We start from the raw sequence: 57671 nt of genomic DNA, 5'->3' as shown, positions 1-57671 counted from the left end.
GCCGCCACTTGTTGTGCTCTTGCCGCCAATGGTTCAGCTCGATCACCTGCGCGCTGGGCTTGACCACATCGACGACCGGAGGCGTGTCGTCAAACGGCATCGGGTAAGGCGCCAGTTCGATCTGCGCACTGTGGGCGCCGAACTGGGTGATGGTGCCGTTATGCCGGGTTTCGCCGGTGACGGTGAATTCGAAGTTATACACACGGGCCAGGCGTCGCCGACCACTGGCATCCTTGATGAAGCCAATTTTTTTCAACGCCACGTTGCCATCCAGCAGCTCGATCCCGAGGTTGCTGCAATGCTGCTTGACCCGCTCCAGTGCGCGCTCGCGCAAGCCGTGGTTGTGCCAAAGCCAGGCGCCAGCGGTGGCGAGCAGCATCAACACGAAAATATTTCCAAGGGTCAGCATTAACAGGGTGCTCCAACAAGATAGTGTCAGCTTAACTGTGTCGCCGGTCTGTCGTACAGGCTGCGTTTAGTCGCATACTGCGTCGCTCGAATTTCAATCGTTTTACGGAAACTCACCGCATGAAACGTACGCCCCATCTGCTCGCTATCCAGTCCCACGTGGTGTTCGGTCACGCCGGCAACAGTGCCGCGGTTTTCCCGATGCAGCGGGTCGGGGTGAACGTCTGGCCGCTTAATACCGTGCAGTTCTCCAACCACACGCAATATGGTCAGTGGACCGGCGACGTGCTGGCGCCGCACCAGATCCCGGATCTGGTCGAAGGCATCGCGGCCATTGGCGAACTGGGCAATTGCGACGCCGTGCTCTCGGGTTATCTCGGCAGCGCGGCCCAGGGCCGGGCGATTCTCACCGGTGTGGCGCGGATCAAGTCGATGAACCCCAAAGCGCTGTATCTGTGTGATCCAGTGATGGGCCATCCGGAGAAGGGCTGCAGCGTGCCCGCGGAAGTCAGCGATTTTCTGCTGGAAGAAGCCGCCGCCGTGGCTGACTTCATGTGCCCGAACCAACTGGAACTCGACAGTTTTTCAGGACGCAAGCCGCAATCGCTGTTTGATTGCCTGGCGATGGCGCGGTCGTTGCTGGCGCGCGGGCCGAAGGCCGTGCTGGTCAAGCATCTGGACTACCCGGGCAAAACCCCCGACGTCTTCGAAATGCTGCTAGTGACAGCCGAGGGCAGTTGGCACCTGCAACGGCCGATGCTGGCGTTTCCACGTCAACCCGTGGGCGTTGGTGACCTGACGTCCGGGTTGTTCCTGGCGCGTGTGCTATTGGGCGATAGCCTGGTGGCCGCCTTCGAGTTCGCCGCATCGGCGGTGCACGAGGTGTTGCTGGAGACCCAGGCCTGCACCAGCTATGAGCTGGAACTGGTGCGGGCACAGGACCGGATTGCCCATCCGCGCGTGAGGTTTGAGGCCACGTCGATCAGCTTGTAAGCGAGTCACGATAAAAAGATCGCAGCCTGCGGCATCTCTTACCAGAGGAATGCTGCCGCAGGCTGCGATCTTTTGCTTTAAGCGTCGCCTTTGATTTCCTGATAGCGCTTTTCCAGTTCCTGACGAATCTGGCGGCGTTGCTGTGCCTGGATATAGCGGCGCTTGTCTTCGCTGTTTTGCGGTTGCAGTGGCGGCACCGGGGCAGGTTTGCGCTGGTCATCCACCGCGACCATGGTGAAAAAGCAGCTGTTGGTGTGGCGCACCGAGCGCTCGCGGATGTTTTCGGTCACCACCTTGATGCCCACTTCCATGGACGTGTTGCCGGTGTAGTTGACCGAAGCGAGGAAGGTCACCAGTTCGCCGACATGGATCGGCTCACGGAAAATCACCTGGTCCACCGACAGGGTCACCACGTAGCGGCCGGCATATCGGCTGGCGCAGGCGTAGGCCACTTCGTCGAGGTACTTGAGCAAGGTGCCGCCGTGAACATTGCCAGAGAAGTTGGCCATGTCGGGGGTCATCAATACTGTCATCGACAGTTGGGCGTTTCCGGGTTCCATAGCGTTCTCACGGTTCAAGGCAAAGGTTTGAGGGGACGCACCTCTACGGGTGCCTCGACGGTTTTTTCAAACCAACAGTTATCGGGACGCCGGGTGCTTGTTCGCCGTCACGCCGGATCGATCTGTTTCCATATATTGCACCGCCTTTCTGCCAGAAGTCCCGGTGTTACCCTTCAAAAGCCCATTCTCATGGGCAAAATTCCTACGCGGATAGCGGATTTTCATTCTGCTCACTCGGACGTTTCCCACGCCCGGTGTATGAGCAATGTCACCAAGGAGCCTCACACCATGCATGCCATCAGTTTTATTCAGGACCTGGCAGTGATCATGTTGGTCGCAGGTGTGGTGACTGTTCTTTTCCATCGTTTCAAACAGCCCGTGGTGCTGGGCTACATCGTTGCCGGTTTTATTATTGGCCCGCACACCCCGCCATTCGGCCTGATTCATGACGAAGAAACCATCAAAACCCTGGCGGAGCTCGGGGTGATTTTTCTGATGTTCTGTCTGGGGCTGGAATTCAGCCTGCGCAAACTGTTCAAGGTCGGCGCCACGGCGTTTATCGCGGCGTTCCTGGAAATCGTGCTGATGATCTGGATCGGCTACGAAATTGGCCGCTGGTTTGAATGGAACACCATGGATTCGCTCTTTCTGGGGGCGATCCTGGCGATTTCCTCGACCACCATCATCGTCAAGGCGCTCAACGATCTGAAGATGAAAAACCAGCGTTTTGCGCAGCTGATCTTTGGTGTGTTGATCGTTGAAGACATTCTCGGAATCGGCATCATCGCGTTGCTGTCGAGCATCGCCGTCAGCGGCACGGTCAGTTCAGGCGAAGTGTTTTCCACGGTCGGCAAGCTTTCGCTGTTCATGATCGTCGCACTGGTGATCGGTATCTTGCTGGTGCCGCGATTGCTGTCTTATGTGGCGAAGTTCGAAAGCAACGAAATGCTGTTGATCGCGGTGCTGGGTCTGTGTTTCGGCTTCTGCCTGCTGGTGGTCAAGCTCGAATACAGCATGGTGCTCGGCGCATTCCTGATTGGCGCAATCATGGCTGAATCCCGGCAGTTGCTGAAAATCGAGCGCTTGATCGAGCCGGTTCGTGATTTGTTCAGCGCGATTTTCTTCGTCGCCATCGGGCTGATGCTCGACCCGATGATCCTGCTGCAATACGCCTGGCCGATTGCGGTCATCACCGTGGCGGTGGTGCTCGGCAAGATGTTGTCCTGCGGACTCGGTGCGTTTATCGCCGGCAATGACGGACGGACCTCGCTGCGCGTCGGGATGGGTCTTTCACAGATTGGCGAATTCTCTTTCATCATCGCTGCGCTGGGCATGACCCTGCAGGTCACCAGCAACTTTCTTTATCCGGTTGCCGTGGCGGTGTCGGTGATCACCACGCTGCTAACGCCTTATCTGATTCGGGCCGCCGACCCGCTGTCGATCAAGTTGGCCGCGGTGATACCGCAGCGGCTGGGGCGCGTGCTTGGCATGTATGGTGAATGGCTGCGCAGCATCCAGCCGCAGGGCCAGGGCGCGTTGCTGGCGTCGATGATCCGGAGGATCTTGCTGCAAGTGGGGGTCAATCTGGCGTTGGTGATCGCGATCTTCTTTGCGGGTGCTTACTTCGCCGAACGCATTTCCGCTTATCTGCAGGATTGGATCAGCGATCCGAGCTGGCAGAAGGCTTTGATTTGGGGCGGGGCGCTGTTGGTGTCGCTGCCATTCCTGATAGCCGCGTATCGCAAGCTCAAGGCGCTGTCGATGCTGCTGGCGGAGATGGGTGTGAAGCCGGAGATGGCAGGGCGTCACACGCAGCGAGTGCGTCGGGTGATCGCCGAAGTGATCCCGATTCTCTCGCTGCTGGTGATTTTCCTGCTGTTGGCAGCCTTGTCGGCCAGTATTCTGCCGACCAACAAGTTGCTGATGCTGATCGCCGTGGTCGCGGCGGCCGTGGCGGCGCTGCTGTGGCGCTGGTTCATCCGCGTCCACACGCGGATGCAGGTGGCGTTGCTGGATACCCTGGACAATCACAAGGATTCGCCAGGGCATTGACCCGCAGGGGCGTCAGCTGACTCAGCTTTCCAGCCAGACGTCCCGCGCCCAGTGCCATACCGATTCCCAGGTTTCTTCCGTCACCAGTTCTTCTTCGGCGGACCACAGCACCACGGTGCCGTCTTCTTCGACGCAGTAGTAATCGTCACCGTCCTGGCAGATCGGGATCAGGCTGCGATCGACGCCGGCATCCCAGGCGTTGGCGGCAACGTCTGGCAGGTAGGTGTGCGATTGCGGGTCGGTGACGGTCACCGGCTCCAGGCTGCCGTAGACCACGTCACTGACGGTCAGCAAAAATTCTCTGAAGACAAACGGGATGTCGATGAACAGTTGTTCTTCGATTTCCACCAGCAGGTCTTCGTCAGGCAATTCCAAGGGGACCGGTACCGGTTCGTTGGCTTCACGCAGTTGTTCGATGATTTCTTCCACGTCCGGGATCCTCTTGCTTGTATGGCGCGGTTTATATGGGGCGGTTTATACAGTAGCTCGCTATAGATGCAACCGCGAAATAGAAAACCCCGGCCGAGGCCGGGGTTTTTGTTGCCGCAAGTGAAGCGCGGAGGGTGATCAGCCGTTCTGGCGGATACCTGCCACCAGCCAAGGCTGGTTTTCGCCCTGTGGACGTTCCATGTTCCAGCTTTCGCTGAACACTTCGCCCTGGTCGAAACGCGAGGTTTTCGACACGCCGCTGAAGGTCAGGGTGGCGATGGTCTTGTCGGCGCGATCATCCACACCGTCCAGTTGTACATTGAGGTTATCAATGTAGGTCGACTGGAAGGCGTCGCCCAGGTCGGCACGTTCGCGCTTGAGGAACTCCAGCATTTGCGGGGTGACGAACTCGGCGATCTTGTCCATTTCATTTGCGTCCCAGTGCTGTTGCAGGGACTGGAAGTGGTTGCGTGCGGCTTCAATGAAGTTGCGTTCGTTGAACCAGGCTGGCGCATTGATCACCGGACGAGCGGCGACAGGTGCTGCCGAACCACCGAAGATCGAACCGCCAGCAGGCTTCTGTTCGAAAGCTTCACGCTGCATCGGCGCGTGGCCAGCCGGCGCGAATTGCTCCTGCTGCTTGCGACGACGGGCGGCGATGAAGCGGAAGACCAGGAACGCGATGACCGCCATGATCAGGATGTCGAAGATCTGCATGCCCTGGAAGCCGTCACCCATGAACATGGACGCCAGCAGGCCACCGGCGGCGATGCCCGCCAATGGGCCGAGCCAGCGCGAAGCACCGCTGGCCTTGGCAGCGGCGCCAGCGGCACCGGCAGCACCAGCGGTCGCCGCAGCGCCGCCCATGCCTGGAGAAGAAGGAGCCATCTGGCTGGTTTGGTGTGTCGGCGCAGCGCCTGCGCTTTTGCCACCACCGAAGCGCTTGGCGGCATTGACGTCGAGACTCATCGTCAGGCCGATGCACAACGCCATGGCGATGCTAAGAAAACGTTTCATAGAGGGAATTCCCATTTGTGGAAGGCACGCGCGCCATGTTGCACAGCTGAAGTGTTACTGGCTAGCGGCAGAGTGTTTCGGGCTTTTGCCTGACAGGTCGGGTTCAGCTTCAATCAGGGCAATAAGGCCTGTTAACTTTGGTCTGTAGGAGGAGTGGATAAGTTCTGTAGGAAAGACGCAGAACATGTGTGCGAGCCTGCTCGCGATCACGGACTCACAGGTCAAAAGTAACATCGACCGATGTACCGCTATCGCCAGCAGGCTGGCTCCTGGAGAAAGCGCTTTAAATCGCTTCCAGCTTGGCATACCCCAGCATCAGCCACTTGCTGCCTTCGCTGAAGTTCACCTGGACCCGCGCCTGTGCGCCAGCGCCTTCGAAGTTCAGGATCACGCCATCACCGAACACCGAATGCCGTACGGCCTGGCCGAGACTGAATTCGGTTTGGGGAATCTCGCTGCCGCTGAACAGGCTGCCGCCGCTCATCGACTGGTTGCCGCCAAACGGTCGACTGACGCTGTTGGAAAGCCGTACTTCCTGAATCAGGCCTTTCGGCACTTCGCGTACGAAGCGCGACACCTTGTTGTAGGTCTCGCTGCCGTACAGACGTCGGGTTTCAGCGTAGGTCATCACCAGGTTTTGCATGGCGCGGGTGATGCCGACGTAGGCCAGGCGCCGTTCTTCCTCAAGACGGCCAGGTTCTTCCAGGCTCATCTTGTGCGGGAACAGGCCTTCTTCCATGCCCACCAGGAATACGTAAGGGAATTCCAGGCCCTTGGCACTGTGCAGGGTCATCAGTTGAATGCTGTCTTCGTGCTCGTCGGCCTGGGTATCACCGGCCTCCAGCGATGCGTGGCCGAGGAATGCCGCCAGTGGCGTCAGGTCCTCGTCTTCTTCGCTGTTTTCGAAGTTGCGCGCGGCGCTGACCAGTTCCTCAAGGTTTTCTACCCTGGCCTGGCCTTTCTCACCTTTTTCCGCCTCATGGTAGGCAATCAACCCCGACTGCTCAATGACGGTCTGGGTCATCAGGTGCAGCGGCATCTCCATACACTTGGCGGCTAGGTTCTCGATCAGCTCGACGAATACCCCTAATGCGCTGGCGGCGCGACCGGTCAGGCCTTTGTTGGCCACCAATTGGCGCATCGCTTCCCACATCGACACATCGCTGTGACGCGCGTGCTCGCGGATGGCCTCAACGGTTTTTTCGCCGATGCCGCGGGCGGGTACGTTGATCACCCGCTCCAGCGCGGCATCGTTGCCTCGGCCTTCAAGTAAACGCATGTAGGCCATGGCGTTTTTGATTTCCGCGCGTTCAAAGAAGCGCTGGCCACCGTAGATTCGGTACGGAATGCGCTCGCGCAGCAAAGCTTCTTCCAAAACGCGGGATTGGGCGTTGGAGCGGTACAGAATTGCGATATCGCTGCGGGCCAGGCCGGTTTTCAGCGCACTTTCGATGGTTTCGACAACATAGCGCGCTTCATCGTGTTCATTGAACGCGGCGTACAGGTTGATGGCTTCGCCGTCGCCGCCGTCGGTCCACAATTCCTTGCCCAAGCGGCCGGTATTATTGGCGATCAAGGCGTTCGCGGCCTTCAGGATGCCGGCGGTGGAGCGGTAGTTTTGCTCCAGGCGGATGGTTTCGGCGTCCGGGAAGTCTTCGGAATACTGGTAGATGTTCTCGATTTTCGCGCCACGCCAGCCGTAGATCGACTGGTCGTCATCGCCCACCACCATCAGGCTGTCGCCACCCTTGGCCAGCAGACGCAGCCAGGCGTACTGCACGGCGTTGGTGTCCTGGAATTCATCCACCAGGATGTGCCGGAAGCGCTTCTGATAATGCGCCAGCAGGCCCGGGTGGTCGCGCCACAGGTCGAGGGCGCGTAGCAGCAGTTCGGAGAAGTCGATGACACCGGCACGCAGGCACGCCGCCTCATAGGCCTCATAGATGCTGCGCATGGTCGCCAGGAACAGGTCACCGCTGGCCTGAATGTGTTGCGGGCGCAGACCTTCGTCTTTTTGCCCGTTGATGAACCATTGGGCCTGACGGGCCGGCCAGCGTTGTTCGTCCAGGCCGAGCTCGCGGATCACCCGCTTGACCAAGCGTTGCTGGTCATCGCTGTCGAGAATCTGAAAGGTCTGGCTCAGGCCCGCTTCCTGCCAATGGGCCCGCAGCAAGCGGTGCGCCAGGCCGTGGAAGGTGCCGACCCACATGCCGGCCGGGTTGATACCCATCAGTTGCTCGATGCGGTGACGCATCTCCGCAGCGGCCTTGTTGGTGAAGGTCACCGACAGAATGGAGTGGGGCGACGCGTTTTCGACCTGGATCAACCAGGCGATACGGTGCACCAGCACTCGGGTTTTACCGGAGCCAGCACCGGCCAGGACCAACTGACGACCCACGGGGGCTGCTACAGCCTGCCGTTGGGCATCGTTGAGGGAGTTCAGCAGAAGGGAGAGATCATCGCGCATCGGGGCATTCTAGGGGGCGGCGTCACACCGGGCAAACCCCGCTTTGCATTAGCCGATGAAAGAGGCGCGCGGGACGACCGGTCAGTCATTGTCCACAAGCGTTGGCGGCACTCGGCTGGCGGCGTTTGCACGGGGTCGGCTGGCCAATATTTTTGTCTGTTTTTTGACCGGGAGCTGTTTGGTCGGGGCACTTGCTTGTGTATGCTCCGTCGACGTTTCGGGCTCATGCTCATCATTATAAGAACAAGAATATTGCCTATGACCCTCAGCCTCGACCTGTCGGGCCCCACTGCGCAGCCCCGGGTTATCCGTAAACAGTACGCCATGGAAATGGCGGTCGAACGCACGCGTCTGCTGTATCAGGGCTCTTTGCTGCCGACGCTGTTCATGTTGATCAATGGTCTGGTCTGCGCTGGTTTGCTCTGGAGTCCGCAGCGTTATTTCCTGGTCACGGTCTGGCTGGTTTGGCTGCTGTCGCTGGTGGCATTGCGGGTGATTCAGGTCGCAGCCTTCGATTCGGCCATTCCCAATCGTCAGGCCCACCCCATCTGGCGACGTATGTTTTTGCTGGGCTCCGGCCTCACCGGCTTGACCCTGGCCGGTGCCGGCATTGCCCTGGTTCCCGCCGATAACTTCATTCAACAAGCCTGGGTCTTCGGTCTTATCGGTGCCGCGGCACTTTCAGCGAGCGTGGCTTACGCCGTCAGTTTGCCTGCCTTTCTGTCATTTACCTTGCCCTGCCTGTTGCCGGCCATTGCCTATATGTTTTGGGGTGGCGACGAGCAGCAGCAAGGGTGGGGCTGGTTCGGGCTGATTTTGCTCGGCGCACTGAGCGTGGTTGCCTGGCAGGTCAATCGATTAATCGATCGCGGTCTGATGCGACGCTTTCAGAATCAGGCGCTCATCGAGCACTTGCAGCAGGCGCAAAGTTGCAGTGATCAGCTCAATCAGAAGCTGGCCAAGGAAATCGAACAACGTCGGCGGGCCGAGGACGAATTGCGAGAAATCCAGATCGATCTGGAAAACCGCGTTGCCCAGCGCAGCCTGGAGCTGGACGCCGCCAATCAGGCGCTGAGCAAGAGTGAAGCGCGCCTGGCGCTGGCGTTGAAGGCCAGTGAGCTGGGGCTGTGGGACTGGAATCTGCAAACCGACGAAGTTCACCACACACAGATTCAGGAATTGTTCGGCCTGGAGCCGGAACAGGTGACGGGAATCCTGCGTCACCTCAAGCCGCGGCTGCACCCAGAGGATCTTCCCGCACTGAAAAGGGCGCTGGTCGAGCATCTGAAAGGCCGCACCGAGGACTATCAGATCGAGTACCGCGTGCGGCATGGCGATGGTCACTGGGTCTGGATCGAGGACCGCGGGCGGGCGGTCGAACGCGCCGAAAACGGCAGGGTGCTCCGCATGGTCGGCACCCGTCGCGACATCAGCGTCAGCAAAGGTCTGGAAGCGCAGCGGCAATTGGCGGCGACGGTATTCGAAGCCGCCAGCGAAGGGATCGTGATTTTCGATCCGAATTACGCCCTGATCGCGATCAATCAGGCCTTCAGTCGGGTGACCGGCTATGACATCGAAGACATGATCGGCCGCAATGTCGTTGAGTTGCCGTGCAGCCGCGATGCACGTCGGCATTACGCGGCGATTCATCAGGCGCTGGAACAGCACGGCACCTGGCAAGGCGAATTGGTGGAAACCCGCAAGAACGGCGAGATGTATCCGCAATGGCTGCAACTGAATGCTGTGCGCGATACCCGGGGAAATGTCAGCCATATCGTGGGCTTCTTCGCGGATCTCTCGGCTCGCCGGGAATCCGAAGAGCGCATGCGCTACCTGACTCATTACGACGAACTGACCGGCCTGGCCAATCGCTCGATGTTCCGCGAACGACTCAGCGAAGCGCATCAGCGAGTGCGCCAGGGCGGTTATCGCAGCATGGCGTTGCTGCACATCAATCTGGATCGCTTCAAACAGCTGAACGACAGCCTGGGGCATGAAATCGCCGACCAGTTATTGCAGAAGATGGCCCGACGGCTGGTGAATGCATTGCCGGAAGCCGACACCATCGCCCGCTTGTCCGGTGACGAGTTTGCGGTGCTGTTCAACTCCTACGGCAACCTGTCGAGCCTCGCGCGGGTAGCGACGCGTCTGGCGAGCAAGTTGCGGTTGCCGGTGACTATCGAAGGGCATGAGTTGGTGGTCAGTGCGTCGATGGGTATCAGCCTGTTGCCGGACAGCGCCCGGGAAGTTTCGGCATTGGTCAGCCAGTCGAACATGGCCATGCAACACGCCAAGCATTTGGGGGGCAACAACTTCCAGTTCTATACCGATAGTTTGCAGGCCAGCACCCTGGAGCGCTTGCAACTGGAAAACCAACTGCGAAAGGCCGTCGAAGAGAAGCAGTTGAAAGTGTTTTACCAACCGAAACTGTGCCTGGACACCGGCAAGTTGAATGCCGCCGAAGCCTTGGTGCGTTGGGATCACCCGATCATGGGCCGTGTGCCACCGGGGGATTTCATCGGGTTGGCCGAGGAAACCGGGTTGATCGGGCCGATTGGCGAGTTCGTGCTGCGCCAGGCCTGTTGGCAAGCCTGTGAGTGGCAGCGGCAGGGGCTTGAAGCGATTCGGGTGTCGGTGAATCTGTCGGTGCATCAATTACGGCAGGGCAAGCTGGTCAGTCTGGTGCGTCAAGTGCTGGAAGAAACCGGCCTGGAGCCACGCTACCTTGAACTGGAGCTCACCGAAAGCCAGTTGCTCGATAGCGTCGAGCACATCATTGCGACGTTCCAGCAGCTACGTGATTTGGGCGTGAAACTGGCGATTGATGACTTTGGCACCGGCTACTCCTCGTTGAGCTATCTCAAGCGGATTCCCGTGGACTACGTGAAGATTGATCAGGCGTTTATCCGTGGCTTGGGGGAGGGCAGCGCAGACGCGGCGATCACTCGGGCAATCATCGCCATGGCGCACGGCTTGTCGTTGAAGGTGGTGGCGGAAGGGGTCGAGCGACGCGAACAGCTTGATTTCCTGAAAGCTGAGCGCTGCGATGAAGTGCAGGGTTATCTGGTCAGCCGTCCGGTGGAGGCCGAAACCCTGGCCGGCTTGCTGCAGGCGCAGACTGCTGGCTGAGAAGGAGGCGTCCCACTCCTCAGTAGCTGAGTCTGCGGGACGCCCGAATTGCCGGAAGCGTTATGAGTTATTAGTTGGTAATCAGTACTTTATCAATATGGTGCAGTAACTTGCCTTCGTAGAAGATGCTGACGCCGGTAACATTGGAATCGCCCGGAACTTTGTATTCAACGAACTTGTCGGTTTCGACTTGCAGCGAAACTTCATTCGAAGTTTCCAGTTTGAGTTCCAGGCGCAGGTCGAAGGACTTGTCCTGCAGCGCGGTCATTTCCAGCTTCGGTGTGATGCCGGTGTGCGCAACGGTTACCGTGCCGTAGGTGCGGAACGATGGGGCGCCTGGCATACGATCGATTTGTGCGGTCCAGTCTTTGGTTTTAATAGTCATGATATGTAGCTCCTTTAATTGGGTTTTGCTTCCTGCGGGAACTAATATACCCAGCTAAAGTTTGTTTTGGTTGGACTTTATTATTTGGATTTGTAAAGTGGCATGTATTGTTGTTAAGTGACCTTGGAGCGGTGTTTTTTATTTTTTATACAAGTAAATCTATAAGCTTGTGACCTCAAAAACCTGTTCCGCGGACCCGCGCCACGAGTGCTACATGAAGCGCGGGCACCTGAAATCGAGGGATTCGGTAACGCATTGAGCAGGCAAAAAGCCGATTCATGTAGTATAACTACAAGCGTGCTACATCCCCGGCACCTGCCAATAACAAAGAGTCCAGCCCTTTGAATCTGCTGCAACACATCGCCCAGTCTCGCCACCTGTTACGCAAGTCGGAGCTCAAGGTCGCCGATCACGTGCTGCTTGACCCTGCGGCCGTGATGCACAGCTCCATGGCCGACCTGGCCCACAGTGTCGGAATCAGTGAGCCGACCATCGTGCGCTTTTGCCGTGCCATCGGCTGTTCCGGGTTCCAGGACCTCAAACTGAAGCTGGCCCAAAGCCTGGCCGCCGGTGCGAGTTTCGGACAGTTCGCGATCCATGAAGACGATTCGGTCGCCGACTACAGCCTGAAAATCTTCGACACCACCCTGCATACCTTGATGGAGGTCCGAGAGAAGCTCGACCCACTGGAGTTGCAGCGGGCGGTGACGCTGATGTCCCAGGCCCAGCGTGTCGAGTTCTACGGGTTCGGCGCATCGGGCGCGGTCGCGGCGGATGCGCAGCACAAGTTCTTCCGTTTGCTGCTGACGGCGGCGGCGTATTCTGATCCGCACATGCAAGCGATGTCGGCGGTGACGTTGAAGCCGACTGATGTGGCGATCTGCATATCCCAGTCCGGGCGTTCCAAGGATCTGCTGATCACTGCCAATCTGGTTCGCGAGAGCGGGGCGTCGTTGATTACCCTGTGCCCGAGCCAGACTCCCTTGGCCGAGCTGTCGACCGTCAACCTGGCGATCGATGTGCACGAAGACACAGAGATCTATACGCCGCTGACCTCGCGTATCGCTCACCTGGTGGTGATCGACGTATTGGCGATGGGCGTGGCCATGGCGCGTGGGCCAAGCCTGGTCAACCACCTCAAGAGCGTCAAGCGCAGCCTGCGCAGTCTGCGGCTGTCGCCCAAGTCGGTGAAAGCGCTGGACGATTGATCCCAGGATTGGCACGGACTTTGTGGCGAGGGAGCTTGCTCCCGCTGGGGCGCGTAGCGGCCCCAAAAAATGGGCCTGCTGCGCAGTCCAGCGGGAGCAAGCTCCCTCGCCACAGGTATGCTTGCCGCCAACAAAACTTTCATCAGTCTGTAATGCTTGCGCCGCCAAACCGTCATCCCTCGCGCCTATCTTGAAACTCCCGTACTCGCCTTGGGAGACTCGAAATGGCCCAGCCCTACGAAGAACGCAACAGCGCTGTCAAAACCCGTCGTCAGCAGGAAGATCAGCGCCGCATGGAATTCCGCCGCGCCATTGAGGATCGCTGTGAGCGCCGTCAGCTTTTGGCCGAGATTGGCGATTTTCCTGAAGATCTGGAACTCAACTACTGGCAGGCGGCACCGATCGTTTCCCGTCGAAACGCTCAACCAGGGCGCTGATCTGCACCCGCTCGCTGCGCACAAACGCAAGGAATGCGTGAGCCACCGGTGACAGGCGTTTTGCCTTGGCCTGCACCAGGCACCAACTGCGGAACAGCGGCAATTCTTCTATTGGCAACTCAATCAGTCCGCCGGTTGCCAACTCAAGGTTCAGGGCATGGCGCGTCAACAGCGCCACGCCCAGACCCGCCAGCACACACTCGCGTTGAGCTTCGGCTGACGACACTTCCTGAGTCTGGTTGAAGTGCACGCGCTTCTCCTTGAAGTACTCTTCGCAGGCCATTCGCGTACCCGAGCCGGGTTCGCGCAGCAGCAGGGTGTAAGGCTCCAGGTCCTGCAAGCGCAATGGCCCCATGTGGCACAGTGGATGATTCGGTGGCGCCACGGCGACGATCGGATTGTTGAGAAATGGCAAGAACTCCAGGCCCATGTCCTGCGGCACCATGGACATGATGACCAGGTCATCACGGTTGTCCGAGAGGCGTCGAATCACTTGGCCACGGTTGACTACCGTCAGCTGCAGGTTGACCTCCGGATGCTGGCGCTTGAACGCGGCAAACAGGTGCGGGACGAAGTACTTGGCGCTTGATTCCACCGCCAGTTTCAGCTGGCCCTGCAAGGACCCCTGCATGTCCGATAGCTGCATATCGAGGTTTTCCAGGCGCCCGAAAATGTCCCGACTGGCACGTTGCAGTGCTTCGGCCGCTTCGGTCATGTAGAGTTTTTTACCGACGTAATCGAACAATGGCTGACCAATCAGCTCTTCAAGCTGACGAATCTGCAGGCTTACGGCCGGTTGTGTGAGCGACATTTCGTCGGCTGCGCGGCTGTAGGACCTCAGATCACACACTTCATTGAAGATTTGCAATTGACGCAATGTCATACGCATCAATGACTTACGCATTTCGTTAGCACTCTCGCCGCTGGCTGATGCATAAACTATAAGTCTTTACTTATGCGTGACCCAATAATTATTCATTTTTGTTAATCCCTTGTGGGCGCTAGTGTGGAGCCGCGACCAAACTGAAACATTTGGTCACGCGTCGACCTGGTCTAGCAGGTCGTGGGTACCACCGGCTCAAGGGAACCTCCAAGTGATAAAAAAGATCCTGATCGCCAACCGTGGTGAGATTGCCGTACGAATCGTGCGTGCCTGCGCCGAGATGGGCATTCGCTCGGTCGCGATCTATTCCGACGCCGACCGTCATGCCTTGCATGTGAAGCGTGCGGACGAGGCCCACAGCATTGGTGCCGAACCACTGGCCGGTTACCTGAACCCGCGCAAGCTGGTGAACCTGGCGGTGGAAACCGGTTGCGATGCGCTGCACCCTGGCTACGGCTTCCTGTCGGAAAACGCCGAGCTGGCAGACATCTGCGCCGAACGCGGTATCAAATTCATCGGTCCATCGGCCGAAGTGATTCGCCGCATGGGCGACAAGACCGAAGCCCGCCGCAGCATGATCAAGGCTGGCGTGCCGGTGACTCCGGGCACCGAAGGCAACGTGTCGGGCATCGAAGAAGCCCTGACCGAAGGCGACCGTATCGGTTACCCGGTCATGCTCAAGGCCACCTCCGGTGGTGGCGGCCGCGGCATTCGTCGCTGCAACAGCCGCGAAGAGCTTGAGCAGGCTTTCCCACGGGTCATTTCCGAAGCCACCAAGGCGTTCGGTTCGGCGGAAGTGTTCCTGGAAAAATGCATCGTCAATCCGAAGCACATCGAAGCACAGATTCTTGGCGACAGTTTTGGCAATGTGGTGCATCTGTTCGAGCGCGACTGCTCGATCCAGCGCCGTAACCAGAAGCTGATCGAAATCGCTCCGAGCCCGCAACTGACCCCGGAACAGCGCGCCTACATCGGCGACCTGTCGGTGCGCGCAGCCAAGGCCGTAGGTTACGAGAACGCCGGTACCGTGGAGTTCCTGCTCGCCGAGGGCGAGGTGTACTTCATGGAGATGAACACCCGGGTGCAGGTGGAACACACCATCACCGAAGAAATCACCGGCATCGACATCGTCCGCGAGCAGATCCGCATCGCGTCCGGCCTGCCGCTTTCGGTGAAACAGGAAGACATCCACCACCGTGGTTTCGCCCTGCAATTCCGGATCAACGCCGAAGACCCGAAAAACAATTTCCTGCCGAGTTTCGGCAAGATCACCCGTTACTACGCACCCGGCGGTCCCGGCGTACGTACCGACACGGCGATCTACACCGGCTACACCATTCCGCCGTTCTACGACTCCATGTGCCTGAAACTGGTGGTGTGGGCGTTGACCTGGGAAGAGGCGATGGACCGTGGTTTGCGAGCCCTGGACGACATGCGTCTGCAAGGGGTCAAGACCACCGCCGCGTACTATCAGGAAATTCTGCGTAACCCGGAATTCCGTAGCGGCCAGTTCAATACCAGCTTCGTTGAAAGCCACCCTGAACTGACCAACTACTCGATCAAGCGCAAACCCGAAGAGCTGGCCCTGGCCATCGCCGCCGCCATCGCCGCCCACGCAGGCCTGTGAGGAATACTCCAATGACTAAGAAAATCCACGTTACCGACACAATCCTGCGCGACGCCCACCAATCGCTGCTCGCCACCCGCATGCGCACTGAAGACATGCTGCCGATCTGCGACAAGCTCGACAAAGTCGGCTACTGGTCGCTGGAATGCTGGGGCGGCGCGACCTTCGACGCCTGCGTACGTTTTCTGAAAGAAGATCCGTGGGAGCGTCTGCGCCAACTGCGTGCGGCATTGCCTAACACTCGCCTGCAAATGCTCCTGCGCGGCCAGAACCTGCTGGGCTACCGCCACTACAGCGACGACGTGGTCAAAGCCTTCGTCGCCAAGGCTGCGGTCAACGGCATCGACGTGTTCCGTATCTTCGACGCCATGAACGATGTGCGTAACTTGCGCGTGGCGATTGAAGCGGTGAAAGCGGCGGGCAAACATGCCCAGGGCACCATCGCCTACACCACCAGCCCGGTGCACACCATTGACGCGTTCGTGGCGCAAGCCAAGCAAATGGAAGCCATGGGTTGCGACTCGGTGGCGATCAAGGACATGGCCGGCCTGCTGACCCCGTACGCCACGGGCGAACTGGTTCGGGCATTGAAAGCCGAGCAGTCGCTGCCTGTGTTCATTCACTCCCACGACACCGCTGGCCTGGCCACGATGTGCCAGCTCAAGGCAATCGAAAACGGCGCCGACCACATCGACACCGCGATCTCCAGTTTCGCCTCGGGCACCAGTCACCCAGGTACGGAATCGATGGTGGCTGCCCTCAAAGGCACCGAATTCGACACCGGCCTGAACCTGGAATTGCTGCAGGAGATCGGCTTGTACTTCTACGCCGTACGCAAGAAGTACCACCAGTTCGAAAGCGAATTCACCGCCGTCGACACCCGCGTTCAAGTCAACCAGGTACCGGGCGGGATGATTTCCAACCTGGCCAACCAGTTGAAAGAGCAGGGCGCGCTGAACCGCATGGGCGAAGTGCTGGCAGAGATCCCGCGCGTTCGCGAAGACCTCGGCTTCCCGCCGCTGGTGACCCCGACCTCGCAGATCGTTGGCACGCAGGCGTTCTTCAACGTGCTGGCCGGCGAGCGTTACAAGACCATCACCAACGAAGTGAAGCTGTACCTGCAAGGTGGCTACGGCAAGGCGCCAGGCACCGTGAACGAGAAACTGCGTCGCCAGGCCATCGGCAGCGAAGACGTGATCGACGTGCGCCCGGCCGATCTGCTCAAGCCGGAAATGGCCAAGTTGCGTGCCGACATCGGTGCACTGGCCAAGTCCGAAGAAGACGTGCTGACCTTCGCCATGTTCCCGGACATCGGTCGCAAATTCCTCGAGGAGCGTGCCGCGGGCACCCTGACGCCTGAAGTGCTGTTGCCGATTCCTGAGGCTGGCGGTGTTGCATCGGCCGGTGGCGAAGGCGTTCCGACCGAGTTCGTCATCGACGTCCACGGTGAAACCTATCGCGTCGACATCACCGGGGTCGGCGTCAAGGCTGAAGGCAAGCGTCACTTCTACCTGTCTATCGACGGCATGCCGGAAGAAGTGGTGTTCGAACCACTCAACGAATTCGTCGGTGGCGGCAGCAGCAAGCGCAAGCAAGCCACTGCACCGGGCCACGTCAGCACCACCATGCCGGGCAACATCGTTGATGTGCTGGTCAAGGAAGGCGACAGTGTCAAGGCTGGCCAGGCTGTGCTGATCACCGAAGCGATGAAGATGGAAACCGAAGTCCAGGCTGCCATCGCCGGTAAAGTCACCGCCATCCACGTGGCCAAGGGCGACCGCGTGAATCCGGGCGAAATCCTGATCGAGATCGAAGGCTGAGTTAACAGCCTCGATACAACGCTTTAAACCTCGGGGGGGCATGTGCTCCCCTTTTTTTTCGCCTGCGAATTCATTCTGGCAAACACCACATACCCTGTAGGTGCAAGCTTGCTCCTACAGGTTCTGTGTTGAGTCAGTGGTTAATCAGAACGCTATCCGCCATTGCCCCGTCACGCCATAGCTGCGGCCATCACTGCCGGCTTCGCCATTGAGGCTGACGCCCAAGGTGTTGTTGGCCGATACCCGAAGATCCAGCCCGGTATCGACCAGAAGGCTGTCACGGTCCAGCGGCGCACCGTACACGGTGTAGTCGCGACCACCCGTCACCAGACGTTGGCGGGTGTAGCTGTAGAGTTCACCGTAGGTGTGTTTCCAGCCGGCGCTGAAACGCGGCGTCAGTTGCATGCCGTTATCCAGCGCATTGATCTGTGCAAGGCGCAGCCCGAAGGTGCTGCTCAGGTTCTCATCACTTTGCCCATGGACTTTGAGTGCGGCAGCGCCACCCTTTTCTGTGTAGCTGTCGCGTTGGTAGCGTTGATAGCCAATGCTGGCAAACGGTTCGAAGCTGACGTTCGCGGACCCCAGGTTGTAACCCGCTTCTGCGAAGGCTTGTTGAGTGCTGGCATCGTAACGACCTTGCGGACGGTCCTTGAAACCAGCGAAGGCGACTTCACGTTTGTTGTCGCCATCGTGCTGGCTGTAGGTCGCGCCCAGTCGAAAGGCGAAAGGCCCACTCTGGCGCAAGGCATAAACGCCCAGGTGCCAGCTGTCGAGATTGCCGTCGAGTTCACGGCTGTCCATGCGCGTCGCGGATTGACCGCCGATCACGCCCAAATACCAATGCTCGCTGATACCCCAATCCGCGCCCATCACCAAGCCTTCCGTGGAGTATTTCAAGTCCTGAAAGTCGCGATCCAGTTTGCCGCCATGACCCAATGCTTGAACCCACACCCGGCCGCTGCCTTTGCTGCCGGCGGCCAGGCGAGGGGCGTTGTTTTGATCATTGGAGTTTCCTGCACGGTCCAACTGGCGCATGGCCGAGAGCATGCTGGTGCTCACCGGGGCAACACTGCTCAGGGTGGTTTTGGAGAGGTTGGCGTTGCTGTCGCCGGTCAGTAGCTCAATGGCCAACGGTGCGGTGGTTGTGGTGGTGCCGAGCAAGGCCTTGATGGCAGCATTTGGGGTTTGGGCTGGACTCTGTTCTGTGAGAGCAGCTTCAGGCGCAACAAGGTTGTGAATGAATTCCTTGGCGTTTTCATCAACTGCAAACTTTTCGAAGGTTACTTCGTTGCGGGCATACGTCAGGCCGACTCGGTTCTCTTCGTAGTTCGCCTGTGCGCTCATGAATGCCAGGTTGCTTTCGACATGAGCGAACTCACCCTCAACCTTGCCTGCTTCAATGATGGTGTACTCGCTGGTCTGCGGGAAATCTTCGCCTGCCCCGACCACTTTCAAGGTCGCATTTCCAAGTCTGGCAGTACCCTCCACCTTGATGGTTTCGCTCGAACCCTCCGAATGCACTTCATAGGACAGGACCGCCGTTTTGGCGAGGTCCATGTCGCCTTTGACCCGGGGTGCGCCTTGCGCTTGATTGACGAGCATGTGCCCCATGACGTTGAGGGCACCCACAGTTCCGCGGCCACTGAAGGTCGCTTGTTCGTAGATGTCGACACGGCCGTCGATGCTTCCCGAATTGCTCAGGCTACCCTGAACCCATGCGTCGCCAGCGATACGCCCCTCATTGTTCAGCGCGGTTTTTGCACGAACCAGAGCACCCGTACTGAAGTCACCGGAACCGGTCAGCGTCCACGCACCCTTCTTTACATCCAGTCGCTGGAACTGACGGCTTTCGCCAAACTTTCCTCCTTTGGCGGTATCGAGTTGCAGGAGATTTTCGCCTGCGCCGCCATCCACGATCCCATTGAACGCTTGCGGGGTCTGTAACCTGACCACTTCATCGGTATCGCCGAGTTGAAGCTTGCCCCAGTCTTCTGTGTTTTTGATGGAGTGGGGCGTGGCCGTTTTAGCGAAAGCGTCGATGTCTTTGACCAGCGCCTGAATGGTTTTGTGGGGGGTGGGGGCGGGTTCAGACGCGGGATCTTGAGCCTGCGCAAATTCAGCGCAACCCAAGGCAAGCGCTATCGCCAAAGCAAGATGTTGTGGTCGGTATTTGTGTTGTGCGGGCATCGAGTCGGACCTCTTTTCAGATGAGTCCAAACTCTAAAAGGGCCGCTGCGAGCGCGATGTCAGGCGCGTCTGTCGACGTTGCAGGGGGTGTCGCAAGGACGTGAGGAATTAAACACAGCCGCACCCAGGCGGCTGTATTTGTCGGTTTCGAGCAGACGCTTTTTCTTACGGCCTACTCGGACCTTTGCGGCTAGGCACGATCAGAAACTCATCTGCCACTGCCCGATCAACCCGTGATTGCGGCTGTTGTTGCCGATCTCGCCGCTGTAGCCGATCCCCAGCGTATGGCGTGCAGAGATGCCCACATCCAGCCCGGCTTCCAGCACCATGCTGTCGCGATCCAGCGAACTGCCATCGACGCTGAACGCCGTGCCACCCACCACAAACGCCTGGCGTGTGGAGTTGCTGACGCTGCCATAGGTATGTTTCCAGCCGGCGGTCATGCGCGGCGTCACGCTCATGCCGTTGTCCAGGCTGCTCAGGCGGGCCAGGCGCAGGCCGAACGTGGTGCTGAAGTTGTCCTCGGTTTGTTGATCGACTTGGAGGGCGGCGGCGCCACCTTTTTCCTCATAGCTGTCGCGGTGGTAGCGCTGGTAGCCTAGGTTGGCGAATGGCTCGACACTGAGGCGGCCGCTGCCCATGGCGTAACCGAGTTCGGCGAACGCCTGTTGGCTGTCGGCGTCGTAGTCACCCTTGGGCCGGTCGCTGAAGCCGTTGAAGGCAACGGTCCGTTTGCTTTCCCCTTGATGTCCGCTGTACGCCGCACCCAGGCGCAACGCCAACGGGCCGCTTTGGCGCTGGGCGTAGACACCGGCATGCCAGCTCTCGACATTGCCATCGACGCCGGTGGCATCGAGGTCGGTCTTTGAGTAACCGCCCAGCACACCGAATCGCCATTGCCCGTTGAGTGCCCAGTCGGCACCCAGCACCGTGCCTTTGCTGCGTTGTTCCAGTCCACTGCTGCCGTGTTCGCCATCGAGCTTGCCGTAGCCGCCGATGGCTTGCAGCCACAGTCGGCCCCGAGCATTCGGGTTATTGAGGTTGCGCGCTTCGCGGGGGACGCCGTTGGCGGCGAGGACCGGGGTATCGCGTTGGTCCAGCCCCACCAGCAGGCTGGAACCGCCGCCCATCTGCTGCATGGCCGACAGCATGCTGGCGCCGACCTGACTGCTGGCGCCGAGGGTCGCGCTGGTCAGGTTGGCGTTGCTGGCGCCACTCAGTTGTTCGATCGCCGCACCGGCCGTGGCGTTGGTCGTGTTGAGCAACGCGTTGTACAGCGCGTTGTCCTTGCCGAGGCTCGCCAGGCTGTAGGCAGCACGACCACCGTTGCCGGTGGTGGCGAACTCATTGAAGGCGACGTCGTTGCGGGTATAGGTCAGGTCGACTTGCGTTGGGGTGTAAGCCAGGGTGGGTGTGAGAAACGCGTAGTCGCTGGTGACCTTGCCGAAGGTGCCATCCACGTTCGCGGCCTGCAACACGGTGTATTGGCTTTGCCATGGATAGGTGCCGCTGCCCGGATTGACCGCCAGTGTCGCGCCGTTGAGGTTGGCCGTGCCACCGACGATGATCGGTGCGCTGCTGCCATCGGCGTTGACGCCGTAGGCGATCGTCGAGCCGCTGCCCATGGTCAGGTCGTGGGTGATGGTCGCAGTGCCGAGGCCCGTGTTGGTCTGCAAGGTGCCATTGACCAGCAAGTTGCCCACCGAACCGCCGCCGGCATACACGCCACCGGCATCGACGGTCACGCTGCCGGCGATGCCGCCCAGGTTGATCAGCGTCGCGCCGTTGCGGATCGCGCCGCCGTCACTGAAATCACCGTTGCCGCTCAGGGTCCAGGCGCCTTGCTTGACCTCCAGCCATTCGAAATGGCGACTGGTGCCGAAGCTGCCACCCGCCGCGTCGTCCATCACCAGGCGGTCGTCACCGCTACCGCCATCGACAACCCCCACGAAGCGGCTGCCGTTGCGCAGGGTCAGGCTGTCGTTACCGCCGCCGAGGTCCAGTGCCAGGCCGTTGCTGCCGCTGATGGTGCCACCGTTGATGACGCTGTCAGCGAATTCGCCAACGAACTTCACGCCGAAACCGTCAAGGCCCTGGAGGGTGCCAAAGTTCTCCAGCGTGGTCGCCGCCAGACCCGAGCCGCCGCTGCCATCGTCAACCAGAATGGCGCTGGTGGCTCCGCTGATCATTGCGCCTTGAGCGTTCAGCACGTAGCCGCCGCCCAGCGCGATCCCTTCGCTGCCATTGGCGAAGCCGTTCTTGTCCACGCCACCGGCACCGACACCCTGGATGGTGCCGTAGTTTTCGATGTGGGCGATTTTGTCGATGTCCACGCCATCGCCGTCGCCATTAGGTTGCAGTCCGGACCAGGCGCCGGTGATGGTGCCGTGGTTGATCACCGTACCGTCGCCGTCGGAACCGAAACCGGAGCCGTTACGCCCGGTGATTTGCCCGTAGTTGGTGAGGGTCGCCCCCAGATCGGTGGTGATGCCGTGGCGGCCACCACTAATGATGCCGTAGTTGGTCACTGTCACACCGGTGGCCGAGTCGATGTCGACACCGTCGAACTTCTCGTTGGCGTTGTGCGAGTCGCCGCTGGAAATCTCGCCATAGTTAGTGATGGACGCATTGGCGCCGGTCTTCATGCCATCGCTGGCCTCACCACGAATCAGCCCGCCCGCGCGGTTGATGATGGTGGTGGTGACCCCGGCACTGCGCAGTGCATCCAGGTCCAGGCCTTGGCCGGTGGTCGAGCGGATGATGCCGCTGTTATCGATCAACAAGCTGCCGCTGACGAAATTGTTGTCGATGCGCAGAGCGTCGTTGAAACCCAGAATCTGCCCACCGGCACGGTTGTAAATGCTGTAGTTGCGCGCCTGTGTCAGGTCGCCACTGCTGTCGATCGCCCGGCCACCGGTCGAAACGATCTGCCCCGCGTTATCAATCACCACACCAGCCCCGGCCGTACCGTCTTTGAGGGTGACAGCCTTGCCGGCATTGGTAATGCTTCCCGGCGCCGAGATCGTCAGGGTGTCGGCCCCGCCCAGGGTTTGCGGGGCAGTGGTGGCGGTGTCGATCTGCACGGTTTTGTAGGGCGCCGCATTGGCCCCTGTACTGATCAGCAGGGCGATGACGAGGGCCAAACGCTGGGGCGAGAAGGGCATGGTTGGACGGCCTTTTTGTTATAAGCGGGGCGTCCTGTATAGCGGAGGGTTTTTACAGATTGATGTCGTCGCGGAATCTGCCTTCGACGGAAGCAAAATTGCGAGAGCGAGCCTGCTCGCGATGGCGGAGTGTCAGGCGACATAGATGCTGAATGTGCCTGCCTCTTCGCAAGCAGGCTCGCTCCCACAGTTTTATTTTCTGGAATACCCGCGACACTCCACCAACGACTTCACCTGCCCCGAAGCCGTCTGGTTTTCATCGCTCAACCACTGCTCGAACCCCGCCCCAATCGCCGGCCATTCCGAGTCCAGGATTGAGTACCACGCGGTATCACGGTTCTGGCCCTTGACCACCATGTGCTGGCGAAACACCCCTTCAAAGCTGAAGCCCAGACGCTCGGCTGCGTATTTGGATCGGGCGTTGCCGTTGTTGCACTTCCACTCCAGGCGGCGGTAACCCAGGGCAAACGATTCCTTGGCCAGCAGGTACACCGCTTCGGTGCTTTTCGGTGAGCGCTGCATCGGCGCGCCGAAGGTGACGTGGCCGATTTCGACGCGGCCCTGAGACGGGACGATCGACATCAGGCTGAGGAGGCCTTGCACTTCACCGCTCGCACGATCGATCACGCTGAAGAAGTAGGGGTCGCTGTTGGCCGCGTGGTTATTCAGCCAGTCGTTGAAAGCACTGCGCTCGGGGAAGGGACCGTAAGGCAGATAGTCCCAGAGTTTCGGGTCGGCGCCGGGGCCTTGCAGGGCGTTGAACAGATCGTCCCCGTGGCGCGCCGGGTCGAGTTTTTCCAGGCGAATGAAACGCCCTTCGATGAGTTGGACCGAAGGTGCCGGGACGCCTTTCCAATCTGCGAGTGAAGTCGACATGCTGTTCTCCTTGAACGTTAAATGGCTTTGCGAAACTGAATGAAACCGGGGCGTTCGGCGATGCGCTCGTAGAGCTGGATCGCGGTGGTGTTGGTTTCGTGGGTCAGCCAATGCACTTTGTTGCAACCGTCGGCCTTGGCCGTGGCGTAGACGAATTCGATCAACTGGCGGCCGACGCCGGTGCCACGTATTTCGGGCGTCACCAACAAGTCTTGCAGGTAGCAGGCGTTTTCGATGGCCCAGTTCGAACGATGGTAGATGAAATGCACCATGCCCACCGCCTTGCCATCGGCCCACGCCAGCGCGGCGTGGGTCGGTTCGTTTGGGTCGAGGATGCGTTGCCAGGTGTTCTGGCTGACGGCGTCCGGCAATTCGGTGTTGTAGAAGCGCAGATAGGCTTGCCACAGCGGCAACCAGGCCGCGTGATCACCGGCGGTGACTTGGCGAATGTCGATTTGACTCATGGTGATTGTCCTTAGCGCATCAGTTGGGCGAGGGCTTGATCATTGACGTCGGGGCTGGCGGCCAGCCCTTCGCGTACGCCGGCGATGTCGGCGGGGCTGCGGTTCTGGCTGAGCTTGCGCTTGCCTTCCAGACGGTCGATGGGAATGGCGAAACCGACGATGGCCTTGAGCATGCCGTCGATGTAATCGGCGGGGGCATCGGCGACTGACCACGGTTGGGCGCGGCCGGCTTCATGACGGTCGGTGAGGGTGCTGACGATGTCGAGCAGTCGCCCGCCATCGCTGAAGGTTTCGGCGCGGCCATAAGCGTGTACGGCGACGTAGTTCCAGGTGGGCACGACCTTGCCGTGTTCGGCCTTGGCCGGGTAGAAGCCAGGGCTGACGTAGGCGTCGGGACCGGCAAAAACCAGCAGGGCTTCGGCGCCGTCGCGCAGGTCTTTCCACTGTGGATTGGCTTTGGCCAGATGCCCGTACAGCCTGCCATTCGAGCCTTGTTCGCAATGCAATAGCACCGGCACATGACTGGCTTGCAGGCCGCTTTCACCGTGGGTCACCAGGATGGCGAGACGGGTGGCGAGAATCAGTTCATGCAGTTGGGACAACTCGTCGATGGCAAAAGCACGTGGCGTGTACATGGCGATATTTTCCTTGGCGAATGCCTGCATCCTAGGCAGGCTATTGGTCTGTTGTAAGAGCCATTAATGACCAATTTCATAGGTCCATTGCCATGACCAGCGAACCATTGTCCTTGTCCTTCAACCCGGCGGGTATCGAACTTGATCGCCGTCAGGGCTTGAGTCGTCAGCTTTATCAGGCCTTGCGGGTGCGGGTGCTGGATGGACGGTTGGCCAGTGGCACCCGTTTACCTGCCAGCAGAGATCTGGCGGCGGCGTTGGCGATTTCCCGCAACAGCGTGGTGCGCGCTTATGACCAGCTTTATGCCGAGGGCTTCATTGAGGGGCGGGTCGGCGACGGGACCTATGTCGCGCAATTGCCGCCAAACGCCTTGCCGGCAAAAAAATTATCCACAAAAGTATCCACAGGCTTATCAACAGGCTTACCCACAGCCTTATCCACAAATTGGCTGGATTTACCTGTGATTTCATCCAGCAAAGTTATCCACAGTGCTGGGCTGGGACGCGTCGAACAGAACCATTTACCGCGTCCTCCGAGCGGTCCGCCACGGGCGTTCAGGGTCGGTGTTCCGGCGTTCGATCTGTTCCCTTTCGAGGTCTGGGCCAAGCTGAATGCGGCTTTCTGGCGCAAACCGGATTTACAGCAATTGTGTTACGGCGACCCCGCCGGTGATGCGCGCCTGCGCGGGATGATAGCGGCGTACTTGCGCAGTTCCCGGGGCATGCAGTGCACGGCTGAACAAATTGTGATCACCAGTGGTGCGCAACAGGGGATTAGCCTTTGTGCACAGTTGCTGGTGGAGCCTGGCGATGGGGTGGCGATCGAGAATCCGGGCTATCGCGCGGCAGGACATGCGTTCGCCGTGGCCGGTGCGCGCTTGCACGGTGTGGCAGTGGACAGTGAGGGCATCGATTGCGGCGACCTGGAAAAGCTCAGCGATTGCCGCCTGACCTACGTCACGCCGTCACACCAGTACCCCGCGGGCGTAGTGATGAGCCTGGCGCGCCGTCTGGAGTTGCTGGCCTGGGCCGAGCGCACTCAAGGCTGGATCGTTGAGGATGACTACGATGGCGAGTACCGCTATAGCGGTGCGCCACTGGCACCGTTGGCAGCCCTCGATCGCCAGGGTCGGGTGTTGTACGTCGGGACCTTCGGCAAGGTTGCATTCCCGGCACTGCGCCTGGGCTATCTGGTGTTGCCGATGGGGCTGGTGGACGGGTTTTCCCGGCGTCGGGCCGTGGATGTGCGTCATTCTGAAGTGAGTACCCAGGCAGTGATGGCCGAATTCATGGCCGCCGGACACTTTCAGCGACATATCCGGCGCATGCGTCGTGCGGCGTTGAGTCGGCGTAATACGCTACTCAGTGGTTGGCCATTGGATATCCCGGGCGTTGGCCGATTACCCACAGTCACCGCCGGGCTCCACATGACTGTACCGGTCGAAAGTGTGGCTCGTGAGCGAGAGTTGATCGAGTTGGCCAGTAGCGTCGATGTCGAGATCAATGGATTGAGCAGTTACTGGCTACCGCAATCCACCACGCCGGACGATCAATGTGCCGGCCTGGTGCTGGGCTTCGCTGCGGTGCCCGAGCGTGAGATCGAGGCCGCGTTGGAGCGATTGCGGACGGTATGGCGTGCTCGCTGAGCGGGCGGATGTCAGTCCGCCCGCCCACGTGCATCAGGGTTGGGTTTCCAGTTTCAAGAACAGGCTCGGGTCGCCAATCCGGCGAAGCACATAGTCCAGTGGCGTCAGGCTGCTCAGTGCCTGACGCCGCTCGGCTGTGAGCTGCTTCAAATATTCATCGGCGACTTTCAGGTGCGCAGCCGTGAACTGCTCCGATGGTGCTTCTGGCGAATCATAGTGAAAGTGCGCCAACCACAATGGCTGGTCACGGTTAGTGGTGTCGAGCACCTGATATTCCTGAAAGTAGTCCTGGCGTCTTTTGGTCTTGATCCGGCCTTGTGCGTTTCTGACGATGCGGACCTGATTGTTATCCAGAAGCCACTGCACATACGCCTGGCGAGGCTGGCGGTCCTTGAGCAAGCTGGCGCGGATGCTGATGCCTTGAGCGCGTAACCGCTCAGCGGCGCTGTTCAGTTCGGCGCTCAGGTTGCCCACCGGGAGCGGCGAACCGCCTGAAGCGCGGATGCGCGTCTGCGCCTGGCCGACATTGATTGCGGTTTGTTCCAGGCGCCGGGCCTGATGATCGAACAAGTCCTGCATGTCTGCTGGAATACGGTTGGGTTTGTAGGCGTCTTTGCGGGTTCGATCAATGAAACCCTGTACGTCTTCATTCAAAGTCAGGGCATCAGCGATGATGTCGATGTCATCCAGCACCGGTTGAGGGGCGGGTTTTGATCGGGCCGGAAGAACCTCGCTGAGCGCAGCTTCGGCGGATGTCGAGGCTTTGGCGGGCGCGGGGTCGCGAGGGCGGCTTTTGGTGACTTTGCCAACAGGCCGGGATGGACCCGCAACGGCAGGTTTTGGCGCGACCGGTGCCGCGATTGTCCCGCTCTCGGGCAGTAGCGTACTCAGTTGCTCTTGCGCCAACTGTCTGAACTCGCCTATCAAGTTGCTTAACCGCTTGAGTTCGGTGGGTTCCACCAAGTCGGGATATTCGCCCGGAAGGTCCTCAAAACGCTGAGCGACATCGGCATAGACATCGGTGAGCCTGCTCAGGTTGTCGATTCGAAGTGCAATGGCCTCATCGCTATCGGGCATCCTGGTCAACGCTGTATGCCGGTGGGTCGCGGTGGCGGCCTCGATAATCAACGAGCCCACCGCTTCACGGGCCGGTGCAGTGTCTGCGTTGGCAGGACCGCGCATGCACACCTCATGGGACATGCCGATCTCGTTGGACTTCAATTCCCACGAGGTGAACGCAGGCAGCAGCTTTCGCAGCGTTTGTGCGGCGGTTATGCCAGCGCTGCCAATGGCTTCGAGGGATTGCAGGGACGTTTGGGAGATTTGCAGGCGATTAATCATGTCGTGGCTCAAGGCCAAGGCTTGCCGGACGCCCTGCACGTGAGCCTGCATGGACGCGTTTGATTCAATGTCGGTGTCTTCCGCCAGCAGATGGGTCAATGCCCCATAGGTGCTGCGCTTGAGTGCGAACCACAGGGCGAGATTCTTCTGCAATTCGAAGTTCATACGCTGGAAGTCTTTGAGATAGCCTTCGCTTCCGCCCTTGAGACGCCATTGCTCAAGATTTTTCAGCGCCTGGTCGTAGTCATCGATCAGCTTCTCGACTTGAGTGAGGTAACGCTGTGTCGCTTGCTCAAGCGCTGGTCCGGTTGCCCCCTCCATTTCAGTCTGGGTTTTTTTCAGTTCAGCATTGTTTGCCGGCTCCTGACGCTTGAAGGCATCCAGCATGATGCCCAGCTCTTTCTTCTGCTGCTCCTTTGCCTTGCGCTGAGCCCTGAGCTGGCTTTGCAGGCTGGTACCACCGGCACCCCCGCGCAAGCGCAATCGCGTGTCTACAAACCAATGCCCCTGTTTGGTTTGACTCAATGGTGGCCCGGTCTTCGAGGGGGTTTGCGGATCAACGATGTGAATTTGCGCGTCGTCATTTTCAATCACGCGGAACCAGTGTTCGCCGACCTGTGCATAGGTCTTTCCATCCAGCTGGTACAGGGACGCGGTATCGCGCTGCAGGGTTTCCAGTGTCGGGTCGGTAAGATCGGGCGCCGGCACATTCAGGTGGCTCAGGAAAGTAATCAGAGCCGAAGGTGAGCGATGAGGCACTGAGCCGCTGGGATCAAGTGAGGTGTAATGGCCGGGCGCAAGCTCACCGGTCAGTGGAGTGGGGATCAGTGTTACGGTGAGTGCGGCGGGCTTGACCGTCGGTGTGACATTTGTTTCAGGGAGCCTGTCGTGGTCACCTGGCGGCGCCGAAGCGGTTCGTGGGCCTGACTTGCGGCGTACGGCGGCGTGATGGGCCAGGATCATGCCCAGGTTCAACAGCATATCGGCGATGGCGTTCCATTGCGCGTGTGCATCACCGCGATTGTGAGCGTCCAGCACTTGCTCGACTTCACTGATGCTCTGCCAGACCCAAATCGCTGCACCCGCGGGGCCACTGAGAAAATTCGCGGCGACGTTGAACAGTGCCCAGCCACTGTCGCGCAACAACGCCCAACGCCGTTCTGCGTTGGATAGCGACTGGTGATCGGCGAGTTCGGCCATGGCTTGGGCGTGCTTTTTGAACAGGGCCGGGAAGACCTCGCCGGCCAGTTCACTGGACGAGAGTTCGACCGGGCCTGCCCAGTCCACGGAAGTCCAGGGTTCGGCGACCAACTGTGCCACCAGCCATGAACTGGGCAACCCGACGGGGAATACGTATTGGGCGTATTTGAAGCTGGTGGTCGAGTCCGGCAGCCACGCCAGCACCGAATCGCGCAACTCGCCCGGCTGATGCAAGGCATACAGCAGGTTTTGCGCAGAAGGGAATTGCAGTAACGGCTGCTCGAGCAACGGCCGATACAGCAGGCACGGCCCGCCGACTGGCTGACGTGGAGCGATGATAAACATGTTGGTCACGGTGTCGCCGTCGGTGTTCCCGGAGTGGACGAACGTCAGGGGGCGAATGACCACCGGTTGCGGGTGACCGGGTGTCGGCTTGAGCCATTCATGAATGTAGCGACAACCCAGTTCATCTACACCGCCGATGCCGCGGACCTTGCACTCAAGCGCAATCAGCGGCAGCAGGGCACGCAACTGGCTGATGTAAAAATGCTGCTGCAAGGGCGCCTGCACCAGGTCGTCGATCAGCTTGTCCTTGATCAGTCGGGGATAGGCCTCGCCGACATCAACCTTGCTCGCCACCTTCGTCAGGAAGGCATCGTTCAACCATTCGGGTACCGCCTGCGGTGGACTGAATCGAACGACAGCCTGATACGGCGCGACGTTTTGCAAGGCGTATTCACCCAAGGTTTCGGTATGGGTGTCGTGCGGGTTGGGCAGCGTCAAACCACCGGATTCGAAACTGTTGGTGATCGTAATTTCCAGGTCATCGAGCGGCAGGCTGGCGGCAGACTCTTTTTCGGCAATGATCGCTTCGCGCATGCGGTTTTGGGCGAAGGTGTTAATGGGCAGAATCCGGAACAGTGTCTTGTCGGTCTGCTTGTACAGTTTGCCCAGCGCATTGATCGATTGGCTGTACTGATCGAGGTCCGCAGCCGATGCATCGAACAGCCAGTCGGGTATTGAGTCGTCAAGACCGGCAAGCGCGGTTTTCTCTTTGGCGCTGGCATGTTCAGGGATGGGCGAAGATCCGGTGAAGGCATCTTCTTCAACGGCGAGGCCTTGTTGACTGATTTCAGTAATGGCATCGAGCTGGCTGGTAATCAGGGCCCAGGCCATGTGGTCGAAAAAATTACCGTCGGGTTCGAACAAGCGCCACTTCAGCTGACGAGCGTCTGGTTGTGTCTCGATGCGTTTTGGTAGCGAAGCGCCCAGTTCTTTAAGGGAGTCGAAAGTTTCGTAACCGTTTTCCACGGTATACATCATCACCAGGTCACGTTGGTCATAGCGCCCTGTCAGCACGGCGGCACCGCCGATCAACAGGTGCCGCGCATTTCCCTTGGCGTCTACAGTATCAATGTCGATCAGGCTGACCTGGATAGCCGAAAGCGCCGGATCATGGGCTTGACGCTCTTGCTTGTCGGGATGCAGCGAGACGGCCCGAGCCACCTGGCACTGTTTATCATCCCAACCGTTGGCGTGTTGCACGTCGAGGGTTTTACGCAGGGCAGCGGACAGTTCTTGCCAGCGCGGCACCAGATGCCCGGTGTTGTTCCAATAGGCCAGTTGCTGCTCGCCGAAGGCGACGAACAGCAGGGGCGCGTAGTCATTGAGCAGTCCGGCAATGGCTTCGATGCCGATATCCAGATGCACCACGGGTGTAGCCTGCGGGTTCAACGTCAGGAAGTGTTCGCCTTCGAGAAAGTTGGCGGTGGTCGAGGTAAAGAACTGGCGTACCAGCGCCTGGGTCAGTGACTCAAACTGCGTCGGCATGGCCACGAGCGTATCGCCGAGGCGCTGCCACTGAGGTGTGCCGATCATTGTCTGATCCGGGTTGAGATCCCGTTCGGGATGCAGCACCTTCAGGGCCTGGCGCAATATTTGAGCGGCGACTACATCGACGGTGGGGCCCCGGCTGGTTTGATGAATGACCTGGCTCTTTTTCAGCAATGCACGGGTTTCGGTGTTTTCGGAGTGTTCAGTCATCGTCATTTTCCTTTTTGACGTAGGGGGTTCACGAAAAGAACAGGGACCGCGCCAATTGCGGGCTGATCTCGCTGCGATAGATGGCGATCACTTGCGGGTTGCTGGTGGCGGTGCGCAAGTCGAATGCGCCGGCCATCAGGCGTTGATCCCGCAGTTTCAAATGGGCAGCCGTGAACATGTCGATCGGCGCGTCCTGACTCGCGTAGTGGAAATGCGCATACCACAACGTTTGGCCGGTCTTGCGCTCGCGGATTTCGTACTCCTTCAAGTAATCCTTGCGTGGGCCTTTGAGGCGTCGTCGATCGCCACCAGACACAATGTCGATTTCATTTTTGCTCAATAGCCATTGGACACGGACCGCTGTGGGGGGTTGTCGCTTGATCATCTCGACGCGCACCCGGTGTCCCTCGGTATAGAGCCGCTCGCTGGCTTGTTTGAGTTCCGCGATCAGGCTCGGCGGTTCGTCGGTGCTGTTCGTACGGGCTTGCACCAGGTTCCTGGCACTCTCGGCAAGTTGGTCGGCTTTGTGTTGGAACAGCTCTTCGATTTCCACCGGGATACGGCCAGGTTTTTTCGCGGTCGCTTCGGTTTGCAGGATGAAACTGTCCACCCCGTCGAGCTGCGTCCGGGCCTGGGCCATTTGCGCGTCCAGCGCAGGGGCTATTACGGCCGGGCGGTTGCGTTTGGGTTGAACCCGCTCGACCCAGACCCCGGGCGTTTTTTCGTGAAAGGTAGCGATCACATTGCCGGTCAGGGGGGCCTTCACATCCAGCAATATCGGCTGTCCCGGAGCCGATGGACGTACCTCGCCAACGACGGTGCCGCGAAAGCGTGTCTTGATGACCCGTTTACGCGATGCCGATGTGGGCCTTGAAGGGCCGGGCCGGGGCTCCAGCGGCGCTTGCTCTCGCAACAACTGGGCGAGGTAGCTTTCGGCGTCCCGCTGGAATTCGCCGACCCGTGTTCGAAGATGCGTGAAAGGCTGCTCCAGTACCGCCTCCTTGTGGCTTAGAGCAAAGTCTTCGAATGACTGGTCGATGGCGGCGAACTGTTCCAGCATCCCGCTGAGTCCCTCGATACGTTCTCCAGCAATCCACGCTCCGCCCTCCAGCATCAGCTCCTGGGAGGTCTGGATCACCAGATTGGTGGTGTCGAGCAGCCGGGTGAATTCAATCTGGGCCTGGCCCGGCGCAGCACTGCTTGGCTCTTTCAGGCAGACCTCGCGGGCCAGCGAAACCTGGAGCGCCTTGAGATCAACAGGGCTGAACGCCGGTAATCTTGCCCGGTAGCTGCTGGCCATCTCGGCAGCACTTCGACCCAGCCGGGCCAACTCTTCGAAACGAGATTGGGCAAACTCGATTTTGCCTATCATGCCCTCGGTCAGGTCGATCATTTTTTGATAAGTCGGACGGTTACTTCCATCCTCGACCGTTTCCTCAGTCTCCAGCAGCGCCAGGGTTTCCCGCAGCGTTTGAGCGAAGGTCGCATTGCGTTGATCGAGCCACGTCTGGTTGAAGAACAGTTGCGTACCGATCATCTCGACCATGTTGGTTCGGTAATTGGGAACCGTATCGAGCAGGTTGAGCGATTTCAGCTGTGCAATGGGCAGGGCGTACTCCTCGGTGCGGCGATCGAGCGTCTCAAGGAACTGCGTTTGCGCGGTAAGCAGTGCGTCGCCGCTGGCCGATTTCATGGCGTTGTGAGCGTCCGTCAGCTCTTTGCGTGCCCGTTCCCGCTCATTATCGAATTCGGCCAACTGCTTTTTGAGATCGGCGACGCGTTTTTGATTCTGCTGTTTCAGTGCCTTGCGCCGGCTCGACAGACCGCCCCCGCGCAGGCGCAGGCGCGTATCGACGAACCACTCGCCCTGTTGATTGCTGATCAGCACAGGGCCGCTGCGCGCGGGTTGTTGTCGAGTGTCGATGATCGAGACGTCCCCCGTATCTTCCACGGCCACTTCAAACCAGCGCTCACCCACCGGGGCGTAGTACTTGTTCTGGTGATGGTAGAGATGGCGATGGACACCGTTTTCGCTAGCGGGCGGGGTGAGTTGCTCCGGGCGGGTGATGGCGAAGCGATCCAGGGTTTTGTTCAGGCTCAATGCGGTGTCGGTCAATACTGATATGTGATGCTGCACCGGATGCTCGCCGACGACATCCGGCAGTTGAGTGAAGGACACGGGACTTGCTGGCGGTTTTTCTTCGGGTTCGACGACCTTGGTCAGTGGCGTCTTTTCCTCTAATGCACGTGAGGTCGGTTTACGTGCGCTGGCGCGGTGGGCGAGAACCATGGCCAGGGTCAGCAACAGGTCGGTCATGGCGGTTTTCTGTTGCTCGCTGTCGCCTGTTTCCCCGGCATCGAGGGTTTGCTGCAAGTCATCGAGCACCTGCCAGATCCAGGCGGCGGTCCCGACTGTTCGGCCGAGAAACGGCAACGCCGCGTTGAAGATCAACCAGCCCGCGTGCTTGAAGGTTTCCCAGCGATTTTTCGTGTTGGATACCGACTGTCGTTGCGCCAGTTCGATCAGCGCATTGACGTTCGCCTTGTACAAGGCAGCCAGGTAATCGTTGGCGATGACTTGAGAGCCCAGGGCCAGCGTGCCGCTCATTTGCAGGGACGTCAGCGGGTCGGCCAACAGCAAGGAGAGGGACCACACCGAAACCCGGTCGCCGGTGAACACATAGTTGGCATAGTTGGCGCGCGCCGAGTCCGGTAGCCAGGCGAGCACGGATTGGCGCAGTGTCGGCGAATGCTTGATGGCATAGATCAGGTTGGCCGGTGTCGGGTATTGGCTCAAGGGTTGATTGAGCAACGGCCGGTAAAGCAGACACGGTCCCTTGTCCATTTGCCGTGGCCCGATCACGAACATGTCGGCGACTTCGTCGGTCGAGTTTCCAGTGCGCCAGCCGGGTTTGAACGCCAGAGGGCGAATGACAATCTCCTGACCATCCACCCAACGTTTAGCGTCAAGCACCTGGACTACAGCGGCGACATAGCGGTAACCCAGTTCATCGATCCCGTGCTGCGCACGAATCTTTTGCTGCAAGGCCAGCAGCGGCAATTCGACACGCAAATGGCTGGTGAACAGGTTCTGGCGACGCAAGCTGTCCACCGGATCGTCGCGCAGTTTGCTTTTGATCAACTCCGGGTAGGTTTTGCCAATGTCGACGCTGACGATCAACTGCTCCAGGTAACTGACCGTCATCCAGGCCGGCAACGCCGTGGCGCTGGTGCTGCGCACGGATTTGTTGCCCAGCGGCAAGGCGATGAGGTTTTGCAGCGCCAGATCAACCAGGCCCAAGGTGGTGCGTTCGGGTTCCACCAGCGGCGTAAAGCTGCCCCACACCACCACGCTGTCGACCACGATTTCGATGTCCGCCAGGTTCAGCTTTGCGGCGTCGGCATGCTCTTTGATCATGGCATCGCGCAGTTGATCCAGCGCGAACTCGCGGATGGGCTTGATACCGTCCTGAAAGGACTTCCCGCCGTTCTGACTCTGTACCTGCGCCAGATCCATCAGATGACGGCTATACGCGGTGAGGTCACCCGATGATGCGTCGGCCATCCAGTCCGGCAGCGATTGCTCGACCTGGTTGAACCGTGAAGGCGCCTGTTTGTCCGTCGGATCGAGCTCGTTCGTCGTGCGGCTGATGTGCGGCGCGAGGTCGGGATTCACGGCGGCAGTATCGGTTGCCAAGGCGCCAATTGAGTCGGCTTGCAGCGCGATCAGGTTGCACGCCAGATGATCGAAGTAATTGCCTTCGGGTTCGATCAACCGCCAATGCAGGGTGTTGCCGGGTGTTGAATCATCGACGTACGACTTCAGGGACGCGCCCAGTTCCTGCAAAGAGTCGTAAGCCTGGAAACCGCGGGTAATGGTGTGACAGAGAATCAAGGTGCGGGGACCGATGGTTCCGATCAATACCGCCATGTCGAGAATGTTGAGGTGTGTCGAAACGCCTGCGTCCAGGTCGATCAGGCATGCTCGCGATCGGTAGCGGTCATGCGACGTGCGCGCGTTTTTCTCGGGGTAGGTGAACAGGTTGCGGGCCATCGCACTGAGGTCATTGTCCCATTTCGGGTTCGTATCGATGTTCCACAATTCGCGCAGGGATTTGGACAATCCCTTCCAGCGCGGGGCCGAGGCGCGGGTGTATTGGTTCCAGTAGTCGACCTGCTGTTCCTGAAACGCGACAAACAGCAGGGGCGCCAATTCATTGAGCAACTGTCCGATGGCGTCGATGCGCACGGGCAGTTGCGCCGGCGTCTGTTCCTGAGGTTGCAGGGTGAGGTAGTGGTCGCCGTCGAGGTAGACCGCCGATGTGCCCGCAACGCTGTGGCGTACCAAGGCATCTGTCAGCGATTCGAAGTGCCGTGGCCCGGGGACGACGCGTTGGTCGTGGAAGGTCCAGGACGGCGTTACCACCATCGCCAGTCGCGGGTCGATAGACAGTTGCGGGTACAGGGTTTTCAGGGCGGGTTGCAGGGCATGGGTGGCGACTTCCCTGATCGAGGGGCCAGCCACCAATTGGGTGAGCAGGGCGTCTTGATCAGTGGAGAGGGCGGTTTCGGAAGGAGGGCTGGAAGTATCTGTCATGGTCACATCCTTTGTGAGGGCAGCAGGCACCGTGAAAGGTTCGGTGCGCGATCCATTGCAAGGTAGCGACGGGTACAGCGGCATTGGCGGTAAATAAATATCGTCGGCAAAAAAAGACCTGCGCAAGCGCAGGTCCTGGTGACGACGGCGGGATCAGGTGCCGGATTGCTTCCGGGTCCAGGCCCCGGTAGAGCACGTTCGGCATCCTGCGACAGCGGTTAACGCTCGAGCCCTTTCATTCTGATAATTGCTCATCAAGCGCTTTCAAAACCTTCGAGAACGTTCACGGCGTTGATGCCGATTTCTTCCACCGCATAACCGCCTTCCATCACGAACAGCGTCGGCACGCCGAGCTGCGCGATGCGCTTGCCCATGGCCAGGTAGTCCGGGCTGTCGAGTTTGAACTGCGAGATCGGGTCGTCCTTGAAGGTGTCGACGCCCAGGGACACGACGACGATGTCGGCGCCGTAGCTTTCGATCTCTTTGCAGGCCTGTTCCAGTGCGGCGCTCCAGGTATCCCAGGCGCTGCCGGCAGGCAACGGATAGTTGAAGTTGAAGCCTTCACCGGCGCCTTCGCCCAGCTCATCTTCATAGCCGAGGAAGAACGGAAACTCCGCTTCCGGGTGGCCGTGGATCGAGGTGAACAGCACGTCGCTGCGCTCGTAGAAAATCGACTGGGTGCCGTTGCCGTGGTGGTAATCGACGTCGAGGATCGCGACCTTTTTGTGACCCTGGTCGAGGAACGCCTGGGCAGCAATGGCGGCATTGTTAAGGTAGCAATAACCACCCATCAAATCGCCAGCGGCGTGGTGTCCCGGTGGACGGCACAGGGCGAAGGCGGAACGGGCGCCGCGCTGGATTTCAGCTTGAGCGGTCAACGCCACTTGCGCTGCGCTGTACGCCGCCTGCCAGGTGCCGGCGGTGATCGGGGCGCCGCCGTCGAAGCTGTAATAGCCGAGTTCGCCGTGCAGGCTGGCGGGTTTGATGCGCCGCAGGGTGCGAGCCGGCCAGGTGTAGGGCAGCAAGTCACCGTCGGTGTTGAATTCGGTCCAGCGGGCCCAGGCACCTTTGAAGAAGTCGAGGTAATCGCGGCTGTGGATACGCGCGATCGGCTCGAGGCCGAAGTCCTTCGGCGCTTCGACGGGGCCGAGGTTCTGCTTCTGCACCCGCGAAAGCACATGGTCGGCACGGGACGGCATCTCGAAGCAGGGCTTGAGTTGCCCATCGATGAGTTCGCAACGACCGTGGTGCAGGTGGTGATCGTCCGAGTAGATCGTCAGCATTTTGTTGTTCTCCGCAGGCGGGTTCGGTTGCACACAGTCTTGCGGCGCGGACGGATTTCGAAAACGGCAGGAAAGGCCAAAAGGGGATCAATACGGCCAAAAAACCTGACCGAAATTCGCCCCTCTTAGCGCACGCATTCGTAGGAGCCGGCTTGCTGGCGAAAGCAATGTTCGAGTCAATGGAGGTGCGTCGGATGCACCGGCCTCATCGCTGGCAAGCCAGCGCCTACAGGGGCCGGTGCTGCGGGCGGAATTGGCTGGGCGCTACTCCGCTCCAGCGCACAAACGCGTGGCGAAAACTGGCGGTCTCGCTGAAGCCCAAGGCCTCGGCGATCTGGTAGATCGGTAACTGATCCTCACAAAGCATTTGCTTGGCCTTTTCAAAGCGCAGCTCGTCGAGCAATTCCTGATAGCTGCAACCCATGTCCTTGAGATGCCGGCGTAATGTCCGCGCTGAACAATTCATCTGTTCGGCCAGACCATCGAGCCCGGGTGCCGCATTCAACTGTGCTCGGAGCAATTGCCGAATCCGCCCCAGCCAGGCCTGGCGTCCGGTGAACTCCAGGTTCTGCTTGCGGCAACGTTCGGCCATGGCTTGATGGGTGATGACGTCGGCCAATGGCAACGGCTGGTCGAGCCAGCGCTTGTCGAAGGCAAAGGCGTTATCCCGTGCCCCGAAGTGCAGTGGGCAGTTGAAGGGCTCGGCGTAGGTTGCCTCATAGTCGGGCGCCGCATGCTCGAAGCGTGCGGCCAGCAGCGGCAGCGGGTGCCCGAGCAGGTCGTCGCAGATGACTTTCAGCGACACCAGGCAGAACTCGGCGTTGAACACCGCCATGGCCGGACTCTCGCGGTAATCGGCAGCGACGAACCAGATACGCTCGCCATCCTCTTCCAGGCTCAGTTCGAAAAGTGTTCCCAGCAGCGCCGGATAGCGCATCGCCAATCGCAAAGCGTCACCGAAGGTGGCACTGGTAAGCAATGCGTAACCGAGCATGCCGTAGCAGGAAACGTGCATCCGTCGCCCCAGTTCCAGGCCGATATCCCGCTTGAGCGCGACGGCATTGGCGCACACCTGCATCTCTTGGTTGGTGGTGATGCGCGTGTCGGCGCGGTTCAAATCCGCCGCGCTGATGCCACTTCCGGCCAACAACGCATCGCTGGACAGACCCTCGGCCTTGAAAGTGTTAAGGATCAGCGAGACGGCGTTGAGCGTCGTGAGGTGCGAGTGGAGCATGGGCGGTACCCGTCATTTGTTTGATCGGGATGGAGCAAGTAGCGTGCCGTGATTCAGCGCCCTCGCTTTCGCAAGGGCGCTTGAACGTTAGCAAAAGCCAACACCGGAGATGCCTCAGGTCGTGCTGAAAAACAGCCGCTTGGCCTGCTCCAGCCCGATCATGCTGCGGTAATACGCAAGGCGTTGCGGTCCACTCAGCCCTTGAGTGGAGTCGGCGGCCATCCCCAGCCCATGTTCAATGGGGGTTTTCAAGCGGGCGTAGACGAAGGATTTGGCCGGCACCCAGGAGGTCGAGTACAGAAAGTGTGCATACCAGATTATTTGCCGGGTTTTGCGGTCACTGATGGTGTACTCATCCAGGTACAGCACCTTGCCGCCTTTGAGGCGACGTCGAGTGACGGTTTTTGCAACGCTGATCGCCTTGTTGCTGTTGAGCCACTCAACGCCCGGGACTGTCGGCGGCTGTTGCTTGAGCATCGTCAGCATGTTGTCGCTGGCTTGCTGGTAGAGTTTTTCCGCGGTCTCGGTGAGTGCCTTGTTGACGACAGCGGCCGAGCGAGTATGGCTCTCCGTGGCGTTGCTGTCGGTCAAGGCTTGCTCGATGGCGCTGCTGGTCTGCTCCATCTGCTGGGCGAACTGGTGGAACAGGTATTCGATCCCGCCCGGTGAGCGGCCTGGCTGCTTGATGTATTCGGCCATGCGCGTATTAAACGCTGCCAGCGAGTCGAGCAGAGCCTGGCCCTTGTTGAGGCTGGTCTCAAGGTTCGGTGCCGCGGTGGCTGTTTTGGGCGGGCTGACTCGCTCGACCCAGACCCCCGGGGTTTTCTGATGGAAAGTGGCAATGACCTTATCGGTGAGGGGCGACTTGATATCGACCAGGTTGGTCTCCAGCCCTTGGTCTGACAGGCGCGGCTCGCCGATGAGAACACCGTTGTAACGCGTCCTGATGAACTGTCTGTTTGGCCTTGGTGGTTGCAGCGGCAGTGCAGGACGACTTCTGAGAATTTCCCTCTCGTCGAGCACCACCACCAAATGGCGCTCGGCACGCTGGCGGAATTCGTCGAGCTGCTGGCGAAGCTGTTTTATCGGCTCTTCCACAGCTTGCGCAGCGAACGTTGTCTTGAAGTCCAGCAAGCGCTCATCGATAACGCTGAACTGTTCGATCAGATCGTTGAGGGCGTCGATTCGCTCGTCGAGCCGGCTGACGCTGCGTTCATTCAGAGTGTCGCGCAGGGTTTGCACGACAATGTCGGCGGTGTCGACGATCTGGTCGATGGTGAGCCAGGCCTCGGTCGCCGTCGCCACCGAGTTTTCCGGCAGGCATACGTTGCGCGCCAGTGTCACCTGGAGGGCCTTCAGGTCATCGAGTGAATAGCCGGGGAGTTTCGATCGGCTGTTCTGAATCACCCGCAGCCCTTCTTTTTCGAGGCGCTTGAGCTCCACGAAGCGTTCCTGAATCTGCTCCAGGCGCGCGATCATGTCCTGGTTCAGCTCGATCAACTGTCGAGCTGCCGGGATTTGACGATCATGGCGGGCCTCGGACTGACGCTCGATTTGATTCAGAACGGCGCGCAATTTCGGCGTGAAGACAGTGAGCGCTTCGCCAATACCGGCTTGGATCAGTTCCAGTTGAGCCTTGAGGTAACCAAGGGATTTTTGTTGATAGTCCGCCGTCGGCGAAAAGACATGCAGCGATTTGAGATTGCTCAGTGCTGCGGCGTATTCCGCTCGCTGGGATTCCAGTGCCTGGAGGTAGAGTTTACGTTTGCCTTGAACCTCGTCAGCGGTAGCGGTGCTCATTGCCTGGTGAGCTTTCTGAAGTTCCTGCTGTGCCGTTGCCTTGCGCTTTTCGAAAGCCGTGAGTTTTGTACGCAGTTGCGTAGCCTTGCGTTGGCCTTGGGCCTCGGCCAGGTGGGTCAGGCTTGTCGAACCGCCGCCGCGCAAGCGCAAGCGAACATCAACCACCCACTGTCCCTGCAGAGTGTGGGCCAGGGCCGGGCCAGAACGGGCAGGCTCCTTTGCATCGATGATCACAACGGTGCCGTTCTCATCCACCGTGACCTCGAACCAGTTCTGTCCCACCGGGGCGTACCATTTGCTGTTGAGGCTGTAGAGATCTTTATAGGCGCCGTCCTCGGTGTTGGCAGTGCCAAGCTCTTCGGGGCGAGTGATCTTGAAATGCTCCAGCACGGTCGCGAGGCTCGCGGGCGTTCGGTTCGCGGCACCACTGATGCTGACCACTTGCTGGAGATTGGACACCTGATGGGGGGCGCTTGTGCTCAGTTGCTCGATGCTGAACTTTTTCGTCGACGATTCCAGCGGCTTGGGCGCTTCGGTTGTGGTCACGTCGCCCACGACACGCCGCTCCCCATTAGCGCGGGTAGTGATATGCAATGTGATCGCCATGCCGAGATTGAGCAGTACATCCGTCAGCGCCGTCCATTGTGCGTGCGTATCTTCTTGCTCATGGGCCTCCTGCAGTTCCTGGAGCTGATCCATCACTTGCCAGATCCAGGCTGCGATACCGACGGTACGCCCCAGAAACGGCAGAACCGAATAGAACAGCATCCAGCCGGCCTGCTTGAAACTGGCCCAGCGGTTTTCGGCGTTCGAGACTGACTGGCGATCGGCGAGTGTCACCAATGCCTGAGCGTTGGCTTTGAACAGGGCTTCGGGCAAGTCGCCTTCAAGCGCTTTTCCGCCCAGGCTCATTGGCCCTGTCATCGTCGTAAGCTTGTCCGGGTCGACCAGAAAATCGGTGATGGTCCAGGGCGAAGGCAGCGAGCCTGGAAACACGTAATTGGCGTAGTCGCTGCTGACGTCTTCCGATAGCCAGGCCAGCATCGTGTCCCGCAGGCTGGGCGATTGCTGAATGGCGTACAGCAAGTTGCTCGGCGATGGGTATTGACTCAGCGGCTGGTCGAGCATCGGCCGATAAAGCAGGCAGGGGCCGGAGGCCGAATCCTCGGGGCCAATCACGAACATGTTGGCGACTTCGTCCTGTGTGCCGTCTTTGCGGCGTTTGGGGGCGAAGGTCAACGGCCGTATCACGATGGTCTGGCCTTCCACCACGCGCTTATCGGTCTCGGGTTCCATCACGGCGACGACGTAACGGTACCCGCGTGCGTCGATGCCGTTCTCTTCGCGAATCTTGCATTGCAAAGCCAGCAGCGGTAGCTGGATGCGCAGGTGTTGGCTGAACAGGGTTTGTCGGCGCGTGGCCTCTGGCGTGCTGTCGATCAGATGGCTTTTGATCAGCGCCGGGTAAGTTGAGCCGACATCGACCCGGCTAATGAGGTCCTCGATGTACTTGACGGTTAACCAGGCGGGTAGCGTTTTGCCGCGGGTGGAGTGCAGCGTCTTGTCGCCCAGAGGCAATGCAATCAGGTTTTGCAAGGCAAGATCGGCGAGGCTGAAGTTGAAGGTATCGATCTTGCCTGGAACGGTGAACGTGCCCCAGATGACGGGGCTTTTAACCCGTAGCTCGATCGACTCCAGCGACGTTTCCAACTCTGGCTGCTCGCGCAGAGCCTTGGCATGTTCAAGGAGTTTGCTGGCATGTAATGCATTCAGTTTGCTCAGCGCGTACTGGCGGATGGGCAGGATCCCGTCCAGATAGGATTTGCCGGCGTTCTGACTGTCTAGTGCGGCCAGGTCCTTCAGATGTCGCGAGTAGTTGTTCAGGTCCGAGAGCGACGCCGTGCTCAGCCAGTCCGGCAGCGCATCCTTGAACCAGTCCAGGCCCGGCCCTGCTTTTTTCACACTGTCATCCACTTCAGGCGTCGGGGTGGACGGCAGCTTGTTCGGGTTGGCGGTGGCCGGGATGGAAAAATCTAAAGCGCCGATCACGTCGATCTGGATGGAGATCAGCGCGCAAGCCTGGTAATCGAAAATGCTGCCCGGGGGTTCCAACAGTCGCCATTGGATTTTCTGTGCGGGCCCGGCCGTGCTGACATGCTCCGGCAATTTGGCGCCGAGCTGTTCAAGGGAGTCGAATTTTTGAAAGCCCTTGAGCAAGGAGTGGGCAAGAATGATCGTGCGTCCTTCGTGCGTGCCGATCAGCACGACAATCGACACTTCATTCAGGTGCGTGACCTTTGCGCCGTCGACCAGGTCGATGCCAATCAGATAGGCGTTGCTTGTGTAGGGATCTTTGAGCTTTCTGCTCGCAAGGTCAGGAGCGAGAAACAAAGATCGCGCCATCGCGCAGTCATCGTTGTCCCAGCCCGGGACCCGATCGATATTCCAGACCTCGCGCAAGGTTCTGGACAGCTCGTGCCAACGTGGTTGCGAACCGTTTTCGGGCGCATTCCAGAACGCCAGTTGTTGTTCCTGAAAGGCGGTGAGCATGACCGGTGCCAGCAGGTTGATCAGGTTGGCGATTTCGTCGATGCGCACCGGCAAGTGAATCTCGGGCTCGGTGATCGGTTGTTGGGCCAGGAAATGCTCGCCCTCGATGTACAGGGCCGGCACGCTGTGCACGAGCTGATTGGCCAGAATGTCGGTCAGTGCCTGGAAAGTGGGAGGCCCGGCCACGATTTCGTCATTGGCGAGTACCCATGTCGGCGTTCCGACCATGGTGATGCTCGGGTCGAGATCCAGCGTGGGATAGAGCTTGCGCAAGTGCTGGCGTAACAGCACGGCCGCTACGTCACGCAAGTCGGGTCCGACACTGAGTTGAGTAATCAGAAGATCGGTCGGGTTATGGCGAGCGGGAGTGTCTGGTGTGGAGGTTGAGGTTGGTGTACTCATCGTGCATCCCTGCGTTTCAAAGTAATGGAAGCGGCTTGAGGCGAGGCCTCAAGGCAGCTTCCATGCTAGGGAGTCACGATTTGGGGAGGGTGGTAATTATGTATGGCGTGTCGGCGTCAGGTTCGTGCAGGTATGGGGTCAGCTAAGCTCGCCACACATATCCAGCTCAATCAGGCGTCGTACTTCAGCGTTATCCAGATTGGCGCCCAACAGCGCATGGAGTTTGCCGAACGCGGCTTCACGGGTCATGCCGCCACCGGACAACACGCCCGCGCCACGCAAGCGGCTGCCGGCTTCATAGACATCCAGCTCGACCCCGCCTTCATGGCATTGCGTGACCGCGACCACAACGATGCCCTGATCCTGCGCACGCTTGAGGCGGGCGAGAAATTCGGGGTTGTCACTCGGCCCGGTACCACTGCCATAACACTCCAGCACCAGACCCTGAATGCCGCTGGCGAACAAGCCATCCAGCACCTCGGCGCTGATGCCGGGAAACAATGGCAACACCGCGACGCTAGCCAGTTGCCTGGATTGGTTGTAATTCAGTCGGGCCGGAATCGAAGCCGCTTTCGCACCGCCGCCCTGACGCTCCAGCCGCTTGAACGGATGCCGACCGAAACTGCGCACTTTGGCGCAGCGGGTCGGGTCCAGAAGCTCGCCGTGGAAGTACAGATGCACGCCCGGCGCCAGGCCTTGGCCCAGGGCAACCAGCGCGCCGCCGAGGTTTTCCCACGCATCGCTGTCGGTGACGCCGGCCGGCAGCATCGAGCCGGTGAAGCAAACGCGGGCCTGCGAGCCGAGCAATTGAAAACTCATGGCAGCGGCGCTGTAGGCCAGAGTGTCGGTGCCATGCAGGATCAGCACGCTGTCGCAGCCTTGCACATCAACGGCGTCGACGACCGCTTCACGCAGTTGCTGCCAGTAGGCCGGGGTCATGTTGGCGCTGTCGATCAGCGGCGACATCTCGCGAAAACGCCATTGCGGTACCACGAGATCAGGCTGGCTGTGCAGGTACTCGCGCATCCGCGCTTCGAAACCGGACGCCGGGGCCAGGCCGTTGGCGCTCGCTTGCATGCCAATGGTGCCGCCGGTATAGAGCACCATGACGTGCTGAGCGGCAGGGTAGGTCGAGGAATTCATGGAGCTGCTCCGAGAACAATGACGTCCTGCAGGAACCGGCTTGCTGGCGATGGCCTGATCATCAACATGGATGTTGAGAGTGATGGCCTCATCGCGAGCTTGCTCGGTCCCACAGGGGATGTCGCACTTTAACCGATCAGCGTTGCGCTGCGGTCACGCCTTGCAGCTCAGGCTGAGCCTGCGCGGCGGCTGGCGGATTCGCCGGCCAGGCCTGGCGATCGAGATCCAGATCCGGGAACTTGCTCGAATCGAACACTGGGGTCTTGATCCCGGCAGCGCGCTGGTCATCGTAGTCACGCAGGATGCGCATGCCGACCTTGAACAGCAAGAACAGCGCGATCAGGTTGACGAAGGCGAGCAGGGTCATGGTGATGTCGGCGAAGGCGAACACGGTGCCGAGGTTTTCGATGGCACCCCAGAAAATCAGGACCAGTACCAGCGCGCGATAACCCATCAGCGCTTTGCGGTTTTCACCGATCAGGAAGCGCAGGTTGTTCTCGCCCAAGTAGTAGTTGTAGAGAATCGAGGTGAACACGAACAACGCCAGCGCCACGGAAATGAACATCCGGCCCCAGTCGCCGACAACGGCGGCCAGGGAGTTCTGGGTCAGGGCAATGCCGTCGCCTTCGAAACCCGGGGTGTAGAAACCGGAGAGCAGGATCAGCAACGCCGTGCAGGTGCAGATCACGAACGTATCGAGGAACACACTGAACGCTTGGACCACGCCCTGTGCCACCGGGTGCTCGACTGCGGCAACCGCTGCCACGTTAGGCGCACTGCCCAGGCCCGCTTCGTTGGCAAACACGCCGCGTTTCACGCCCATGATGATGGCGCTGCCGATAAGGCCGCCGAAGGCCTGGTCCAGACCGAAGGCACTCTTGACGATGGTCATCAACATGCCCGGCACCTGGTCGAACTGCAACACGATCACGTAAATGGTCACGCCGATGTACACCAGGGTTTTCACCGGCACCAACAGGTCGGCGACCTTGGCGATACGCTTGATCCCGCCGATGAACACCAGGCCCAGCAGCACGGCCAGGCCGATACCGGTGTAAGTCGTGTCGAGACCGAACGCATTGTTCAGCGAGTGAGTCACGGCGTGGGCTTGCAGGCCGTTGAAGGCGAACCCGAAGGTCACCAGCAACAGGAACGCCATCAACATGCCAAGCCAGCGTTTTTGCAGGCCGTGCTGAATGTAATAGGACGGGCCGCCACGGAACTGGCCTTCGGAGTCGCAGCGCTTGTAGAGCTGGCCGAGGGAGCATTCAAAAAAGCTGCTGGACATACCGACCAGGGCGGTCACCCACATCCAGAACACCGCGCCCGGCCCGCCGAGGGTCACGGCGATGCCGACACCGGCGATGTTACCTGCGCCAACACGGCCGGCAAGGCTGAGCATCAGGGCCTGGAACGAACTGAGTTGCCCGGCGCTGCTTTTGAGGCTGTCGCGAAACACCGCGAACATGTGGAAGAAGTGACGCAATTGAACGAAACGCGAGCGGATCGTGAAGTAGCTACCGAGCCCGACAATGAGCACGATCAGTACTTTCCCTGAGAGGAAGTCGTTAATGACTTCGAGCATGGATTATTCCTCGCTGTTTTTTGTGTAAGCAAATGCTGGCCGGTCAGACACATCGAGTTACATCAGTTGGCACTTGGCACAACAGGCGGGTCGATGTCCGTCCCGGTTTCATATCGCGGGTTTGTTATTAGTTCGGGTTTCGCATGGGTTCAGGTCTCGCTACCGACGACCGCCCACGTGAAGAGGGGCGGCACTATACCGATGGGAGTGCCATCCGTCTGCACGGTTGTGGTGCATGCACCGATTCTATCGACGCCGGTTTCTTGTAGGAGCCGGCTCCCACAGATTCTGCATTGTTGGAAAACGGTTAAAAAAAAGGGCTTGGAGATTGATCTCCAAGCCCTCAAAAGGTGAGAGGTGTCTAGTCCCTCGACCTGGTGAGCGGTGCTACAGGTAACGCGTCGGTTCAGGCTTTAAGCGGAACCAGGCGCGGAGCAATCATGTTTTCCGGGCGCAGGATGTCGGCGAGCATTTCTTCGTCGAGCAAGCCTTCTTCGCGCACCAGTTCTAGCACGCCGCGGCCGCTTTCAAGCGCGATACGGGCGATGCGGGTGGCGTTTTCATAGCCGATGTACGGGTTCAGCGCAGTCACCAGACCAATCGAGTGCTCGACCAGTTCACGGCAGCGCGCTTCGTTGGCGGTGATGCCGGTGATGCAGTGTTCGCGCAGCATGTCCATGGCGCGTTGCAGCAGGCGGATCGAGTCGAAGATCTTGAATGCGATCAGCGGCTCCATCACGTTCAGTTGCAGCTGGCCGCCTTCGGCCGCGATGGTCAGGGCCAGGTCGTTGCCGATGATCTGGAACGCCACCTGGTTAACGGCTTCCGGGATAACCGGGTTGACCTTGCCTGGCATGATCGAGCTGCCTGGCTGACGCGCCGGCAGGTTGATTTCGTTGATACCGGTGCGTGGGCCGCTGGACAGCAGGCGCAAGTCGTTGCAGATCTTCGACAGCTTGACCGCGGTGCGCTTGAGCATGCCGGAGAACAGGACAAAGGCGCCCATGTCGGAGGTGGCTTCGATCAAGTCGGCCGCCGGTACCAGCGGGTGACCGCTGATGGTGGCCAGACGCTGAACGGCCAGGTGCTGGTAGCGCGGGTCGGCGTTGATGCCGGTTCCGATCGCGGTGCCGCCCAGGTTCACTTCGGTCAGCAGCTCGGGTGCCAACGTTTTCAGGCGTGCCAGGTCTTCGCCCAGGGTCGTGGCGAATGCGCGGAATTCCTGGCCAAGGGTCATCGGCACGGCGTCTTGCAGCTGGGTACGGCCCATCTTCAGGACGTGGCTGAATTCTTCACCTTTGGCGGCGAACGACTGGATCAGGCTGTCGAGGCTGGCCAGCAGCGCGTCGTGACCCAGCAGCAGACCCAGGCGGATCGCGGTCGGGTAGGCGTCGTTGGTCGACTGCGCCATGTTCACGTCGTTGTTCGGGTGCAGGTACTGGTATTCGCCTTTCTCGTGACCCATTGCTTCGAGGGCAATGTTGGCGATCACTTCGTTGGCGTTCATGTTGGTGGAAGTACCGGCGCCACCTTGAATCATGTCCACCACGAACTCTTCGTGGAAATCGCCGCGGATCAGTCGTGCACAGGCTTCGCTGATGGCAGCGTGCTTGGCTTCGCTCAGGTGACCCAGCTCGCGGTTGGCGTCAGCGGCGGCTTGTTTCACCATCGCCAGGCCGACAACCAGCTTCGGGTAATGCGAAATCGGAACGCCGGAGAGACGGAAGTTATTCACCGCTCGCAGGGTCTGGATGCCGTAATACGCTTGAGCCGGTACTTCAAGTACGCCAAGCAGGTCTTTTTCTGTGCGGAAAGATGCAGCGGAGGACATGATAGAAATCATCTCGATATGGACCCGGTCTGTGCCGGAACGCTGCAAATGCTAGGCTTGTGGAGAATTTTGGGCCAATGCTGTTAAACACTGGCCTATGCACATTCGGCATAATGCCGATGTGACGCCGCGTTGATGGCGAGCGTGTGACCTAATTTGGTGCGTGTCCGGGAGGACGTGATGAATCTGGAAAGTAAATGGCTGGAGGACTTCAGTGCCCTGGCCGCCACCCGCAGCTTCTCCCAGGCTGCGGAACGACGCTTCGTGACTCAGCCGGCGTTCAGCCGGCGAATCCGCAGCCTTGAAGCGGCGTTGGGGCTGACACTGGTCAATCGCTCGCGCACGCCGATCGAGCTGACAGCGGCGGGGCAATTGTTTCTGGTGACGGCGCGCACCGTGGTCGAACAGCTCGGTGAAGTACTGCGCCATCTGCATCATCTGGAAGGCGGGCAAGGCGAAGTCATGCAAGTCGCTGCCGCACACTCCCTGGCGCTGGGTTTCTTTCCGCGCTGGATCGCGCAGCTGCGCAACGAAGGTTTGAACATCGCCACGCGGTTGGTCGCGACCAACGTCGGTGACGCGGTGCACGCGTTGCGCGAAGGGGGTTGCGACTTGATGCTGGCCTTCTACGATCCGGATGCGGCGATGCAGATGGACCCGGAAATCTTCCCGTCTCTGCACTTGGGGCACACCGAGATGTTGCCGGTCTGCGCCGCGGACGCCGACGGCAAGCCGTTGTTCGACCTGGAAGGCGAGGGCAGTGTGCCGCTGCTGGCTTATAGCGCCGGTGCGTTTCTCGGGCGTTCGGTGAACCTGCTGTTGCGCCAACGGGCGCTGCGCTTTACCACGATCTACGAAACCGCCATGGCCGACAGCCTCAAAAGCATGGCGCTGGAAGGCCTCGGAATCGCCTGGGTGCCGCAACTCAGCGTGCGCGCCGAACTGGCGCGAGGGGAGTTGGTGGTGTGCGGTGGACCGCAGTGGCATGTACCACTGGAGATTCGTTTGTACCGCTGCGCGCTCGTGCGCAAGGCCAACGTGCGGTTGTTGTGGCGCAAGCTCGAAGGCGGCGCGGCACAAAGTTCTTAAACCCACCCAATTACTCTGTGGGAGCTGGCAAGCCAACTTCCACAGAGTAATTGGGTGGTGTCTTTTCGCTGACCTTCAGGTCAATAAAACCGGGCTTTTGCGGCAGATGACAGATGGTCGTTTCGGGGGCTGTTTATCTGCTTCATTGAGGTATACTGCGCGGCCTTCGGCCGGTTGCGACTGGCCATAATTCGAACAAACAAGCCACGCATTCTGCGTGGCTTGTTGTTTTTTGATGCGCCTGCGGGCGCCCAGAGAGAAGAGGCACGACGATGAGTGCATTGGTTGGCGTGATCATGGGCTCCAAGTCCGATTGGTCCACCCTTAGCCACACCGCCGATATGCTGGAAAAGCTCGGCATCCCTTACGAGGTGAAGGTGGTGTCCGCTCACCGCACCCCGGACCTGCTGTTCCAGTACGCTGAAGAAGCCGAGGCGCGTGGCATCGAGGTGATCATCGCCGGTGCTGGCGGCGCGGCCCACTTGCCTGGCATGTGTGCGGCCAAGACCCACCTGCCGGTACTGGGCGTGCCCGTGCAGTCGGCGATGCTCTCGGGCGTCGATTCGCTGCTCTCCATCGTGCAGATGCCGGCCGGCATTCCGGTTGCCACCCTGGCCATCGGCAAGGCTGGCGCGATCAACGCCGCGCTGTTGTCGGCGAGTATCCTGGGCGCCAAGCACCCGCAGTTCCATGAAGTGCTGAAAACCTTCCGTGCTGAGCAGACAGACAGCGTCCTGGAAAATCCAGACCCACGCATCGCCTGAGGTTGTTGACGATGAAGATCGGTGTAATCGGTGGCGGCCAGTTGGGTCGCATGTTGGCGCTGGCGGGTACTCCGCTGGGTATGAACTTCGCTTTCCTCGACCCGGCGCCTGACGCTTGCGCGGCGGCATTGGGCGAGCACCTGCGGGCCGATTACGGCGATCAGGATCACCTGCGCCAACTGGCCGATGAAGTCGATCTGGTGACCTTCGAATTCGAAAGCGTGCCGGCGGAAACCGTCGCGTTCCTGTCGCAATTCGTCCCGGTGTACCCGAGCGCCGAAGCACTGCGCATCGCTCGCGACCGCTGGTTCGAAAAGAGCATGTTCAAGGACCTGGGGATTCCGACCCCGGCGTTCGCCGACATTCAGTCCCAGGCTGATCTGGATGCCGCCGTGGCTTCCATCGGTCTGCCTGCCGTGCTCAAGACCCGCACCCTGGGTTACGACGGCAAGGGCCAGAAAGTCCTGCGTACCGCTGAAGACGTGGTTGGCACCTTCGCCGAACTGGGCAGCGTCGCCTGCCTGCTGGAAGGCTTCGTGCCGTTCACTGGCGAAGTCTCGCTGATCGCCGTGCGTGCCCGCGATGGTGAAACAAAATTCTACCCGCTGGTACACAACACCCACGACAGCGGCATCCTCAAACTGTCCGTGGCCAGCACCGACCACCCGTTGCAAGCCCTGGCCGAAGATTACTCCAGCCGTGTGCTCAAGCAGCTGGACTACGTCGGCGTGATGGCGTTCGAGTTCTTTGAAGTCGACGGTGGCCTCAAGGCCAACGAAATCGCCCCGCGCGTGCACAACTCCGGGCACTGGACGACCGAAGGCGCCGAGTGCAGCCAGTTCGAAAACCACCTGCGGGCCGTTGCCGGTCTGCCGTTGGGTTCGACGGCCAAGGTCGGCGAGAGCGCGATGCTCAACTTCATCGGTAAAGTGCCGGACACCGAGAAGGTCATCGCGATCGCCGATTGCCATCTGCATCACTACGGCAAGGCGTTCAAGGCAGGCCGCAAGGTCGGCCACGCCAACCTGCGTTGCGCAGACCGCGAAACCCTCGCCGCGCAGATCCTCAAGGTCGAAGCGCTGATCGCCGAGTAAAACAGTTTCATGTGGCGGCGGCGGAACCATTGCGGTGCCGCCGTTCTCTCATGGCAGGATGCGAAAGTCTGACTAGGCTTTCGCATAGCCAATCATTCAGAGGGAAATGCCATGGGAATCATCGGAACCATCTTTATCGGCTTGATCGTCGGCTTGCTTGCTCGGTTCCTGAAACCGGGTGATGACAGCATGGGCTGGATCATGACCATCCTGCTCGGTATCGGCGGTTCGCTGGCGGCCACTTATGGCGGCCAGGCGTTGGGCATTTACCAGGCCGGCGAAGGTGCCGGTTTTATCGGTGCGCTGGTGGGCGCGGTGGTGTTGCTGGTGATCTACGGCCTGATCAAAAAGAACTGATTCAAGCGACAAAGTCCTCTCGGCCGCGCAGTCCGGGAGGACTAGAATGCTCGGCGATTTCCTTTCCTTGCCGAGCATCTCCATGCGCCGTCTTTTGCTGACTCTTGTTTTACTGGGTACGGGCCTTGCCCATGCCGGCGAACTGCCGGAAACCGACTGGCTCGAACTGATGCCCAAGTCGGATCAGAAAGCCCTCGAGGCAATGCCCGAAATCGACCACGACTCCCCCGAGGCCAATGGCACCTTTACCGAAAAGGGCGGCATGAAGCAGAGCAAGGGCTTGCCGGCGGTGATGTATTCGACCAAAACCGTAGCGTCGATGAACGACAAAACCATCCGCATAGGAGGTTATCCGGTGCCGCTGGAGTCCGATGCCAAGGGCAACAGCACGCTGTTTTTCCTCGTGCCATACCCCGGCGCCTGCATCCATGTGCCGCCGCCGCCACCGAATCAATTGGTGCTGGTGCGCTATCCGAAGGGCTTGAAGCTCAGTGATATCTACACGCCGCTGTGGGTCACCGGCACGTTGAAGGTCGAGAAGGTCAGCAATGATCTGGCGGATGCGGCCTACGCGCTGGATGCGGCGAAGGTGCGGGTCGTGCAGGAATCGGATCTGTAAAAACACTGCAGGAGCCGGCTTGCTGGCGATCGCCATCTTGAGGACGCCATCGCCAGCAAGCCGGCTCCTACAGGTTTAAAGCGGTTTGCTGCCGATGCTGACGCCGAGGGTGTGGGTGGCACCCGGCGCCAGGTTCACGACATCCCCCATCACATTCGCCGTTTCGATGCACAACATGCGCTGCCAGCCGTCGTCGGCCATGTCGCTGAATGCGGCAGCACGGTCGACCCAGGGGTTCCAGATCACCGCCGAGCGCGAACCCGTACTTGTCAGTTCGATGCGTCGCTCCCAGGCCGGGTCGACGATGCTCAGCAGCGGCGGGGCGTCGAGGTAGATGCGGTCGGTTTCGCCGGTAAAGCGCAGGTCGCCGGACTGCTTCTTGGTTGCCCAGTCTTCCAGGGTTTCGATGTAGCTCAAGCCATCCACGCCTTCGACGTGCACGTTGCGCACATCGCTGACGGCAAAGTAACTGTGCAGGGCCTGGCTGATGGTGACTGGTTGCTGGCCCGTGTTATGGCTGGTCAGGCTGATGTGCAGTTGCTCGTCCAGGCGAATGCTCAGCTTCAAATCCACTTGATGCGGCCAGCCTGGCAATCCGCCTTCGGGGTAGGGCAGCAAGAATTCGATTTTCAGGCTTTCGCCCTCGGCTTCGATGCCGCCCAATTCCCAGTCCATCCCCCGCACCAGGCCATGAGCCGTTGGTGCTTGGTTGCTGACGCGCATCGCTTTAACGCTCTGCGGGTTGCGCTCGAAGTTGCCGAACCACGGCCAGCACACCGGCACACCGGCGCGGATGCTTTTGCCGGTCTTGAACACCGCCTCATCGTTGAGCCAGATCAGCGGCGGCTGCCCCGCCAGTTGATAACTGAGGATGTGCGCGCCTTGCTGGGCCACCAGTAATTCGGCCTGACCGTGGCGGATGCGCCAGCAGTTCAGTTCATCCAGTTTGACGGCTTCAACGTTGGGCGTGTTCATGGGACAGCTCTCGATCAGTAACAGGACTGCAATGGACCGCGAATCGGGCGTCGGGTTTAACGCTTCCCGGTTTTAACGAGCGCGCGGCGGAACCGAGCGGGTACGGCCGCTGCCATCGATGGCGACGAACACAAATACCGCTTCAGTGACTTTGCGCCATTCGCTGGACAGCGGATCGTCGCTCCAGACCTCGACCATCATCTGGATTGAGCTGCGGCCGATTTCCAGTGCCTGGGTATAGAAGGAGAGCTGAGCGCCCACCGCCACTGGAACCAGGAACGCCATGCGGTCGATCGCGACAGTGGCAACGCGACCACCGGCAACCTTGCTGGCCATCGCGGTGCCGGCCAAATCCATCTGTGCTACCAGCCAGCCGCCGAAAATGTCGCCAAAGCCGTTGGTTTCGCGGGGAAGTGCGGTAATTTGCAAGGCCAGGTCGCCTTGCGGGATCGGATCTTCTTGTTCGAGCTCTATCATGCCGGGGGTGCCTCTGACCCGTGACTCTTCGTTGGTGCTGCTGGTGGTAGCCGTCTTCGGGAAAAACGATTCAGCACCGAACATACTACGTTCGTCACGTTTTTCGTAAGGCGCCTAAAGGGAAACTCTGCGAAATCGCCTATGACACTTTCAGGCGTTTTCGCACAGCAACCCTTGCAAGCCGTCGCACAGTTGCGAGTATATCGGTCGGTAGACTCCGAGACGACCGTCCGGTTCTCATTTTGACCGTCAATTACGCACCTCTATGTGCTTTTTCGAACAATTTGCTATCGTGCCGGTCCTGCCCGAGCCCTCGCCAGCGTTGTTGGGGCGGCAGATCTGACTATTAGAGAAGCCCTTGCCATGACCACAGCGCCCTCGAGTATCGCGCAGCCATCCCAATCCGCACGTCCGCTGACCCGCAACGACTACAAGACGCTGTCGTTGTCGGCCTTGGGCGGGGCGCTGGAATTTTACGACTTCATCATTTTCGTGTTCTTCGCGACCGTGGTGGGCAAGCTGTTCTTCCCGGCGGACATGCCCGAATGGCTACGCCTGATGCAGACCTTCGGCATCTTTGCCGCTGGCTATCTGGCGCGGCCGCTGGGCGGCATCGTGATGGCGCACTTCGGCGACCTGCTGGGGCGCAAGAAGATGTTCACCCTGAGCATTTTCATGATGGCCGTGCCGACCCTGATCATGGGCCTGCTGCCGACCTACGCGCAGATCGGCATGTGGGCGCCGATTCTGTTGCTGTTGATGCGGGTGATTCAAGGCGCGGCGATTGGCGGCGAGGTGCCGGGGGCGTGGGTATTCGTTTCCGAACACGTGCCGCAGCGGCACGTCGGCTATGCCTGCGGGACCCTGACCAGTGGCCTGACGGCAGGCATCCTGTTGGGCTCTTTGGTCGCTACCGCGATCAACAGCCTCTATACCCCGGTGGAAGTGGCGGATTACGCCTGGCGGATTCCGTTCCTGCTGGGCGGCGTGTTCGGCCTGTTTTCGGTGTACCTGCGCCGCTGGCTGCACGAAACCCCGGTGTTTGCCGAGCTGCAACAACGCAAGGCCCTGGCCGAGGAAGTGCCACTGCGTGCGGTGCTGCGTGACCATCGTGGCGCCATCGCCATTTCGATGTTGCTGACCTGGTTGCTGTCCGCCGCCATTGTAGTGTTGATCTTGATGACCCCGACCGTTCTGCAGACGGTCTATCACTTCTCGGCAACCTCGTCGCTGCAAGCGAACAGCGTGGCGATCGTGTTCCTGAGCTTCGGTTGCATCATTGCTGGCGCACTGGCCGATCGTTTTGGTGCGGGGCGTGTCTTTGTCTTCGGTTGCACGGCGTTGCTGGCCAGCTCCTGGACCTTCTATCACAGCCTGGCTGATCATCCTGACTGGCTGTTCCCGATGTATGCCTTGACCGGTCTGCTGGTCGGCACCATCGGTGCGGTGCCGTACGTGATGGTCAAGGCGTTCCCGCCGGTGGTGCGCTTCAGCGGTTTGTCGTTCTCCTACAACGTGGCTTACGCGATCTTCGGGGGGCTGACGCCGATGATCGTCAGCCTGCTGCTCAAAGAAAGCCCGATGGGCCCGGCTTATTACGTGGCAGTGCTGTGTGGCGTCGGAATTCTGGTGGGCGCATATCTCTGGAAGAAAGGGCGTTAGTTCTGGCCTCATCGCCAGCAAGCTGGCTCCTGCCCAAGACTGCAGGAGCCGGCTTGCTGGCGATTGGGGGCGCATGAATCTTCCGGTAAAAACGCGAATAGTGGCCTTTCATCCAATTGTCATATTTCAGCCATAGAGTGTTCACATGGCCTGCTGATACTGAGCCCCGAATTAACACACCCTATCTGCTAGGAGTAAGGCATGAAACTGAAGCGTTTGATGGCGGCAATGACTTTTGTCGCTGCTGGCGTTGCGACTGCCAACGCGGTTGCCGCTGTTGACCCTGCTATCCCGAGCTACACCAAGACCACTGGTGTGTCGGGCAACCTGTCCAGCGTTGGTTCCGACACTCTGGCTAACCTCATGACCCTCTGGGCTGAGAACTACAAAAAAGAATACCCGAACGTAAACATCCAGATTCAGGCCGCCGGTTCTTCTACCGCGCCACCTGCGCTGACAGAAGGCACCGCTAACCTGGGCCCGATGAGCCGCAAGATGAAGGACAACGAACTGCAAGCCTTCGAAACCAAATATGGCTACAAGCCAACCGCTATTCCGGTTGCCGTGGACGCCTTGGCCGTATTCGTACACAAAGACAACCCGATCAAGGGCCTGACCATGGCTCAAGTCGACGCGATTTTTTCTTCGACTCGTCTGTGCGGCGCTAAAGCCGACGTGAAAACCTGGGGTGACCTGGGCGTGACCGGTGACCTGGCCAACAAGCCAGTTCAACTGTTTGGTCGTAACTCGGTATCCGGTACCTACGGCTACTTCAAGGAAGAAGCCTTGTGCAAAGGCGACTACAAGCCAAACGTGAACGAGCAACCCGGTTCGGCTTCGGTCGTGCAGTCGATCAGCAGCTCGCTTAACGGCGTTGGCTACTCGGGTATCGGCTACAAGACTGCCAGCGTGAAAACCGTTGCCCTGTCCAAGAAAGAAGGCGGCGAGTTCATCGAAGACACCGAAGAAAACGCCCTGAACGGCAAGTACCCGCTGTCGCGCTTCCTCTATGTCTACGTCAACAAAGCCCCGAACAAGCCGCTGGCTCCGCTGGAAGCTGAGTTCGTGAAACTGATTCTGTCGAAACAGGGTCAGGAAGTTGTTGTGAAAGACGGTTACATCCCACTGCCAGCCAAAGTTGCTGCAAAAGCACTGGCTGACCTGGGTCTGCAAGAAGGCGGCGCTGCAGTCGTAAAGAAGTAACAAACTGAGTCCGGGTTAGTCCCGGACTCAGTAGGAGCCGGCTTGCTGGTGAAGGCATCACCGCGGTGAACCTGTCGAACAGTGTCTACCGCATCGCCAGCAAGCCGGCTCCTACAACCCCAATTCTCTATCCGCTGCCGGTTCTACCGGGGGGCGGATTTGTCGCGTCACTGCACTGTCATCTTTCTGTCATACAGGATCGCTAGGGTGTGCGAATGAATGATCTGGCCAATTCCAACATGACTAATAATCCCCCCAAGCGAATTGATTTCAATACGCCTGAGTTGCAACGCAAGCGCCGCATTCGCGCGCTCAAGGATCGCTTCACCCGCTGGTACGTCCTCATCGGCGGCCTGGCGGTACTGGCAGCCATCACCCTGATCTTCTTCTTCCTCGCCTATGTCGTTGCGCCCCTGTTCCAGGGTGCCAGCCTGACGTCCAAGGACGCGATCACGCCAGCCTGGATGCAAGACGCCGGCAAGCCGTTGATGTTCTCTCTGGAAGAGCAAAACCAGGTGGCCATGCGGGTTTCCGACAAGGGCCAGGCATTGTTCTTCGATATCGACAGTGGCGCCGAACTCAAGCGCGTCGATCTGCCTGTTCCGGCCGGCACCACCGTGACCTCCATCGGTAAAGACCAGCCAGGCCAACCGCTGGTGGCCGTGGGCTTGTCCAACGGTCAGGCACTGGTGTTCCGTCACACCTATAAAGTCAGCTACCCGGACGGCAAGAAAACCATCTCGCCTGCCATCGAGTATCCGTACGGCGAAACGCCGATTGCGCTGAACGAGGCGGGCGGTGCGCTGGAGCACGTCAGCCTCAACGCTACCGATTCGACGTTGATGCTGGTGGGTTCCACCGGTTCGCAACTCAATGTTTTGTCGCTGACCAGCGAAGAAAACATGATGACCGGCGAAGTCACCAACGAGCAGACACGTATCGAACTGCCGCAAATGACCGAGCCAGTGAAGAACATCTTCGTCGACCCGCGTCAGCAGTGGTTGTACGTGATTAACGGTCGTGCCCAGGCCGACGTGTTCAGCCTGCGCGACAAGAGCCTCAACGGCCGCTACAAACTGCTGGAAAACGGCGATGCTGAAATCACTGCCAGTACGCAACTGGTGGGCGGTATCTCGCTGATCCTTGGCGATTCCAAGGGTGGCCTGGCCCAGTGGTTCATGGCCCGCGACCCGGATGGCGAACAGCGCCTGAAGCTGATCCGTACTTTCCAGATGGGCTCCACGCCGATCATTGAGATCACCGCCGAAGAGCGCCGCAAGGGCTTCGTTGCCCTCGATGCTTCCGGCAAGCTCGGCGTGTTCCACAGCACCGCGCACCGCACCCTGCTGGTTGACCAGGTGGTCGAAGGCCAGGGCCTGTTCGGGCTGTCGCCGCGTGCCAACCGCATCATCGTGGAAGCCGGTGGCAAGCTGCAGCCGTTGCTGCTCGACAACCCGCACCCGGAAGTTTCATGGAGCGCGTTGTGGAGCAAGGTTTGGTACGAGAACTACGACGAGCCTAAATACGTCTGGCAATCGACCGCCGCCAACACTGACTTCGAACCGAAACTGAGCCTGTCGCCGCTGACCTTCGGTACCTTGAAGGCCGCGTTCTACGCCATGCTGCTGGCCGCTCCACTGGCCGTTGCCGCTGCGATCTACACCGCGTACTTCATGGCCCCGGGCATGCGCCGCAAGGTCAAGCCGGTGATCGAACTGATGGAAGCGATGCCGACGGTGATCCTCGGTTTCTTCGCCGGCCTGTTCCTCGCGCCGTATGTGGAAGGACACCTTCCGGGTATCTTCAGCCTGTTGATGCTGCTGCCGATCGGCATCCTGGTCGCCGGTTTCACCTTCAGTCGCCTGCCTGAGTCGATCCGCCTGAAAGTCCCGGATGGCTGGGAAAGTGCGCTGCTGATCCCGGTGATCCTGTTTGTGGGCTGGTTCTCGCTGTACATGAGCCCGTTCATGGAGAACTGGTTCTTCGGCGGCGACATGCGCATGTGGATCTCCCATGACCTGGGCATCACCTACGA

The 57671-nt window shown here is 59.7% G+C and carries 38 protein-coding genes (2 of these 38 running past the window's edge); 16 read left to right on the top strand and 22 right to left on the bottom strand.

The window, feature by feature from the left end; translation table 11 throughout:
- A protein-coding gene (locus KHO07_RS28565; RefSeq protein WP_150735875.1) for a DUF3301 domain-containing protein crosses the window boundary here: on the bottom strand, positions 1–409 show its 5' portion. Its footprint begins 5 nt before the window's first position; 409 of the gene's 414 nt are visible here — the first part of the coding sequence; the start codon lies at positions 407–409; its stop codon lies beyond the left edge, outside the window.
- 119 nt (positions 410–528) lie between these two features.
- Here KHO07_RS28565 and pdxY point away from each other — a divergent pair, with 119 nt between their 5' ends.
- A complete protein-coding gene (gene pdxY, locus KHO07_RS28560) occupies positions 529–1401 on the top strand; it encodes a pyridoxal kinase PdxY (RefSeq protein WP_212626137.1) in 873 nt (290 codons plus the stop codon).
- A 77-nt stretch (positions 1402–1478) separates the two neighbouring features.
- Here the strand turns inward: pdxY and KHO07_RS28555 are convergent, their stop codons facing one another.
- Positions 1479–1961, bottom strand: a complete 483-nt coding sequence (locus KHO07_RS28555) for an acyl-CoA thioesterase (protein WP_083349923.1) — start codon at positions 1959–1961, stop codon at positions 1479–1481.
- Positions 1962–2249: 288 nt separating this feature from the next.
- On the opposite strand from KHO07_RS28555, the gene KHO07_RS28550 reads away from it, so the two are divergent.
- Complete coding sequence (locus KHO07_RS28550; protein ID WP_212626136.1) at positions 2250–4013, top strand: cation:proton antiporter; 1764 nt, start codon at positions 2250–2252, stop codon at positions 4011–4013.
- A 21-nt stretch (positions 4014–4034) separates the two neighbouring features.
- Here KHO07_RS28550 and KHO07_RS28545 read toward each other — a convergent pair whose 3' ends face one another.
- The 3 genes from KHO07_RS28545 to uvrD all read right to left on the bottom strand — a co-directional run bounded on the left by KHO07_RS28545 (position 4035) and on the right by uvrD (position 7926).
- Positions 4035–4442: an SMI1/KNR4 family protein gene (locus KHO07_RS28545; RefSeq protein WP_014720555.1), complete on the bottom strand. Its 408-nt coding sequence runs from the start codon at positions 4440–4442 to the stop codon at positions 4035–4037.
- Between the two features lie 138 nt (positions 4443–4580).
- Positions 4581–5459 carry a Tim44 domain-containing protein gene (locus KHO07_RS28540; protein ID WP_212626135.1) on the bottom strand — a complete coding sequence of 293 codons (879 nt, stop codon included), beginning with the start codon at positions 5457–5459 and terminating at the stop codon, positions 4581–4583.
- Positions 5460–5742: 283 nt separating this feature from the next.
- Positions 5743–7926: a DNA helicase II gene (gene uvrD / locus KHO07_RS28535; protein WP_212626134.1), complete on the bottom strand. Its 2184-nt coding sequence runs from the start codon at positions 7924–7926 to the stop codon at positions 5743–5745.
- Between the two features lie 258 nt (positions 7927–8184).
- On the opposite strand from uvrD, the gene KHO07_RS28530 reads away from it, so the two are divergent.
- Entirely contained in the window at positions 8185–11055 is a 2871-nt protein-coding gene (locus KHO07_RS28530) for an EAL domain-containing protein (RefSeq protein ID WP_212626133.1), read from the top strand.
- Between the two features lie 70 nt (positions 11056–11125).
- Here the strand turns inward: KHO07_RS28530 and KHO07_RS28525 are convergent, their stop codons facing one another.
- Positions 11126–11440: a hypothetical protein gene (locus KHO07_RS28525; protein ID WP_212626132.1), complete on the bottom strand. Its 315-nt coding sequence runs from the start codon at positions 11438–11440 to the stop codon at positions 11126–11128.
- 341 nt (positions 11441–11781) lie between these two features.
- Here KHO07_RS28525 and hexR point away from each other — a divergent pair, with 341 nt between their 5' ends.
- Positions 11782–12648 carry a transcriptional regulator HexR gene (gene hexR, locus KHO07_RS28520; protein WP_007954250.1) on the top strand — a complete coding sequence of 289 codons (867 nt, stop codon included), beginning with the start codon at positions 11782–11784 and terminating at the stop codon, positions 12646–12648.
- A gap of 224 nt (positions 12649–12872) precedes the next feature.
- On the top strand, positions 12873–13085 hold the full coding sequence (locus KHO07_RS28515; protein ID WP_212626131.1) for a hypothetical protein: 213 nt from the start codon (positions 12873–12875) through the stop codon (positions 13083–13085).
- On the opposite strand, the gene KHO07_RS28510 is transcribed toward KHO07_RS28515, so the two are convergent.
- Entirely contained in the window at positions 13027–13989 is a 963-nt protein-coding gene (locus KHO07_RS28510) for a LysR family transcriptional regulator (RefSeq protein ID WP_150735867.1), read from the bottom strand. The genes KHO07_RS28515 and KHO07_RS28510 overlap by 59 nt on opposite strands.
- Positions 13990–14179: 190 nt before the next feature.
- Between KHO07_RS28510 and KHO07_RS28505 the strand changes: the two genes are divergently transcribed.
- Positions 14180–15595, top strand: coding sequence for an acetyl-CoA carboxylase biotin carboxylase subunit (locus KHO07_RS28505; protein WP_056854322.1), 1416 nt, complete (start codon positions 14180–14182; stop codon positions 15593–15595).
- 11 nt (positions 15596–15606) lie between these two features.
- Positions 15607–17415, top strand: a complete 1809-nt coding sequence (oadA, locus tag KHO07_RS28500; protein WP_150735866.1) for a sodium-extruding oxaloacetate decarboxylase subunit alpha — start codon at positions 15607–15609, stop codon at positions 17413–17415.
- A gap of 144 nt (positions 17416–17559) precedes the next feature.
- On the opposite strand, the gene KHO07_RS28495 is transcribed toward oadA, so the two are convergent.
- The 5 genes from KHO07_RS28495 to KHO07_RS28475 form a co-directional block, all read right to left on the bottom strand.
- Positions 17560–19602, bottom strand: a complete 2043-nt coding sequence (locus KHO07_RS28495; protein WP_212626130.1) for an autotransporter outer membrane beta-barrel domain-containing protein — start codon at positions 19600–19602, stop codon at positions 17560–17562.
- 200 nt (positions 19603–19802) lie between these two features.
- Complete coding sequence (locus KHO07_RS28490; RefSeq protein ID WP_212626129.1) at positions 19803–22766, bottom strand: autotransporter domain-containing protein; 2964 nt, start codon at positions 22764–22766, stop codon at positions 19803–19805.
- 192 nt (positions 22767–22958) lie between these two features.
- Positions 22959–23642, bottom strand: coding sequence for a GNAT family protein (locus KHO07_RS28485; protein ID WP_150735863.1), 684 nt, complete (start codon positions 23640–23642; stop codon positions 22959–22961).
- Positions 23643–23659: 17 nt separating this feature from the next.
- Positions 23660–24106, bottom strand: a complete 447-nt coding sequence (locus KHO07_RS28480; protein ID WP_212626128.1) for a GNAT family N-acetyltransferase — start codon at positions 24104–24106, stop codon at positions 23660–23662.
- 11 nt (positions 24107–24117) lie between these two features.
- Entirely contained in the window at positions 24118–24741 is a 624-nt protein-coding gene (locus tag KHO07_RS28475; RefSeq protein WP_212626127.1) for an FMN-binding negative transcriptional regulator, read from the bottom strand.
- A 92-nt stretch (positions 24742–24833) separates the two neighbouring features.
- Here KHO07_RS28475 and KHO07_RS28470 point away from each other — a divergent pair, with 92 nt between their 5' ends.
- Complete coding sequence (locus KHO07_RS28470) at positions 24834–26387, top strand: PLP-dependent aminotransferase family protein (RefSeq protein WP_212626126.1); 1554 nt, start codon at positions 24834–24836, stop codon at positions 26385–26387.
- A gap of 33 nt (positions 26388–26420) precedes the next feature.
- On the opposite strand, the gene KHO07_RS28465 is transcribed toward KHO07_RS28470, so the two are convergent.
- From KHO07_RS28465 to aspA, 8 genes are all read right to left on the bottom strand, one after another.
- A complete protein-coding gene (locus KHO07_RS28465; RefSeq protein ID WP_212626125.1) occupies positions 26421–30971 on the bottom strand; it encodes a DUF6543 domain-containing protein in 4551 nt (1516 codons plus the stop codon).
- 28 nt (positions 30972–30999) lie between these two features.
- Positions 31000–35568, bottom strand: a complete 4569-nt coding sequence (locus KHO07_RS28460; protein ID WP_212626124.1) for a DUF6543 domain-containing protein — start codon at positions 35566–35568, stop codon at positions 31000–31002.
- 254 nt (positions 35569–35822) lie between these two features.
- Entirely contained in the window at positions 35823–36851 is a 1029-nt protein-coding gene (locus tag KHO07_RS28455) for a histone deacetylase family protein (RefSeq protein ID WP_212626123.1), read from the bottom strand.
- 226 nt (positions 36852–37077) lie between these two features.
- On the bottom strand, positions 37078–38085 hold the full coding sequence (locus tag KHO07_RS28450) for an AraC family transcriptional regulator (protein ID WP_212626122.1): 1008 nt from the start codon (positions 38083–38085) through the stop codon (positions 37078–37080).
- Positions 38086–38199: 114 nt separating this feature from the next.
- A complete protein-coding gene (locus KHO07_RS28445; RefSeq protein WP_212626121.1) occupies positions 38200–42837 on the bottom strand; it encodes a DUF6543 domain-containing protein in 4638 nt (1545 codons plus the stop codon).
- A 138-nt stretch (positions 42838–42975) separates the two neighbouring features.
- Positions 42976–43980, bottom strand: a complete 1005-nt coding sequence (locus KHO07_RS28440) for an asparaginase (protein ID WP_212626120.1) — start codon at positions 43978–43980, stop codon at positions 42976–42978.
- A 136-nt stretch (positions 43981–44116) separates the two neighbouring features.
- Complete coding sequence (locus KHO07_RS28435; RefSeq protein WP_212626119.1) at positions 44117–45565, bottom strand: alanine/glycine:cation symporter family protein; 1449 nt, start codon at positions 45563–45565, stop codon at positions 44117–44119.
- A 406-nt stretch (positions 45566–45971) separates the two neighbouring features.
- Positions 45972–47396, bottom strand: a complete 1425-nt coding sequence (gene aspA / locus KHO07_RS28430; RefSeq protein WP_034149344.1) for an aspartate ammonia-lyase — start codon at positions 47394–47396, stop codon at positions 45972–45974.
- Positions 47397–47576: 180 nt separating this feature from the next.
- On the opposite strand from aspA, the gene KHO07_RS28425 reads away from it, so the two are divergent.
- From KHO07_RS28425 to KHO07_RS28405, 5 genes are all read left to right on the top strand, one after another.
- Positions 47577–48485, top strand: a complete 909-nt coding sequence (locus tag KHO07_RS28425; protein ID WP_212626118.1) for a LysR substrate-binding domain-containing protein — start codon at positions 47577–47579, stop codon at positions 48483–48485.
- Between the two features lie 272 nt (positions 48486–48757).
- Positions 48758–49249: a 5-(carboxyamino)imidazole ribonucleotide mutase gene (gene purE, locus KHO07_RS28420; RefSeq protein WP_034149342.1), complete on the top strand. Its 492-nt coding sequence runs from the start codon at positions 48758–48760 to the stop codon at positions 49247–49249.
- An 11-nt stretch (positions 49250–49260) separates the two neighbouring features.
- The gene (locus KHO07_RS28415) at positions 49261–50343 is read left to right on the top strand and encodes a 5-(carboxyamino)imidazole ribonucleotide synthase (RefSeq protein ID WP_212626117.1); all 1083 of its coding nucleotides are present in this window, start codon (positions 49261–49263) and stop codon (positions 50341–50343) included.
- A 111-nt stretch (positions 50344–50454) separates the two neighbouring features.
- Positions 50455–50700, top strand: a complete 246-nt coding sequence (locus tag KHO07_RS28410; protein ID WP_212626116.1) for a GlsB/YeaQ/YmgE family stress response membrane protein — start codon at positions 50455–50457, stop codon at positions 50698–50700.
- Between the two features lie 82 nt (positions 50701–50782).
- Entirely contained in the window at positions 50783–51319 is a 537-nt protein-coding gene (locus KHO07_RS28405; RefSeq protein WP_212627704.1) for a DUF3299 domain-containing protein, read from the top strand.
- 75 nt (positions 51320–51394) lie between these two features.
- Here the strand turns inward: KHO07_RS28405 and KHO07_RS28400 are convergent, their stop codons facing one another.
- Both KHO07_RS28400 and KHO07_RS28395 read right to left on the bottom strand, forming a co-directional pair.
- Positions 51395–52294 (bottom strand): D-hexose-6-phosphate mutarotase, encoded by a 900-nt coding sequence (locus tag KHO07_RS28400; RefSeq protein WP_212626115.1) that lies wholly within the window; start codon positions 52292–52294, stop codon positions 51395–51397.
- Positions 52295–52366: 72 nt separating this feature from the next.
- Positions 52367–52771 carry an acyl-CoA thioesterase gene (locus KHO07_RS28395; RefSeq protein ID WP_007896491.1) on the bottom strand — a complete coding sequence of 135 codons (405 nt, stop codon included), beginning with the start codon at positions 52769–52771 and terminating at the stop codon, positions 52367–52369.
- A 363-nt stretch (positions 52772–53134) separates the two neighbouring features.
- Between KHO07_RS28395 and KHO07_RS28390 the strand changes: the two genes are divergently transcribed.
- The 3 genes from KHO07_RS28390 to KHO07_RS28380 all read left to right on the top strand — a co-directional run.
- On the top strand, positions 53135–54433 hold the full coding sequence (locus KHO07_RS28390) for an MFS transporter (protein WP_150735848.1): 1299 nt from the start codon (positions 53135–53137) through the stop codon (positions 54431–54433).
- Between the two features lie 201 nt (positions 54434–54634).
- Positions 54635–55636, top strand: coding sequence for a phosphate ABC transporter substrate-binding protein PstS (locus KHO07_RS28385; RefSeq protein ID WP_150735847.1), 1002 nt, complete (start codon positions 54635–54637; stop codon positions 55634–55636).
- A 464-nt stretch (positions 55637–56100) separates the two neighbouring features.
- On the top strand, positions 56101–57671 hold the 5' portion of the coding sequence (locus KHO07_RS28380) for an ABC transporter permease subunit (protein WP_212627703.1). 463 nt of this gene lie beyond the right edge of the window; 1571 of the gene's 2034 nt are visible here — the first part of the coding sequence; the start codon lies at positions 56101–56103; its stop codon lies beyond the right edge, outside the window.

It is taken from the genome of Pseudomonas sp. PP3, from assembly GCF_905336995.1.
GTDB classification, from domain to species: Bacteria; Pseudomonadota; Gammaproteobacteria; order Pseudomonadales; family Pseudomonadaceae; genus Aquipseudomonas; species Aquipseudomonas reinekei.
The sequence above is the reverse complement of the archived record's forward strand: the minus strand, read 5'-3'. Positions and strand labels throughout refer to the sequence as shown.

Bases quoted from the DNA above. Each gene is read 5' to 3' on its own strand.
- KHO07_RS28410 (WP_212626116.1), top strand. From the start codon at position 50,455: ATGGGAATCATCGGAACCATCTTTATCGGCTTGATCGTCGGCTTGCTT.
- KHO07_RS28515 (WP_212626131.1), top strand. From the start codon at position 12,873: ATGGCCCAGCCCTACGAAGAACGCAACAGCGCTGTCAAAACCCGTCGT.
- uvrD (WP_212626134.1), bottom strand. From the start codon at position 7,926: ATGCGCGATGATCTCTCCCTTCTGCTGAACTCCCTCAACGATGCCCAA.
- KHO07_RS28540 (WP_212626135.1), bottom strand. From the start codon at position 5,459: ATGAAACGTTTTCTTAGCATCGCCATGGCGTTGTGCATCGGCCTGACG.
- purE (WP_034149342.1), top strand. From the start codon at position 48,758: ATGAGTGCATTGGTTGGCGTGATCATGGGCTCCAAGTCCGATTGGTCC.
- KHO07_RS28440 (WP_212626120.1), bottom strand. From the start codon at position 43,980: ATGAATTCCTCGACCTACCCTGCCGCTCAGCACGTCATGGTGCTCTAT.
- KHO07_RS28510 (WP_150735867.1), bottom strand. From the start codon at position 13,989: ATGCGTAAGTCATTGATGCGTATGACATTGCGTCAATTGCAAATCTTC.
- KHO07_RS28400 (WP_212626115.1), bottom strand. From the start codon at position 52,294: ATGAACACGCCCAACGTTGAAGCCGTCAAACTGGATGAACTGAACTGC.
- KHO07_RS28405 (WP_212627704.1), top strand. From the start codon at position 50,783: ATGCGCCGTCTTTTGCTGACTCTTGTTTTACTGGGTACGGGCCTTGCC.
- KHO07_RS28495 (WP_212626130.1), bottom strand. From the start codon at position 19,602: ATGCCCGCACAACACAAATACCGACCACAACATCTTGCTTTGGCGATA.
- KHO07_RS28395 (WP_007896491.1), bottom strand. From the start codon at position 52,771: ATGATAGAGCTCGAACAAGAAGATCCGATCCCGCAAGGCGACCTGGCC.
- KHO07_RS28475 (WP_212626127.1), bottom strand. From the start codon at position 24,741: ATGTACACGCCACGTGCTTTTGCCATCGACGAGTTGTCCCAACTGCAT.
- KHO07_RS28555 (WP_083349923.1), bottom strand. From the start codon at position 1,961: ATGGAACCCGGAAACGCCCAACTGTCGATGACAGTATTGATGACCCCC.
- KHO07_RS28465 (WP_212626125.1), bottom strand. From the start codon at position 30,971: ATGACTGAACACTCCGAAAACACCGAAACCCGTGCATTGCTGAAAAAG.
- aspA (WP_034149344.1), bottom strand. From the start codon at position 47,396: ATGTCCTCCGCTGCATCTTTCCGCACAGAAAAAGACCTGCTTGGCGTA.
- KHO07_RS28490 (WP_212626129.1), bottom strand. From the start codon at position 22,766: ATGCCCTTCTCGCCCCAGCGTTTGGCCCTCGTCATCGCCCTGCTGATC.
- KHO07_RS28550 (WP_212626136.1), top strand. From the start codon at position 2,250: ATGCATGCCATCAGTTTTATTCAGGACCTGGCAGTGATCATGTTGGTC.
- KHO07_RS28425 (WP_212626118.1), top strand. From the start codon at position 47,577: ATGAATCTGGAAAGTAAATGGCTGGAGGACTTCAGTGCCCTGGCCGCC.
- KHO07_RS28415 (WP_212626117.1), top strand. From the start codon at position 49,261: ATGAAGATCGGTGTAATCGGTGGCGGCCAGTTGGGTCGCATGTTGGCG.
- KHO07_RS28435 (WP_212626119.1), bottom strand. From the start codon at position 45,565: ATGCTCGAAGTCATTAACGACTTCCTCTCAGGGAAAGTACTGATCGTG.
- KHO07_RS28530 (WP_212626133.1), top strand. From the start codon at position 8,185: ATGACCCTCAGCCTCGACCTGTCGGGCCCCACTGCGCAGCCCCGGGTT.
- pdxY (WP_212626137.1), top strand. From the start codon at position 529: ATGAAACGTACGCCCCATCTGCTCGCTATCCAGTCCCACGTGGTGTTC.
- KHO07_RS28485 (WP_150735863.1), bottom strand. From the start codon at position 23,642: ATGTCGACTTCACTCGCAGATTGGAAAGGCGTCCCGGCACCTTCGGTC.
- KHO07_RS28455 (WP_212626123.1), bottom strand. From the start codon at position 36,851: ATGCTGACGATCTACTCGGACGATCACCACCTGCACCACGGTCGTTGC.
- KHO07_RS28385 (WP_150735847.1), top strand. From the start codon at position 54,635: ATGAAACTGAAGCGTTTGATGGCGGCAATGACTTTTGTCGCTGCTGGC.
- KHO07_RS28525 (WP_212626132.1), bottom strand. From the start codon at position 11,440: ATGACTATTAAAACCAAAGACTGGACCGCACAAATCGATCGTATGCCA.
- oadA (WP_150735866.1), top strand. From the start codon at position 15,607: ATGACTAAGAAAATCCACGTTACCGACACAATCCTGCGCGACGCCCAC.
- KHO07_RS28445 (WP_212626121.1), bottom strand. From the start codon at position 42,837: ATGAGTACACCAACCTCAACCTCCACACCAGACACTCCCGCTCGCCAT.
- KHO07_RS28470 (WP_212626126.1), top strand. From the start codon at position 24,834: ATGACCAGCGAACCATTGTCCTTGTCCTTCAACCCGGCGGGTATCGAA.
- KHO07_RS28460 (WP_212626124.1), bottom strand. From the start codon at position 35,568: ATGACAGATACTTCCAGCCCTCCTTCCGAAACCGCCCTCTCCACTGAT.
- KHO07_RS28480 (WP_212626128.1), bottom strand. From the start codon at position 24,106: ATGAGTCAAATCGACATTCGCCAAGTCACCGCCGGTGATCACGCGGCC.
- KHO07_RS28390 (WP_150735848.1), top strand. From the start codon at position 53,135: ATGACCACAGCGCCCTCGAGTATCGCGCAGCCATCCCAATCCGCACGT.
- KHO07_RS28450 (WP_212626122.1), bottom strand. From the start codon at position 38,085: ATGCTCCACTCGCACCTCACGACGCTCAACGCCGTCTCGCTGATCCTT.